The sequence below is a fragment of the Paenarthrobacter sp. 2TAF44 genome (assembly GCF_052114885.1).
Lineage (GTDB): Bacteria > Actinomycetota > Actinomycetes > Actinomycetales > Micrococcaceae > Arthrobacter.
Window position 1 is genome coordinate 1 of sequence record NZ_JBFRFP010000010.1, and the last position, 56,754, is coordinate 56,754.

General features: G+C 62.0%; 52 protein-coding genes, 4 tRNA genes and 1 riboswitch (1 of these 57 only partly in view). Of the genes, 33 read left to right on the forward strand and 23 right to left on the reverse strand.

The genetic code is table 11. The features are described from left to right. Positions 1-115 precede the first annotated feature (115 nt). Entirely contained in the window at positions 116-862 is a 747-nt protein-coding gene (locus tag AB4Z15_RS11180) for a phosphoglyceromutase (protein ID WP_431118414.1), read from the reverse strand. Positions 863-994: 132 nt separating this feature from the next. Here AB4Z15_RS11180 and AB4Z15_RS11185 point away from each other — a divergent pair, with 132 nt between their 5' ends. Next, entirely contained in the window at positions 995-1,834 is an 840-nt protein-coding gene (locus tag AB4Z15_RS11185) for a class I SAM-dependent methyltransferase (protein ID WP_442017330.1), read from the forward strand. On the opposite strand, the gene AB4Z15_RS11190 is transcribed toward AB4Z15_RS11185, so the two are convergent. Together AB4Z15_RS11190 and AB4Z15_RS11195 are read right to left on the reverse strand one after the other, a co-directional pair. Next, a complete protein-coding gene (locus AB4Z15_RS11190) occupies positions 1,819-2,160 on the reverse strand; it encodes a DUF2516 family protein (protein WP_216921243.1) in 342 nt (113 codons plus the stop codon). The genes AB4Z15_RS11185 and AB4Z15_RS11190 overlap by 16 nt on opposite strands. A 10-nt stretch (positions 2,161-2,170) precedes the next feature. Continuing rightward, a complete protein-coding gene (locus AB4Z15_RS11195; protein WP_442017331.1) occupies positions 2,171-3,355 on the reverse strand; it encodes a trans-sulfuration enzyme family protein in 1,185 nt (394 codons plus the stop codon). A 74-nt stretch (positions 3,356-3,429) separates the two neighbouring features. Between AB4Z15_RS11195 and tmk the strand changes: the two genes are divergently transcribed. From tmk to AB4Z15_RS11210, 3 genes are read left to right on the forward strand one after another with little or no spacing between them, the layout of a single operon-like run. Further along, positions 3,430-4,104, forward strand: coding sequence for a dTMP kinase (gene tmk / locus AB4Z15_RS11200; protein ID WP_442017332.1), 675 nt, complete (start codon positions 3,430-3,432; stop codon positions 4,102-4,104). Continuing rightward, the gene (locus tag AB4Z15_RS11205) at positions 4,101-5,252 is read left to right on the forward strand and encodes a DNA polymerase III subunit delta' (RefSeq protein WP_442017333.1); all 1,152 of its coding nucleotides are present in this window, start codon (positions 4,101-4,103) and stop codon (positions 5,250-5,252) included. Before tmk ends, AB4Z15_RS11205 begins: the two co-directional genes overlap by 4 nt. 8 nt (positions 5,253-5,260) lie before the next feature. Next, complete coding sequence (locus AB4Z15_RS11210; protein WP_442017334.1) at positions 5,261-6,868, forward strand: alpha/beta hydrolase; 1,608 nt, start codon at positions 5,261-5,263, stop codon at positions 6,866-6,868. Between the two features lie 25 nt (positions 6,869-6,893). Here the strand turns inward: AB4Z15_RS11210 and AB4Z15_RS11215 are convergent, their stop codons facing one another. Further along, entirely contained in the window at positions 6,894-7,625 is a 732-nt protein-coding gene (locus AB4Z15_RS11215; RefSeq protein WP_442004774.1) for an HAD family hydrolase, read from the reverse strand. Positions 7,626-7,842: 217 nt separating this feature from the next. On the opposite strand from AB4Z15_RS11215, the gene AB4Z15_RS11220 reads away from it, so the two are divergent. Beyond that, positions 7,843-7,915 (forward strand) — tRNA-Thr (locus tag AB4Z15_RS11220). Between the two features lie 315 nt (positions 7,916-8,230). On the opposite strand, the gene AB4Z15_RS11225 is transcribed toward AB4Z15_RS11220, so the two are convergent. From AB4Z15_RS11225 to AB4Z15_RS11255, 7 genes are all read right to left on the reverse strand, one after another. Then, positions 8,231-9,070: an aldo/keto reductase gene (locus AB4Z15_RS11225; RefSeq protein WP_442017335.1), complete on the reverse strand. Its 840-nt coding sequence runs from the start codon at positions 9,068-9,070 to the stop codon at positions 8,231-8,233. A gap of 120 nt (positions 9,071-9,190) precedes the next feature. Further along, on the reverse strand, positions 9,191-9,643 hold the full coding sequence (locus AB4Z15_RS11230; RefSeq protein WP_442017443.1) for a hypothetical protein: 453 nt from the start codon (positions 9,641-9,643) through the stop codon (positions 9,191-9,193). A gap of 8 nt (positions 9,644-9,651) precedes the next feature. Continuing rightward, positions 9,652-10,293 carry a bacterial proteasome activator family protein gene (locus AB4Z15_RS11235; RefSeq protein ID WP_442017336.1) on the reverse strand — a complete coding sequence of 214 codons (642 nt, stop codon included), beginning with the start codon at positions 10,291-10,293 and terminating at the stop codon, positions 9,652-9,654. 74 nt (positions 10,294-10,367) lie between these two features. Continuing rightward, complete coding sequence (locus AB4Z15_RS11240; RefSeq protein ID WP_442017337.1) at positions 10,368-10,610, reverse strand: YbdD/YjiX family protein; 243 nt, start codon at positions 10,608-10,610, stop codon at positions 10,368-10,370. Beyond that, entirely contained in the window at positions 10,556-12,883 is a 2,328-nt protein-coding gene (locus AB4Z15_RS11245; RefSeq protein ID WP_442017338.1) for a carbon starvation CstA family protein, read from the reverse strand. The genes AB4Z15_RS11240 and AB4Z15_RS11245 overlap by 55 nt, the downstream gene beginning before the upstream one ends. A gap of 153 nt (positions 12,884-13,036) precedes the next feature. Beyond that, a complete protein-coding gene (locus AB4Z15_RS11250) occupies positions 13,037-13,579 on the reverse strand; it encodes a PadR family transcriptional regulator (RefSeq protein WP_442017339.1) in 543 nt (180 codons plus the stop codon). A gap of 62 nt (positions 13,580-13,641) precedes the next feature. Beyond that, entirely contained in the window at positions 13,642-14,625 is a 984-nt protein-coding gene (locus AB4Z15_RS11255) for an NAD(P)H-quinone oxidoreductase (RefSeq protein ID WP_442017340.1), read from the reverse strand. 102 nt (positions 14,626-14,727) lie between these two features. On the opposite strand from AB4Z15_RS11255, the gene AB4Z15_RS11260 reads away from it, so the two are divergent. Together AB4Z15_RS11260 and AB4Z15_RS11265 are read left to right on the forward strand one after the other, a co-directional pair. Then, positions 14,728-14,818, forward strand: a tRNA-Ser gene (locus AB4Z15_RS11260). A 198-nt stretch (positions 14,819-15,016) separates the two neighbouring features. Continuing rightward, entirely contained in the window at positions 15,017-15,802 is a 786-nt protein-coding gene (locus tag AB4Z15_RS11265; protein ID WP_442017341.1) for a VOC family protein, read from the forward strand. A 169-nt stretch (positions 15,803-15,971) separates the two neighbouring features. Here the strand turns inward: AB4Z15_RS11265 and AB4Z15_RS11270 are convergent, their stop codons facing one another. Then, on the reverse strand, positions 15,972-17,948 hold the full coding sequence (locus AB4Z15_RS11270; protein WP_442017342.1) for an FAD/NAD(P)-binding protein: 1,977 nt from the start codon (positions 17,946-17,948) through the stop codon (positions 15,972-15,974). A 60-nt stretch (positions 17,949-18,008) separates the two neighbouring features. On the opposite strand from AB4Z15_RS11270, the gene AB4Z15_RS11275 reads away from it, so the two are divergent. The 4 genes from AB4Z15_RS11275 to AB4Z15_RS11290 all read left to right on the forward strand — a co-directional run bounded on the left by AB4Z15_RS11275 (position 18,009) and on the right by AB4Z15_RS11290 (position 21,743). Further along, complete coding sequence (locus tag AB4Z15_RS11275; protein WP_442017343.1) at positions 18,009-20,282, forward strand: prolyl oligopeptidase family serine peptidase; 2,274 nt, start codon at positions 18,009-18,011, stop codon at positions 20,280-20,282. A 144-nt stretch (positions 20,283-20,426) separates the two neighbouring features. Continuing rightward, positions 20,427-20,514: transfer RNA gene (locus AB4Z15_RS11280), tRNA-Ser, on the forward strand. Between the two features lie 449 nt (positions 20,515-20,963). Next, a complete protein-coding gene (locus AB4Z15_RS11285; protein ID WP_442017344.1) occupies positions 20,964-21,485 on the forward strand; it encodes a hypothetical protein in 522 nt (173 codons plus the stop codon). A gap of 9 nt (positions 21,486-21,494) precedes the next feature. Continuing rightward, on the forward strand, positions 21,495-21,743 hold the full coding sequence (locus AB4Z15_RS11290; RefSeq protein WP_442017345.1) for a tyrosine-type recombinase/integrase: 249 nt from the start codon (positions 21,495-21,497) through the stop codon (positions 21,741-21,743). A 55-nt stretch (positions 21,744-21,798) separates the two neighbouring features. Here the strand turns inward: AB4Z15_RS11290 and AB4Z15_RS11295 are convergent, their stop codons facing one another. From AB4Z15_RS11295 to AB4Z15_RS11310, 4 genes are all read right to left on the reverse strand, one after another. Beyond that, a complete protein-coding gene (locus tag AB4Z15_RS11295; protein ID WP_442017346.1) occupies positions 21,799-22,023 on the reverse strand; it encodes a hypothetical protein in 225 nt (74 codons plus the stop codon). 141 nt (positions 22,024-22,164) lie between these two features. Next, the gene (locus AB4Z15_RS11300) at positions 22,165-22,542 is read right to left on the reverse strand and encodes a type II toxin-antitoxin system HicB family antitoxin (protein ID WP_442017347.1); all 378 of its coding nucleotides are present in this window, start codon (positions 22,540-22,542) and stop codon (positions 22,165-22,167) included. 70 nt (positions 22,543-22,612) lie between these two features. Continuing rightward, positions 22,613-22,747, reverse strand: a complete 135-nt coding sequence (locus tag AB4Z15_RS11305) for a hypothetical protein (RefSeq protein WP_442017348.1) — start codon at positions 22,745-22,747, stop codon at positions 22,613-22,615. A 107-nt stretch (positions 22,748-22,854) separates the two neighbouring features. Next, a complete protein-coding gene (locus AB4Z15_RS11310) occupies positions 22,855-23,202 on the reverse strand; it encodes a DUF898 family protein (RefSeq protein WP_442017349.1) in 348 nt (115 codons plus the stop codon). A 115-nt stretch (positions 23,203-23,317) separates the two neighbouring features. Between AB4Z15_RS11310 and AB4Z15_RS11315 the strand changes: the two genes are divergently transcribed. Next, entirely contained in the window at positions 23,318-23,545 is a 228-nt protein-coding gene (locus tag AB4Z15_RS11315) for a hypothetical protein (protein WP_442017350.1), read from the forward strand. A gap of 326 nt (positions 23,546-23,871) precedes the next feature. On the opposite strand, the gene AB4Z15_RS11320 is transcribed toward AB4Z15_RS11315, so the two are convergent. Continuing rightward, positions 23,872-25,305, reverse strand: coding sequence for an MFS transporter (locus tag AB4Z15_RS11320; RefSeq protein ID WP_442017351.1), 1,434 nt, complete (start codon positions 25,303-25,305; stop codon positions 23,872-23,874). 192 nt (positions 25,306-25,497) lie between these two features. After that, positions 25,498-27,663 carry a RecQ family ATP-dependent DNA helicase gene (locus tag AB4Z15_RS11325; protein WP_442004739.1) on the reverse strand — a complete coding sequence of 722 codons (2,166 nt, stop codon included), beginning with the start codon at positions 27,661-27,663 and terminating at the stop codon, positions 25,498-25,500. Positions 27,664-27,805: 142 nt separating this feature from the next. On the opposite strand from AB4Z15_RS11325, the gene AB4Z15_RS11330 reads away from it, so the two are divergent. The 4 genes from AB4Z15_RS11330 to AB4Z15_RS11345 all read left to right on the forward strand — a co-directional run bounded on the left by AB4Z15_RS11330 (position 27,806) and on the right by AB4Z15_RS11345 (position 31,500). Beyond that, positions 27,806-29,224, forward strand: a complete 1,419-nt coding sequence (locus tag AB4Z15_RS11330) for a phosphomannomutase/phosphoglucomutase (RefSeq protein WP_442017352.1) — start codon at positions 27,806-27,808, stop codon at positions 29,222-29,224. Between the two features lie 12 nt (positions 29,225-29,236). Continuing rightward, positions 29,237-29,692, forward strand: coding sequence for a hypothetical protein (locus AB4Z15_RS11335; protein WP_442017353.1), 456 nt, complete (start codon positions 29,237-29,239; stop codon positions 29,690-29,692). A 23-nt stretch (positions 29,693-29,715) separates the two neighbouring features. Then, positions 29,716-30,186 carry an RrF2 family transcriptional regulator gene (locus AB4Z15_RS11340; RefSeq protein ID WP_224094402.1) on the forward strand — a complete coding sequence of 157 codons (471 nt, stop codon included), beginning with the start codon at positions 29,716-29,718 and terminating at the stop codon, positions 30,184-30,186. A 141-nt stretch (positions 30,187-30,327) separates the two neighbouring features. After that, positions 30,328-31,500, forward strand: a complete 1,173-nt coding sequence (locus AB4Z15_RS11345) for a globin domain-containing protein (protein ID WP_442017354.1) — start codon at positions 30,328-30,330, stop codon at positions 31,498-31,500. Positions 31,501-31,616: 116 nt separating this feature from the next. Here the strand turns inward: AB4Z15_RS11345 and AB4Z15_RS11350 are convergent, their stop codons facing one another. After that, complete coding sequence (locus tag AB4Z15_RS11350) at positions 31,617-33,443, reverse strand: phosphoenolpyruvate carboxykinase (GTP) (RefSeq protein WP_442017355.1); 1,827 nt, start codon at positions 33,441-33,443, stop codon at positions 31,617-31,619. Between the two features lie 284 nt (positions 33,444-33,727). Between AB4Z15_RS11350 and AB4Z15_RS11355 the strand changes: the two genes are divergently transcribed. Then, positions 33,728-33,801, forward strand: a tRNA-Arg gene (locus AB4Z15_RS11355). Between the two features lie 204 nt (positions 33,802-34,005). Here the strand turns inward: AB4Z15_RS11355 and AB4Z15_RS11360 are convergent. After that, positions 34,006-34,734, reverse strand: coding sequence for a FadR/GntR family transcriptional regulator (locus AB4Z15_RS11360; protein ID WP_442017356.1), 729 nt, complete (start codon positions 34,732-34,734; stop codon positions 34,006-34,008). A gap of 349 nt (positions 34,735-35,083) precedes the next feature. On the opposite strand from AB4Z15_RS11360, the gene AB4Z15_RS11365 reads away from it, so the two are divergent. The 12 genes from AB4Z15_RS11365 to AB4Z15_RS11420 all read left to right on the forward strand — a co-directional run bounded on the left by AB4Z15_RS11365 (position 35,084) and on the right by AB4Z15_RS11420 (position 49,120). After that, complete coding sequence (locus AB4Z15_RS11365; RefSeq protein WP_442017357.1) at positions 35,084-36,706, forward strand: ABC transporter substrate-binding protein; 1,623 nt, start codon at positions 35,084-35,086, stop codon at positions 36,704-36,706. A gap of 100 nt (positions 36,707-36,806) precedes the next feature. After that, positions 36,807-37,763 (forward strand): ABC transporter permease, encoded by a 957-nt coding sequence (locus AB4Z15_RS11370; protein ID WP_442017358.1) that lies wholly within the window; start codon positions 36,807-36,809, stop codon positions 37,761-37,763. A gap of 3 nt (positions 37,764-37,766) precedes the next feature. Then, positions 37,767-39,878 carry a dipeptide/oligopeptide/nickel ABC transporter permease/ATP-binding protein gene (locus tag AB4Z15_RS11375; protein ID WP_442017359.1) on the forward strand — a complete coding sequence of 704 codons (2,112 nt, stop codon included), beginning with the start codon at positions 37,767-37,769 and terminating at the stop codon, positions 39,876-39,878. Next, the gene (locus AB4Z15_RS11380) at positions 39,875-40,681 is read left to right on the forward strand and encodes an ATP-binding cassette domain-containing protein (protein ID WP_442017360.1); all 807 of its coding nucleotides are present in this window, start codon (positions 39,875-39,877) and stop codon (positions 40,679-40,681) included. Before AB4Z15_RS11375 ends, AB4Z15_RS11380 begins: the two co-directional genes overlap by 4 nt. A 36-nt stretch (positions 40,682-40,717) precedes the next feature. Further along, positions 40,718-41,635 (forward strand): dihydrodipicolinate synthase family protein, encoded by a 918-nt coding sequence (locus AB4Z15_RS11385; protein WP_442017361.1) that lies wholly within the window; start codon positions 40,718-40,720, stop codon positions 41,633-41,635. Between the two features lie 19 nt (positions 41,636-41,654). After that, positions 41,655-42,635, forward strand: coding sequence for an ROK family protein (locus AB4Z15_RS11390; protein WP_442017444.1), 981 nt, complete (start codon positions 41,655-41,657; stop codon positions 42,633-42,635). Positions 42,636-42,649: 14 nt separating this feature from the next. Then, positions 42,650-43,336, forward strand: coding sequence for an N-acetylmannosamine-6-phosphate 2-epimerase (locus AB4Z15_RS11395; protein WP_442017362.1), 687 nt, complete (start codon positions 42,650-42,652; stop codon positions 43,334-43,336). Positions 43,337-43,433: 97 nt separating this feature from the next. Then, positions 43,434-44,891: a dihydrolipoyl dehydrogenase family protein gene (locus AB4Z15_RS11400; protein WP_442017363.1), complete on the forward strand. Its 1,458-nt coding sequence runs from the start codon at positions 43,434-43,436 to the stop codon at positions 44,889-44,891. Between the two features lie 69 nt (positions 44,892-44,960). Beyond that, positions 44,961-45,734, forward strand: a complete 774-nt coding sequence (locus AB4Z15_RS11405) for an ABC transporter ATP-binding protein (protein WP_442017364.1) — start codon at positions 44,961-44,963, stop codon at positions 45,732-45,734. Continuing rightward, positions 45,731-47,767 carry a YhgE/Pip family protein gene (locus AB4Z15_RS11410; RefSeq protein WP_442017365.1) on the forward strand — a complete coding sequence of 679 codons (2,037 nt, stop codon included), beginning with the start codon at positions 45,731-45,733 and terminating at the stop codon, positions 47,765-47,767. The genes AB4Z15_RS11405 and AB4Z15_RS11410 overlap by 4 nt, the downstream gene beginning before the upstream one ends. Further along, positions 47,764-48,414: a TetR/AcrR family transcriptional regulator gene (locus AB4Z15_RS11415; RefSeq protein WP_442004723.1), complete on the forward strand. Its 651-nt coding sequence runs from the start codon at positions 47,764-47,766 to the stop codon at positions 48,412-48,414. The genes AB4Z15_RS11410 and AB4Z15_RS11415 overlap by 4 nt, the downstream gene beginning before the upstream one ends. 85 nt (positions 48,415-48,499) lie before the next feature. Further along, on the forward strand, positions 48,500-49,120 hold the full coding sequence (locus AB4Z15_RS11420) for a hypothetical protein (RefSeq protein WP_442017366.1): 621 nt from the start codon (positions 48,500-48,502) through the stop codon (positions 49,118-49,120). 52 nt (positions 49,121-49,172) lie between these two features. On the opposite strand, the gene AB4Z15_RS11425 is transcribed toward AB4Z15_RS11420, so the two are convergent. Next, complete coding sequence (locus tag AB4Z15_RS11425; protein ID WP_442017445.1) at positions 49,173-50,084, reverse strand: EamA family transporter; 912 nt, start codon at positions 50,082-50,084, stop codon at positions 49,173-49,175. Between the two features lie 73 nt (positions 50,085-50,157). Here AB4Z15_RS11425 and AB4Z15_RS11430 point away from each other — a divergent pair, with 73 nt between their 5' ends. After that, positions 50,158-51,078, forward strand: a complete 921-nt coding sequence (locus AB4Z15_RS11430) for a LysR family transcriptional regulator (protein ID WP_442017367.1) — start codon at positions 50,158-50,160, stop codon at positions 51,076-51,078. A 30-nt stretch (positions 51,079-51,108) separates the two neighbouring features. Here AB4Z15_RS11430 and AB4Z15_RS11435 read toward each other — a convergent pair whose 3' ends face one another. Both AB4Z15_RS11435 and AB4Z15_RS11440 read right to left on the reverse strand, forming a co-directional pair. After that, on the reverse strand, positions 51,109-51,633 hold the full coding sequence (locus tag AB4Z15_RS11435) for a SixA phosphatase family protein (protein ID WP_431118312.1): 525 nt from the start codon (positions 51,631-51,633) through the stop codon (positions 51,109-51,111). A gap of 328 nt (positions 51,634-51,961) precedes the next feature. After that, entirely contained in the window at positions 51,962-52,828 is an 867-nt protein-coding gene (locus tag AB4Z15_RS11440; protein WP_442004719.1) for a winged helix-turn-helix domain-containing protein, read from the reverse strand. 668 nt (positions 52,829-53,496) lie between these two features. Between AB4Z15_RS11440 and AB4Z15_RS11445 the strand changes: the two genes are divergently transcribed. The 3 genes from AB4Z15_RS11445 to AB4Z15_RS11455 form a co-directional block, all read left to right on the forward strand. After that, complete coding sequence (locus AB4Z15_RS11445) at positions 53,497-54,237, forward strand: response regulator transcription factor (RefSeq protein ID WP_431118309.1); 741 nt, start codon at positions 53,497-53,499, stop codon at positions 54,235-54,237. 3 nt (positions 54,238-54,240) lie between these two features. Beyond that, complete coding sequence (locus AB4Z15_RS11450) at positions 54,241-55,734, forward strand: sensor histidine kinase (protein WP_442017368.1); 1,494 nt, start codon at positions 54,241-54,243, stop codon at positions 55,732-55,734. 134 nt (positions 55,735-55,868) lie between these two features. Then, positions 55,869-56,026: riboswitch (cyclic di-AMP (ydaO/yuaA leader) on the forward strand. 5 nt (positions 56,027-56,031) lie between these two features. Then, a protein-coding gene (locus tag AB4Z15_RS11455) for a hypothetical protein (RefSeq protein ID WP_442017369.1) crosses the window boundary here: on the forward strand, positions 56,032-56,754 show its 5' portion. It continues 108 nt past the right edge of the window; the window shows 723 of its 831 coding nt (coding positions 1-723); its start codon is at positions 56,032-56,034; its stop codon lies beyond the right edge, outside the window.

Below are 56,754 nucleotides of genomic sequence, written 5' to 3' on the forward strand. Positions count from 1 at the left end.
CACCAAAGGTGACCGGCCGCCGTCGTCGATTAATACCGCTTCGTAGCTAGCGCCGCGGGCGAGCTGCGTCTAAGGGAGGAGCGACCGAGCAGCCGCCGCGGCACTAGCGGAGAACCTATTTCTTGCCCTGGTTGGCTACAGCCAGAATCGCATCTGCCGCAGCCTCGGGGTCCAGGTACGTGCCGCCCGGGTTGATCGGCTGGAAGTCCTCGTCCAGTTCGTAGACCAGCGGGATGCCCGTGGGGATGTTCAATCCTGCAATGGCGTCATCGCTGATGCCATCAAGGTGCTTGACCAGGGCGCGCAGGGAGTTGCCGTGCGCGGTGACCAGGACGGTCTTGCCAGCCTTGAGGTCTTCCTTGATGTCCGATTCCCAGTACGGGAGGAGGCGGACAAGGACGTCCTTGAGGCATTCGGTGCGCGGAAGGGCGTCGCCGAGGTCCTTGTAGCGGACGTCGTGTGCCTGCGAGAATTCGCTGTCGTCGGACAGGGGCGGCGGCGGGGTGTCGTAGCTGCGGCGCCATTCCATGAACTGCTCTTCGCCGAACTCGGCGAGCGTCTGGGCCTTGTCCTTGCCCTGCAGCGCACCATAGTGGCGCTCGTTGAGTCGCCAGTCGCGCTTGACGGGGATCCAGCCGCGGTCGGCCTTGTCCAGTGCCATGTTGGCAGTGTTGATGGCCCGCTTCAGGAGCGAGGTGTACAGGATGTCCGGGAGGATGTTGTTCTCAACCAGGAGTTCCCCACCGCGCACTGCTTCTTCGCGGCCTTGGTCGTTCAGGTCTACGTCCACCCAGCCGGTGAACAGGTTCTTGGCGTTCCAGTCGCTGTGGCCGTGGCGCAGCAGAATCAGCTTGTAAGTCATGGTTTTCATCCTAGCCGAGGGGTCCTGTGCCTTGCCGGGCGTTACGTTTCTCAACGCGAGGTCACTTATGGCCCATTAGACGGCTCCGAAGGGGCCATAAGTGACCCCGCGTTGCAGGATAAAGTGGGGATCGTGGTGCAAAAAGCGGAACGGGTCAGTACGTCCCGAAGTCGAAGTGGGAAGCCTGTTGGCAACGTCACCCGCGGCACCACCAATCCGAACCGTATGCGCCGCCTCGATCGGTGGCTCGCCGGTCCGCAGGCGTGGCGGCTCCGCGCCGCCGTCGACCCCTTGGTTGTGGACCTGGGCTATGGCGCCTCGCCGGCCACCGCCGTCGAACTTTTTGAGCGTCTTCAGGCCGTCCGCGCGGATGTGCGCGTCTGCGGGATCGAGATCGAGCCTGACAGGGTGCGAACCGCTAAGGCGCTGGAACGTCCCGGGCTCAGCTTCCACGTGGGTGGTTTCGAACTGCCGGTTCCCGGTGACCCCATAGTTGTGCGGGCCTTCAACGTGCTCCGTCAGTATGAGGAAGCCGATGTGGCCGGGATCTGGCGGCTGGTTCAGTCCCGCTTGGCTCCGGGCGGCCTGTTCATTGATGGCACCTGCGATGAGATCGGTCGGTGCGTCACGTGGGTGGCACTGGATCCGGAAGGGCCCCGGAGCCTCAGTTTCTCAGTGCGGTTTGGCAATTTCGAGCTGCCGTCGGAAGTGGCCGAGAGGCTGCCTAAGGCCCTTATCCACCGCAATGTGCCTGGCGAACCCATCCATACATTCCTGCAGGCCATGGACAAGGCCTGGCTGGAAGCGGCGCCGCTGGCATCGTTCGGCAACCGGCAGCGCTGGACAGGAATGTGCCGCTTACTGCGCGACGCCGGATGGCCGCTTCAGGATGGTCCGTCGCGGTGGCGCCTGGGTGAAGTTACGGTGGACTGGGACGCGGTTGCGCCGAGGGCTGTTTACCAGGGGCCGTAAGGACCGACGTTGCGGTTGCCGCCGCTGCCTGCTTCCCGGACTGCTGGACGGACGTCCGCAAGGTACACACAGGAAGCCGTCACCGCGGCGATGCCGAACAGGCCGAGGCCGCTTCCACCGCTCAACAGGGTCAGCGCGCCGATGGCAAAGGCAACGCCGGTAAGGGCCAACCAGAACGTCTTGGTGCGCTTGGATGCGGCCACGAACAGCGTGGGCCGGTGGCGCAGGCAATCCACAAAAGCCCACAGTTCAAGGACAACGGCCACCAAGCCAAGGATGAAGTAGACCGCGTTGGTGACAATCGCGATCAAGAATTTTCCGTCCACGCCCCTTAGCCTAACTGTCCAGCGACTTCAGTGCTTGCTCAAGGTCGGACCAGAGATCTTCCACGTTCTCGATCCCGACGCTCAAACGGACCAGGTTCTCCGGGACACTGACCGGCTCAGCTGCGTGCCGACGTCGACGTTCGATCAGCGACTCAACCCCGCCCAAGGATGTCGCCGGGAGCCAGAGCTGAAGGGCACGGACCAATTCGTCGGCAGCTTCGGCGCCAGTGCGCGCATCGTCTCCGGCGATCTGGATGCAGAGGATGGAACCGAAGCCCTTCATCTGGTCCTTGGCGCGCTCATGCCCCGGGTCCGCGGGTAGGCCCGGATAGCGGATGGACTCGACCCTCGGATGGGTGCTGAGGCGCTCGGCCAGCACTGCCGCGGATGCTTGCGAACGTTCGATCCGCAGCGCAAGCGTGCGGAGTCCCCGCAGCGCCAGCCACGCTTCGAACGGGCCGGCGATGCCGCCGTGGATGATGCGGTGGTGAAGGAGCGTGGCCCGGAGTTCCGGATTGGAGGTCACCAAGGCGCCCAGGACGACGTCGGAATGGCCGGCGAGGTATTTGGTCACCGAGTGAAGCACGACGTCGGAACCCAGGCTGAGCGGCTGCTGCACCAAGGGCGTGGAGAAAGTGTTGTCCGTGACCACGATCGCGCCTACAGCGTGGGCGGCGTCGGTGAGTGCCCGGACATCGGCAATGCCAAGCATGGGGTTGGTGGGACTTTCCAGCCAGAGCAGGTCCGCGGCTTTGCCATCTGCCGGGCTGATCAAGGCCTTCACTGCTTCCGTGTCCGTAATGTCCACAATCCGGAGGTCCAGGAAGCCCTTCTCCGCGAGTTCGGTCGCCATGACCAACGAGCCCGAGTAGCTGTGTGATGGCATGACAACAACGCCACCGGCAGGTACCAAGGAGAGGGCCGAGCTGACGGCCGCAAGCCCGGATGCATAGAGCAAGCCGGGCAGGGCAGCGCCTTCCAGCTTGCCCAGGGCGTCCTCGAACGGGTCCCAGGTGGGGTTGGCGTAGCGACCATAACCGCGATCGCCGTCACCCAGAGAACCAGTTCCAAAGTATGTGGAGGACAGGACGATGGGCGGATTGACTGGCTCATCGTGTTTACGCTCGGGGCGGCCAGCGGCCACCACAACGGTTTCCGGGGACAAATCGGCAGCGCGCTGATCGGAAAGGCTCATGGTTTCAGGGTAGTCGTGGGCGAGCCTGTGGATGAAAGCCGTTACGGTTTGCCCCTGATCGGTAGGCTAGACAGGTGAGTATTCAGAGCCCCGGTCTTTTCATCGCGTTCGAAGGCGGAGACGGAGCGGGCAAGTCCACCCAGGCTGCCCGGCTCTGCGACGCCCTTGAAGCGCGGGGCCTGTCCGTGCTGCGCACCCGCGAACCGGGCGGGACTCCCATTGGAGAAAAGCTGCGCTCCCTTGTCCTGGACCATGGCCACGGCACCATCGATGCCCGCACGGAGGCCCTGATGTTCGCCGCGGCGCGTGCAGCGCACGCCAGCCAGGTGATCCGCCCGGCGCTTGCAGCAGGGCGGGTGGTCATCACGGACCGCTACATTGATTCGTCTGTTGCCTATCAGGGGGCTGGCCGCGGGCTTGGGGCAGAAGGCGTTTTGTCCCTCAACGAATGGGCCACGGAAGGCCTGCATCCGGACCTGACGGTACTGCTCGACGTCGAGCCTTCCGACGGCCGCGAACGCCGCACCGCCGGGGCGGCTGCTGAGGACCGTTTGGAATCCGAACCCGACGCGTTCCATTCCACCATCCGCCATGCTTTCCTCGACCTCGCAGCCGCTGCTCCCTCCGGTTACATGGTGCTGCCGGCCAAGTCCGACATTGCCTCGCTGGCCGCGCAGATCCTTGAACGGGTGGAGGCCTTGCTGGCTGAGCGCGGGCTGGGCGAGCGGGTTTCAGGGAACCATCTGTGAGCGTCTGGGACGACCTCCAAGGCCAGGCACCGGTCGTTGCCCAACTGAAGCAGGCAGCCCAGGGCGAATCCGGCCTCACTCACGCCTGGCTCTTTACCGGCCCTCCGGGCTCGGGCCGTTCCAATGCTGCCAAGGCTTTCGCTGCCGCGCTGAACTGCGAGCAGGACGACGTCACTTTGCGGGGCTGCGGCGAGTGCGCCGCATGCCACACGATCCTCGGCGAGACCCATTCTGATGTCACGTTCGTGCGGACCGAAAAGGTCACCATCACCATTGACGAGGCCCGCGAACTTGTTTCAAAGGCTGGTGACCGCCCCGCCACTGGCCGTTGGCGGATCATCATCGTTGAGGACGCGGACCGCATGGCGGAACGAACCACCAACGTCCTGTTGAAGGCCATCGAAGAACCAACTCCGCGTACCATCTGGATGCTGTGCGCGCCATCGCCAGCAGACGTATTGGTCACCATCCGTTCGCGCTGCCGTCCCGTCAGTCTGCGACTTCCGCCAGCCTCCGACGTCGCCGCACTGCTGGTGAGGCGCGACGGCATTGATCCCGAACTCGCGGACCGGGCAGCACGCGCCGCGCAAAGCCACATCGGGATCGCTCGCCGCCTGGCCCGGGATGCGGACGCCCGCGAACGCCGCCTCGAAACGGTTCGCATCCCGCTTGGGCTCCGTGGGGTTACGGCAGCGGTGATGATGGCGGAGAAGCTCGTCAAAATCGCCACCGATGAAGCCAACAGCTCCAATGATGAGCGCGACGCCGCCGAAAAAATCGCGCTCCTGGCAAGCCTTGGTGCCCCGGAGTCGGGCACACTGCCACCGTCCATGCGGAGCCAGGTGAGGCAGCTTGAGGACGACCAAAAGCGCCGTGCCAAGCGCTCCATCACGGACTCGCTGGACCGCACGCTGACAGATCTGTTGTCCTTCTACCGGGACGTCCTGATCATCCAATTGGGGAACGCGGTAGAGCTGGTCAACGTTGAGCTCAAGAGCGATCTTGAAGAATACGCCGCCCGCTCAACCCCGGAAGCGACCCTCGCCCGGATGGACGCGATCAACAAGGCCCGTGTCCGCATTACCACCACCAACGTTGCGCCGCTGTTGGCGGTCGAGTCCATGGCGACGAGCCTCATCCAGCAATAGGAGAATCCATGAAGTCCGCACCTCGCCGGCCCGCCGGTACCCCCTCAAGGGACCGGTCTGTCCAGCCTGCTGCGGCCGGGGGTGGCCGGCGGGGTTTCGCGGCCCTCTGTTTGGCCCTTGCTTCCGTGCTGGTGCTCAGTGCCTGCTCCTTGCCGTTCCTTCCAACACCAACTGCGAAGCCGAGCACCAGCACTGTCGACCCGTCCATTGCAGCGTCCGCGCCTAAAGGCCTCGAAAAGTACTACTCACAGTCCGTGAAATGGAGCTCGTGTGAGGACGGCTTCCAGTGTGCTGAGGTCAAGGTTCCCTTGGATTACGGCAATCCGGACTCCGCCGAGATCACGCTGTCCGCCATTAAATTGCCCAGCACTGGCACCAAGAAGGGCTCCATCCTGGTCAATCCCGGAGGCCCGGGCGGCTCGGGTGTCGATTTCGTCAAGGACGCGGGAAACACCCACTTCACTGAAAAGCTCCGCGGCAACTTCGACATGGTGGGCTTCGACCCCCGCGGCGTCAAGCGGTCTGCTCCGGTCACGTGCCTGTCAGATGCAGAACGCGATGCCGCCCGTGCGAAAGTATTCCGGGAGGACACTGACGAGGGCCTGGCCGCCGCTTTGGCCTTCAACAAGTCCCTGGCTGAGAAGTGCGTAGAGAAGACCGGACCCGTGCTGGAGCACATTGATACCGTCAGTGCTGCCAAGGACCTGGACGTCCTGCGTGCCGTTGTCAACGATGCCAAGCTCAATTACCTTGGCTATTCCTACGGCACTTTCCTCGGCTCCACGTACGCGTCGCTGTTCCCAGAGAACGTCGGGCACCTGGTATTGGACGGCGCCGTTGATCCGTCCATCAGCAATGAGGAACTGACTGCGGGGCAGGCAAAAGCGTTTGAAAAGGCCCTCCGCACGTACGTTGACGACTGCCTTGGTCAAAAGGACTGCCCCCTCAGTGGGTCCGTTGACAACGGGGTCCGGGAAATCAGGGATCTCATCAACGCAGTGGACCAGAACCCCCAAACAGCCAAGGACGGGAGGCTGGTGACCGGGACGGAGTTTGTCAACGGGCTCTTCCTCCCGCTCTACGACAACCAAAGCTGGCCAGCATTAACCCAGGCCCTGGACAGTGCCTTCTCCGGTGACGTCTCCCAGATGATGCGCATCGCCGATCTCGGCGCGGACCGCGAGGCCAACGGTACGTACAGTTCAAACTCCGCATTCGCGTTCCAGGCCATCAACTGCCTCGACTACCCGATGGTCACTGACACCGCGGGGATGAGGGCCGAGGAAGCCCGGCTCAAGCAGGAATCTCCAACTTTCGGCGCATTCTTCGCCTACGGAGGGGTCACCTGCAAGGACTGGCCGTACAAGAACACCCGCACACCTGCCCCGGTGGACTACAAGGGCTCCGCCCCTATCGTCGTTATCGGCACCACTGGAGACCCGGCCACTCCCCTCGAGTGGGCACAGTCCCTGCGCAAACAGCTTGAAAACGCCGCGCTGGTCACGTGGGAAGGCGAGGGCCACACAGCCTACGGTCGCTCGAACTCCTGCGTCAGCACCGCCGTCGACGATTACTTTGTTGACGGCAAGCTGCCGCAGGACGGGCTCCAGTGCTAGGTCCGCGTTGACCTAAGCCGTGCCGTTAGAGGTGCCTGGCTTCGCGTTTCTCCAGCAGGAGCGGGAGCTGCTTGATGGAATCCACGACGACGGTGGCCCCCGCTGCGCGGAGCGTCGCCTCCGAGTGGGAGCCTGTGAGGACGCCGGCAATCAGCGACGCGCCTGAGCGAACCCCAGAGAGCATGTCCGAGCTGGTGTCTCCGATCACGGCCACCTCACGAACATCGTCCAGGTCCAAGGCCAGCAACGCCGTCAGGATCATGTCCGGGTAGGGCCGGCCACGTCCGGCATCTGCCGGGCACAAGCTGAGATCAGCCAAGCCCATCCAACCCAGGGATTCGAGGACCATGTTCTGCGTGTGGCGGCCAAAGCCCGTGGCGAGGCAAACCTGCATGCCGGACTCCCGCATCCAGATAATGGCGTCCTCCGCGCCTGGAATCGCGCGGATACCACCATCTTCAATCAACTCGTCGTAAGCCTTCTCGAAGACCTTGTTTGCGCTCTCGGCCACTGTGGGGTCGCCAAAAAGGTCCCCGAAGACGGCCATTTTCGAAAAGCCCATGGTGTCGCGTGCGTAACCGAGCATGCTCTCGAAGCGGCTGCTGCCGGGTTCTACGCCGTGCTCGGCCAAGGCACGGGACAGGGCCCGTTCCGTCCGCCCCTCGTCAGTAATGGTTGTCCCCACCATGTCCACCACAGCCAGCCGCAGCCGGGTGGGAGTGTTGTTGGTGTCCCTGGTCATTGCATCCCCGGTCATAGAGCGGCTCCTTCGGCTGGTTTGCGTGGCTGGATGTAACCGACCATCGTTGATTTCCCAGCCTCCGGCGGCGGAGAGAAGGCCGCCTGAACCCGGCCCGACATGCAGGTGAACATCCCCGCAACGGCCGCCACCGCCCTCGTTTTGACCCGGGCGCGGTGCCTCTATTACAGTTATGTCTTGCGTGATCGCCCGGGAAACCGGTGATGAACGCGGTGCTTCCTTAGCTCAGTCGGTAGAGCGTTTCACTCGTAATGAAAAGGTCATCAGTTCGATTCTGATAGGAAGCTCGGTAGAAGAGGCCCCGATCCCACTAACCACAAGGGATCGGGGCCTCTTGCATTCCCTCGCCAATCACTCGGAAGCTGCCTAAGGGTAGCCAATGGTGTAGCCGGCGACACCCATATTCATCCACGCCATACCAATTGGGTGACGCCCCCGAAATCCAAGCGTCCTCAGTCCGTTTCCGCGTCCTCAGGGAATTTGCGCGTCATCAGCCGAAATCTGAGGTGGCGCGCGCGGCCAGGCCAGTACCGCCGTCGCGCGTTAACGGCAGGTGCCCCGCCCCAGGTAAGGGAGCGGGGCACCTGGTTCAGGCTTCGGGCTTAGGCGAAGTCGGAGACTGCGGGGTCGGGGCCGATGCGGCCTTCGGCGCCGCGGTCCAAACCATTGATTGCCTCGACGTCGGCCTCGTCCAGTTTGACGTCCAAGGCGGCGAAGTTCTCCTGGATACGGGACTCCGTAACGGACTTGGGGATCACGACGTTGCCGATGGCCAGGTGCCAAGCTATGACTACCTGGGCCGGGGTGGCGTCATGCTTGGCTGCGATTTCGGCCACTGTGGCGTTCTCCAACAATTCCCCACCTTGGCCAAGCGGCGACCAAGCCTGCGTCAGGATGCCCTGGGAGGCGTTGAACGCGCGCAGTTCGGCCTGGTTAAAGAACGGGTGAAGTTCCACCTGGTTGATGGCCGGAACAACCCCGGTTTCATCGATGATGCGCTGCAGACCCTCAACCGTGAAGTTGGAAACACCGATGGACCTGACCCGGCCGCGCTTCTTCAGCTCGATCAGGGCCTTCCAGGTGTCCACGAACTTGTCCTGCTTGGGCTGCTGCCAGTGGATGAGGTAGAGATCCAGGGTCTCAAGGCCCAGGCGGTCCATGGATTCCTCGAACGCGGCAAGCGTGGGCTCATAGCCTTGGTCGGCGTTCCAGAGCTTGGTGGTGATGAAGATTTCTTCGGCGGAAAGGCCAGAGGAAGCGATAGCGCGGCCTACGCCAGACTCGTTCCCGTAAATTTTTGCGGTGTCGATGTGGCGGAATCCGGCTTCGAATGCCTGGCGCACAACTTTTTCGGCTACATCGTCTTCAACTTGCCACACCCCGTAGCCGAGCTGGGGGATGGTGTTGCCGTCGTTGAAAGTAAGTGTTGGTGACGAAGTCATGTGTGCCATCCTGCCAGCAACGAGTTGCCTGAGGCACCAAATATTACAGAGATCAGCTATCCGCTTAACTGCTTGCAATCTAGAAATACAGGCGAGCGCCAGTATTTGCAAACGCTTCCTTTATTGGATCCCTTGCGCCTGCAGTTGGCGTTCGGCGTCGGCCACCTGCTCGAAGACCGACTCCGCCCGGCGCCTAACGGACAACGCGCCCACCGGTACGGGTCCAACGGCGAGCCGAAGCATGGCCGCCGCTTCTGCCGTAGTGGCCAAGGAATTTCCAGCCTTGGACAGAGCGCGGTGAACACCGGCGAGTGAACCAGGAACGTCCAAGCCATCGCTCGGCGCCCTCTTTTGGGCTTCGACACAGATGATCCTCACACGAGGAGACAACTCAGCCAGCTCATTCGCGATCTCCACGAGCTCGTTGTAGAGCTGGTCGTCGTCGACACCCTCAAGGACCTGGTGGTACCGGTCCAATCCGCGGTGAAAGCGATCGTGGGCGCGGCGCCAGAGCCCCTTCCCCAGCTCAAGATCGTCCTTCCGCCCTTGCCGGACGGCCCCAAAGAAACCCACAGTCAAGCTCAGAGGTACTGGCCCGGGCCATGGTCCGGATCTTCTGGCCGGCCCTGGGCGGCCGCACCGGGAACACCCGGTGCAGCGGCCCGCTGGGGTTGACCATTTTCGCCGATGACAATACCGGGCGCAATGACAGTTCCCGGGGGAAGCTGACGCAGTTGCATCTGTGCCTTGGCGGCCTGCTGTGCCGCTACAGCAGCCTGGATGCCATGGAACAGGCCCTCCAACCAGCCGACAAGCTGGGCCTGGGCGATACGAAGCTCTGCATCCGATGGTGCCTTCTCATCGGGGAAAGGAAGACTGATGCGTTCCAGCTCTTCGATGAGCTCTGGAGCCAATCCATCCTCGAGTTCCTTGATGGAGCGCTCGTGAATCTCTGCCAGCCTGCCCCGGGCTGCATCGTCCAGCGGCGCACTCTTCACCTCTTCAAGGAGCTGGCGGATCATGGTCCCGATCCTCATTACCTTGGCCGGCTCGTCAACAAGTTCCTGGAGGTTCGTGCCCTTGGGCTTGCCATCCTTGACAGGGACTCCCTTGCCAGGCTGCTGTTCGCCGGGCGCGACTGTGCCCTCCTCCAAGGTGGTTCCCTCCACGGGGGTGTCGTCCGAAGCCTCATCCGTGGGCTGAATGTCGTTCAGATCGCTCATCCGTTCATACTCTCATGCGGTTTACGGGAACCAGGGTCCAGGACCGGATTTTGGACTTCGTTCGTAGCGAAACTTCAGCAGCAGCGGCCCTGGGGATTGCTGTCCTGCCGGTCCATCCGGTCCCGCCAGAACTCGCGTTCGGTCATGGCAGGACCGGAGTGGCCCGTGGACGTGAAGTGCTCAAGGTACTTCCGGTAAGCGTCAGCGCCCATGAGTGAGCTCATGTACGCTGCTAAGCCCCGTAACCCCTTTGCTATGGAAATCACTGGTGATGCCCGGCCTTTTGTGTCCGCTGAGCGGCCGGCAAGGCATTCCATTCGGCCAGCAAATCCTTCTCTGCGGAGGTCGGGAACAGCCCGGCAGGGGCAAAGACCTTGGAAGGCAAAGCCGGATCCTCGTGGTCCTTCCCGCCACCGGCACGGAAAGCCCTGACTGTCGCCACCACTGCAGTGATGATCACAACGATGCTCAAAGCGACAAAGATGACCGAAAGCACGCCTTGAATCGCAGTATTGCGGACCACCGCTTCCATGGCTGCGACTGTCTTTGCCGTCCCGAACTGCGTTTTGCCATCTGCCAGGGCTTTCGCAAATGCCTGGTTGTTGGCGAAGTAGCCCACTGCCGGAACCGGCGAGAAGATCTTGTGGAAGCTGGCTGTGACGGTGACAACGGCTGCGAAGGCCAAGGGCACTGCCACTATCCAGAGGTAACGGAAGGCCCCGCGCTTGGCCGCGATGGCCATGCACACCGCCAGGGCAATTGCGGCCAGCAGCTGATTTGCGATGCCGAACAAGGGGAAGAACGTATTGATGCCGCCCAGTGGATCCGTCACGCCCAGCAACAGTACGGCGCCCCAGGCTCCCACCATGATGGCCGTGCACAGCCAAGCGCCCGGGCGCCAGGCGGGCTCCTTGAACTTTGGCACGAAGTTGCCGATGGAGTCCTGCAGCATGAAGCGTGCCACGCGGGTTCCGGCGTCAACGGCCGTCAGAATGAAGAGTGCCTCGAACATGATGGCGAAGTGGTACCAGAAAGCCATCATTGCTGGGCCGCCGATGAACTGCTGCATGATGTGGGCCAGGCCAACCGCCAAGGTAGGGGCTCCACCCGAGCGCGAAATGATGCTCTCCTCTCCCACGTCCTTGGCAGTCTGCGCCAAAAGATCAGGAGTGATGTTGACGTTGGCCAGGCCAAGGCTGTTCACCCACTGGGCAGCGGATTCAACGGTGCCACCGGTAAGTGCCAGTGGCGCGTTCATGGCGAAGTAGATGCCGCGATCGATCGAAATGGCAGCTACCAGCGCCATGATGGCCACGAAAGACTCCATCAACATTCCGCCGTAGCCGATGAAGCGGGTCTGACGTTCCTTCTCGATCAGTTTGGGAGTGGTCCCCGACGAGATCAGTGCATGGAAACCGGACAAGGCACCACACGCGATGGTGACGAAGAGGAACGGGAAGAGCGCCCCCGAGAAGACCGGGCCGTTCTCACGGCCCGCGAACTCGCTGAACGCCGGGACGCTGATTTCCGGGCGGACCACGATGATGGCGACAGCGAGCATCACGATCACGCCGATTTTCATGAACGTAGACAAATAGTCACGCGGCGCAAGGAGCAACCACACAGGCAGGATGGCCGCGATGAAACCGTAGACGATGAGGCCCCAGGCGATGGTGAGCTTGTCCAGGTGGAACAAGGCCGCGCCCCAATCGGTGCCGGCCACGGCACCCCCACCAATAATGGCTGCCATCAACAGAACGAAGCCAATGATGGAGACTTCCATGACCTTGCCCGGACGAAGATAACGCAGGTAGACACCCATGAAGAGTGCAATGGGAATTGTCATGCCCACCGAGAACACGCCCCACGGGCTTTCGCCCAGGGCGTTAACCACCACCAAGGCAAGAATGGCCACGATGATGATCATGATGAGCAGCGTTGCCACGAGCGCCGCAGTGCCACCAATGACACCGAGTTCCTCACGGGCCATCTGGCCCAGTGAGCGGCCACCGCGCCGCATGGAGAAGAACATGACCAGATAGTCCTGCACCGCGCCGGCAAGAACGACGCCGATGATGATCCAGATAGTGCCGGGGAGATAGCCCATCTGTGCTGCAATGATCGGACCCACCAAGGGTCCGGCCCCCGCGATGGCCGCGAAGTGGTGACCAAACAAGACGTTGCGGTCAGTGCGGACGTAGTCCTTGCCGTCGGCCTTGTATTCGGCCGGAGTGGCGCGCCGGTCGTTGGGCCTAAGGAGGTACCGCTCAATGACCTTCGAGTAGAAGCGGTAGCCGATCAGGTAGGTGCACACGGCTGCGAAAACAAACCAAATGGCGTTGACGGTCTCGCCGCGGACCAATGCCAGCATGAACCAGGCAACGGCCCCCAGCAGGGAAATCGCTACCCAGATTGCGATCCTCGCCGGAGTCCACCTCCGGTCATCGGCTTCCAGAACAGACTCGTCCACGGCGGTTGGGGGCAGCGTATGATCGGCGCCCTTCACTTCTTCTGTTCGATCAAGTTCTGTTCGATCAAGTTCTGCTCGGTCAAGTTCCGTTTGGTCAGGTTCTGTATGGTCAGGGGTCATGCCCGTGTCTCCTCCTTGAGAACTGCTGCGGTGGTGGCCGCGGGTGCGCTGAACAGTCAGGGCACGCTAACAAAGAGGACATACAGAACGTGCAGGTGACACCGGAACGCCCATGGTCCTGCGATAAGCGGTAGTACCCCTGCGGTGGGCGTACTAACTGAGCCCTCTGTTGCCCTGCGACTGAACCATGCGCGCCTCGCAAAGATCCAGCCAGCGCACTTCCGCCTCGGCTTGAAAGATCAGGGAATCGAGCACCAGGAGCCATGCGGTGTCTGAGGAGCGTTGGTTGGCTGAGACGGCCTTCCGCGTTTGCGTATGTTCCTGCAGGGCGCGAACGGAAACTTCGCGCTGGGACTGGATGACTGCAGAGGCGTCCACGCCCGGCAACGTCACGGCGAGCGCAAGCTTGATCGCAATTTCATTCCTCGGCGGGTTGTCGCGGTCGACGGCTCCCTCAAACCAGGCCGCAACTTCCTCGACCCCGGCTTCAGTGATGCTGTAAACCACGTGGCCGCCGCCGTCGTCGCCGTCTTTGCTGACAAGGCCATCGCGCTCAAGCCGGTCCAGCGTGGTGTACACCTGACCGATGTTCAGTGGCCAGGCAGCACCCGTGCGGTCCTCGAATTCCACGCGCAGCTCATAGCCATACCGGGGCTGGTCCTGAAGCAGGGCAAGCAGACTGTGCCGGATGGACATGAGGCTCCTCGCTACTGGGGGTGGTTGGCGGACGTCCTGCGTGGAAGGGGCTGCTGTGACTGTTAGAGGAGCAGGAGGACCTTTCCTACGTGCTCTCCGGAATCAAAGTATTCATGTGCCTCGCGGACCCGATCCATCGGAAATGATTTGGCCACCAGGGGCTTGATGCGGCCATCTGCGAGCATGGGCCACACGGACTCCCGTACGGCGGACATGATGATGCCCTTTTCGGCCACCGGCCGGGGCCGAAGGGCCGTGCCGATCACGGCGGCGCGCTTGCTGAGCAGTTGCCCCAGATTTATCTCGGCTTTGGTTCCGCCCTGCAGGCCGATGACGATCAGCCGGCCGTAGTCGGCGAGCGCTTCGATGTTTTGTTGCAGGTACTTGGCGCCCACGACGTCGAGGATCACGTCCGCGCCTTTGCCTCCGTTTTGAGCCTTGAGGCTTTCAGGGAAGTCTTCCTCGTTGTAATTGATGGCGATGTCGGCACCGAGGAAGGCCTTTGCTGTGCCAACTTTTTCGTCAGAGCCGGCGGTGGTGGCTACCTTTGCCCCGTACGCCTTGGCGAGCTGGATGGCCATGGTGCCGATGCCGCCGGTGGCGCCGTGGATGAGGACAGTCTCCCCGGGTTGTAGCTGGGCCGTCATGACGAGGTTCGAGTACACGGTTGCCGCCACCTCGGGCAGTGCCGCAGCGGTGACCAGGTCTACGCCGTCGGGTAGTCGCAGTACTTGCTCTGCGGGCACGGCGACCTGCTGGGCATATCCCCCGCCCGATAACAGCGCCACTACTTTGTCTCCCACTGAGAAGGCTTTGGTGACTCCTGGCCCGAACGCGGCGATGCGGCCGGAGACCTCCAGCCCGGGAATTTCCGAGGCCCCTGGCGGCGGCGGGTAGAAGCCGCGGCGCTGCTGGACGTCGGCACGGTTGAGGCCAGCAGCTACGACGTCGATCAGTACTTCGCCCTCGCCCGGCACCGGTGCCGGTACGTCACGGACTTCGAGGACTTCGGGTCCGCCTGGTTCGGAAATAAAGACGGCTTTCATGACGAACTCCCGGTTTCTTGCTTGTACATCCAGGCCCGGGGCAGGGACTGGAGCACGTGATGTTTTGGAACAGCCAACTCCCTATGAAACACTACTAGGCAGGGAAGGTTGTCCGAGCGGCCTAAGGAGCTGGTCTTGAAAACCAGTGTGCGGTAACCCCGTACCAAGGGTTCAAATCCCTTACCTTCCGCCAGCAGATGCCCCGGGTTCACGAACCCGGGGCATTTTTGGCTTAAAACCGGGCCAGAAGTTGGACACTCATCCGGATCTGAGAACTGACACCCAGAAGATCATTGAAACTGTCATAGCCCCCGCATAGTGTTCTGCTTGTCCTCACAACGTCGACAACAGCCGTGGCTTTCGCCGCGGAGCAAACACAGGAGCCTCACTTATGCCTAGGCCTGACATCACCACCGGCGCACCGTGCTGGATTGATCTGATGACATCTGATACGGAAAAAGCCAAGTCCTTCTACAGCGCACTCTTTGGCTGGACTTACCAGACGGGCGACCAGGAGAAGTACGGGGGCTACATCACAGCTTCCAAAGATGGGCGCATGGTTGCGGGCATCATGCAGAAGCAGGAAGACATGGGTGCCATGCCGGATGTGTGGTCAACGTACTTGCGCACGGACGACATCAAAGCCACCACCGAGGCCGCTGCCGCCAACGGTGGCCAGGTCTACCTCGAGCCCATGGATGTTCCCGAACAGGGCAGCATGGCCATGTATGGCGACTCTTCAGGTGCCTCAATCGGAGCCTGGCAGTTCGGTGAAATGAAGGGCTATGAGGTCGCGGCAGAGTCCGGTGCCCCGGCATGGCACGAGCTACTCGCGAAGGACTACGAGTCGGCCGTCAGCTTCTACCAAAACGTCTTCGGTTGGGATACTGCGGTCATGAGCGATACCCCGGAGTTCCGCTACACCACTTTGGGCGCTGGCGACGATGCCAAGGCCGGCATTATGGACGCTGGCGGTTTCCTTCCGGAGCAGGTTCCGTCCATGTGGAGCGTGTATTTCGCGGTTGACGATACCGACGCCACCGTGGAACAGGCCAAAGCCCTGGGCGCTACCGTCATGGAAGCTGCAGAAGATACTCCCTTTGGACGGTTGGCCACGTTGTCGGACCCTACAGGTGCCGTCTTCAAGGTGATCCAGAATATGACGCCAGCCAGCTAAACCACTGAACGCCCGGTTCCTGCTGGCTGCCTCCCGAGCAGAGGCAGCCAGCAGGACCCGTGCAGTGCCGGTTACTTCTTAGCCAGCTCCGGTTCCTCCGCGCGCTTGGCGTCCTTCTCGAGTTGCGTTTGGAACTCCTTACAGCGAACCAGATGTGCAGCAAAAGCAGCTAGCTGCCCAGAATGCTACGAGCGATTTCGTCCGCATCCCGCAGGGTTCGCTGGCCGCTGGCGAAAGCCTTCCCTGTCGCTGGACGCGCCTCTGCGGCAATGGCTGTTCCCCACTGAGTGGCCGACAATTGCAGCCCCAAAACATACATCCCCCGGGTCACAGAGCCGTTTGACGCCACAGGCCTATACGGGTGCGGTTCCACATCCAGTCCCGTGGTCTGCACCGGCGTACCCTCGGCGCTCATCATGATTTTGGTTCGGACGAGGCCGTCGGCCATGAGTTGTTCCAGGAGTGGAGAAATATTCATGCCCACCCGGTTGGCCGGCGACATCGCTTCAATCAAAGTGGGCGCCTCGGCGGGCTTGTCGTGGACCCACGGCGAGACCGCCCGGAAAACCTTGGCGCTTCTATCCACACTGAACTTCGGGTCCGGCCCAACGAAACCAACGACGCCGGCACGCGCCAAAGCAGCCAGCTGCTCCGAACGCAGTGCCGGGGCCCCGCTCGCAAGGCCTTCGACGAACGATTCGAACCATCCGCGCAATTCAGCGACCCACGATTCGTCCGTGATACCACCATCAGCCACAACGGACTTCAGGATCGCCCTGCCAGTGTGCAGGGCGCCAATTGCCATTTTCACGGGATCCGCTTCGCCCAGTGCGGAGCGTCGTGCATCGTCGTCAAGATATGCCGTTACGGCCAGATCCAGTTCCCGGCGGGACGCGAACGTCCGGCCGGCCAACGGCGCAGCGAGCCCGCGGACATTGAGTCGGCGGGAGGCAACCACATGCTTGTCCACCAAGGCTGCGACATCGCTTTCCCACTTGGCAGTGGTGTGGGCGTGGGGCTGCAAAGCATCCACGAGGTCTGCGAGGAACTGCGCCGCATCGCGAATAGCGGCAGGCTGCGACCTTGCCAGGGTGGAGTAATAGGCCCACAGGGCGTCGCGGTGCAGCAGTGGCCAAAGATCATGGTCGAATCCGGGCTGGATACCGGCTGCTCTGAAACGGTCCACCGCTGCCTCAGTCAGATAACGCATGGTGATGCTGCGGGGGTAATACCCTGTCAGGCCGGCCTTTGCCCGATACGGGGTGCCCCGCCGGGACGCTGCGATGATCCGGGGTTCCCTGCCAGAGGGCCGGTACTCGAGAACTCCGGCTCCCGGTACGCCGGCTTCGACGAACTTGCCCCCGCGCCCCTCAGTCAGCTGGCCCATGACATCGAAGAAATTCAGTCCCATCCCACGCACCAGGACGGGCTCGTTATCCGGCACCCGCTGCCAGTCGACGTCGGCCGGCGGTGCAGGCGGGAAATAGAGGAGGCCGTGTTCATCGGCCGCCCGTTGGAACGAACGCTGCTCGGGATTCAAACGGGACTCGATATGCCCCAGCGCGAGGACCACGGAGCCGACGGTGAGCGTAGAGCCGTCGGCGAGTTCGACGTCGAACGCTTGCCCAGTTGTGATGCCTGAGCTGGCCGGGACCGGGCGTGCCGCTACGGCGGTCGTCTCATGGAAGGTGACCTCCACGCCGTCGGGAATTCGCTGAAGCAGCTCTGCCAAAGTCTGCCGCAGGTACCGTCCGTAGAGCGCCCGGCTGGGAAAATCGTGGGATTCGAGCGTGGCCAACTCCGCCTTTTCGGCATCGTCCAGGCCCTCTCCATCACGACGTCGGGCAGCGCGCCACTGGTCGAAGGAACCGCCTGCGAGGGGCGGCGCGAGCTTGGGGTCTTCAGGGATGAGCGTCGGATAGAACGCCTGCGTGTTCATCAGGTACAGCCTGGACTGCTCCGGCTGCCACACATGGCCTGACGCGGCAGGAAAAGGATCCACAACGTGGATGTGCAGTGTGCGGGACCGTGTATCGGTCCCGCTCGTGGCCCCCGCAGCCCAATTCGCGAGCAACCGCTCAAGGACACTCGTGCCCCGGGGGCCGGCCCCAATGAGGGCAACACGATTGATTTGCGATTTAGCCACGCTCAAGCCTAACTTCTGCGTGACTTGCTTCCAGTTGAAAAGTGTTGCTTGGATGGGGCGATGACCACCACAGAAGCTGATCAGACGCCCCTTCCTGACAATGACACGGATCCGGAGACCAAGTCCGGGCCTCGCCATGCTGCGACCATTGCACCCGAACCCACGGATGAGAACGTGTGGTTGGAGGACATTCACGGCGAAGAACAGCTGGCCTGGGTCCGCGAACAAAACGCGCGAACCGAGGATTTGCTGGAGGACGCAGACTACGCAGCGGTTGAAGCCGGCATTCTGGAGGTCCTGGACTCGACGGACCGGATTGCCATGGTGAACAAGCGGGGCGATTACTACTACAACTTCTGGAAGGACCAGGAGCACCCCAAGGGTCTTTGGCGGCGAACAACCTGGGAGAGCTACGTTTCGGAGGCTCCCGAATGGGACGTGCTGCTGGACATCGATGCCCTGGCTGCCGCGGAAGGCGTCGAGTGGGTGTTTCATGGGGCCGGGTTCCTCCGCCCTTTGGACGGGGGCACGTACCGCTTCGCGATGGTATCGCTGTCTCCCGACGGCGGCGACGCCAACCGCCACCGCGAGTTCGACGTCGAGTCCCGCACCTTTGTTGACCCTGCCGCTGGCGGATTCGATCTGCCCACGGCAAAAGGCAACGTGAGTTGGCTGGATGCGGACACGCTGCTGGTCTCCAGTACGGCAGAGGGGTTGCCTGCAACCACCTCCTCGTACGCCCGGACCGGCGTGAAGCTGCGTCGTGGCCAATCCCTCACCCAGGCCGAGCGGATCTTCGACATCCCCGAAGACCACATGCTGGCCATCGTGGCCCACGACTCAACCCCGGGCTTCGAACGGACCTTCGCCGTAGATTACATCGACTTCTACAACCGCAATACGTGGCTGCTTCGCGACGACTCGTGGGTTGCGATCGACGTGCCCACCGACGTGAACATCAGCGCCCACCGAGAGTGGCTGATGTTCCGTCCTCAGAAGGACTGGGACGTTTCCGGCGTTACCTACCCAGCGGGTTCCTTGCTCGCCGCGGACTTCGAGGGCTACTTGGCTGGATCGCGGCAATTTGTGGTGCTGTTTACCCCCGATGATCACACGTCGCTGCAGTCGTGGAGTTGGACCAAGGACTATCTGCTGCTCAACCTCCTGCGCGACGTCTCTTCCGAAATCAGGGTGCTGGACCCTTCCCGCGTGGATTCCGACGGCGGCTGGGTCGCCACCGTCCTGGACGCGTGCCCGCCGCTTCACGACGTCAATGCGTATGCCGTGGACGACGAAGACGATTTCGGGGCGGGAAATGACTACTGGTTGGTCGCCACGGGTTTCACTACGCCCACTACCCTCACCCGCGGCACCCTCAGCGCTGGCGAGGTTCCTTCATCCGGCGTGGCTTCATCCGGCAACCCGACTGCAGGCGTGACGAGCCAGCATGCGGTGGTGAAGCGTTCGCCGTCGTTCTTCAACGATGGTGACTATGAGGTCCAACAACATTTCGCGGTCTCGGCGGATGGGACCAAAGTCCCCTACTTCCAGGTGGCATCCAAGAACCTGGTCCTCGATGGACAGAATCCTACGCAGCTTTCCGGCTATGGCGGCTTCGAAGTTTCACGCACCCCCGCCTACAGTGGCACCATTGGCAGGGCTTGGCTGGAGCGCCGCACTTCCGCCGCTGCCTTGGCTGACGGTCCCGGCTCGCACACACGCGGCGGCGTATATGTTGTGGCGAACATCCGTGGCGGCGGCGAATACGGACCCTCATGGCACCGGGCCGCGCTGCAGGAAAAGCGGCACCGCGCCTACGAAGACTTTGCCGCCGTGGCACAGGACCTGATCTCCCGCGGCGTGACCAGCCGCCGTCGACTCGGTTGCGTGGGCGGCTCAAATGGCGGCCTGCTGGTGGGCAACATGCTGACCCAGTACCCCGAACTGTTCGGTGCGGTGTCCTGCGGCGTGCCATTGCTGGACATGCGCCGCTACACCAAACTCTCCGCAGGATATTCATGGATCGCGGAATATGGAGACCCAGACGTGCCCGAGCAGTGGGAGTTCATCCGCACCTTCTCGCCGTATCACCTGCTTCGTGACGGCGTCGAGTACCCCGAAACCTTCATTTGGACTGCGACCTCGGATGATCGCGTAGGCCCCGTCCAAGCCCGCAAGATGGCAGCCCGGATGCAGGCCATGGGTATCCCGAATGTCTGGTTCCACGAGGCACTCGAGGGCGGGCATGCGGGCGCCTCGGACAACAGGCAGGCCGCCGCACTCCAAGCCCGAAGCAACCACTTCCTCTGGCGTGTGCTGGCCGGGAGCAACTGACGTTCCATTTCGATGGCTCGCTGCACGCAATGCCGTGCGAACGGCATGTCCGGCAGCGAGGCATCGAAATGGCCAGCTTATCGAAGGCGGTTTTGCACTGGACGGCACGTTCTGCGTATCCTTGGTGGGCTAGCAATAGCAAATGGAGACGTGCCAGAGCGGCCGAATGGGCTTCACTGCTAATGAAGTGTGGGGCACAACTCCACCGGGGGTTCAAATCCCCCCGTCTCCGCCCGAGGAAGCCCGGTAACTCAGTGAAGTTACCGGGCTTCCCCCCAAGAGCGGCGCAAATCCCCTTAGTGGCGAAGATGCCGCATCAAATGGCGACGATAGAAGCCAGACAACAAAGCTGTGAAGATTACCAGCTACGGCGCCGAATAGTACGACCACGCCGTAAGGCGCAGGCATACACTGACGACTGAGACCGACGCTCCCAAGTGGAAGAAGCTTCTCGTAGCCGTCAAGCACGACACCAAAGCCGCTGAGATGGCCTTGCTCCGGTAAATCAGCCGGTCCCCCTCATTCGAGGACGTAGCCCTTGGGCACACCGAAGGACTGATCAATTTCCGTGAGTACACCATCAAGCAGTACCGCGGGTACATCAAGAATCACTTCGGCGGCCTAGGACATCTGCCGGTAGACCTGATCACCGAAGACGATCTCATTCGCTGGATCAAGGGCATGATCAAGCGAGGCAGCTCCCCCAAGACGGTCGCCAACGTGCACGGCTTCATCCACGCATCCATGAACTCAGCCGTTCGCTGGCCCCTCCGCCCGGACAACCCGTGCAATGGCCGGCTGCTTCCGAAGGATGACACAACCGAAGACAAGGCCATGTTCCTGACCATGGACCAGAAGCACGTCATCATCAACCAGGCCGACGAATGGCAGCGCCCGATGTGGCTCCTGCTCATCGGCTCTCGGCTTCGCTTTGGCGAAGCAATAGCGCTCACTCGGGCCGACTTCCAGCTGGACGCAGCAACGCCCTCGGTGAGGATCACGAAGGCCTACCAAGAGATGGAAGAGGGCTGGGCTGTCGAAGCCCCAAAGGCGAAGAAAGCCCGCCGTGCAGTGGCGCTGGCGCCCTCCACCGTGGAAGCCATTGGCTCCCGCGTCGAATCGGCAGCGCCTGGCAGTCCGGCCTTCACCATCTCAGCCGATACGCTGGTCTATCCTCAGCACCGGCAATGGCTTGATAGCTAGTATGACGCGGTGAAGGCAGCTGAGGATTTCGAAGACGCCCCGCTGAAGATCTCCAAGCGGCCACGGATCCACGACAGTAGGCACTCCCACGCGTCGATGATGATCGCCGGCGACATGAACCTCTACGAGCTCGCAAACCGGCTCGGGCACGAATCCATCATCACTACGACCAAAACCTATGGGCACCTCGTTCCAGATGCGCATTTCCGGGCGGCCGCAATGGTCGAAACGGCACTAACAAACAGCATCGCGTCCTAAACGCCAAAAGCCCCCGGCCTTGCAGGATGGGGGCTTTGTTCAGTCGATGAGCAGCCTACGAAACCCTGCGCAGTGCCGCCCGGCGCACGGCCCCGAGTTCGGACGTGGTCAGTGTTTTCAGGTAGGTTTCCAGCACGCTGGGAAGCACCCCGAGCTCGGTAGCCACCGCCGACGAACACTGGACAAGAGAAGCGACTTCGAGAACTCGGTCCAACTCAATGAGCCGATATGCCGCCCATCTATTGGCCAGGCGCTCCCTGCTTCGGCGTTGCGCCCTCATGCCCGTAGTGTGCATGTCCAAGGTCGTGCATCAGGGTGCAATCGAACTGGACGGGCCCCAGCCGCATTCTTTCAGAGGCTCCCGCGTGCCCGAAGCGAATCAGGAAGGAATGCTCTCCTGAACGCGCTTGTGTGGTCGCCGCTACTTGGCATGAATTAGCTGATGAGCGTATTGATGGGACACGTGCAAGACTGCGCCGATATCCCTAACTGTGTAGCCATCGTGAGCAAGGTTCTGTGCGACCTGGCGGTTAAGTTCAGTGGCCTTCTTCTGCGCATCGCTGGCTTCCTTGGCCAGAGCGGTCGCCTGGTCAAGCTTGGACCGGGTCTCCTCTTCGATGACAGGAACGACTTCGACGTCGAAAGTCTCTTCAGAGTCTCCAGTGAGCGCCGCGGCAGCGTCGCGGACCATGGCGGGGATCTGATCCAGGCGGCGGGTTTGGGTGAAGAGCCCCGGCATTTCCGGGACCTCCACGGCCCACCAGCCCGTGCCGCGCTCGGCGCGTGCCGTAATCTTCATTTGCTTTCTCCGATCTGCTGCATGATCCTCTTGGCCAGTTTTTCGTCTATCTCATTGTGCCGCGGGACTCTCATTGTGCCGCGGGACTGTGGTCCGGACCGATGGTGACTAAGGTGTGATTGCCGCCCTCCCAGATGGCTAGGTCCTGCCCGCGTTCCTTGGCGACTCGTGCCAGCTTCTGCATCAGGTCCCTGCGCTTCATCATGACATTAGTCAATGCGACTAGACACTTCAAGTCGAGTCGACTAGACAACAATAGAACAAGCCAACCCATACACCCCACCCTTCACTGGGTGGGGGCTTTTCGTTTGATTAAGCGAAGCGGGTGTTCTCCGTCTTCCACTTCTGTAGCCGAGGAACCACCCAGAACGAGTAAATCCCAATGGTGATGACGATAAGCAGCAGCCATTTGATCCAGAGCCCGAACAGGCCGATCCCGGTCCCACTAAACTCCAAGCGCCGACCCATAAGCACAGTGTGCTTGCAGCGCCACCGTTCCAACAGAACGAGCGCGAACGGATAGCAAATACCAAGTGTGAAAACGGTGATCAGAAAGCCCAAGATTTGTGTTCCCAGGTAGTCGCCGGCGCCTCCGTCGAAAGTCATGAGCTTGCCGCCTGGCGCCATAGACAGGTCATTGCCACCAGCATTGATGTTCACAGACAATTGTTGCCCCTACAGATTGAGAAGTTCCGCCGATGCGAGCGGTTAACCATGGATCGTACAGGCATCCAGTTACCCTGAGGACCACATGTCCAGCCTTAGCATCGACTGCATGACCAGTAAACCAATTGCTCCTGTCTTCCGGACGCTCGAAGCAGTTGCCCCGGAGCTCGGCATGACGAAAACCGAATTGCGCGGGTACTGCCGACAGCCTGGCTATTGCACCAGGCTCAGCAAAAACCGGATCATGCTCGATCAGGACAACATCAAAGACCTGGTGAAAGCACGCAAAGCGGTGCCGCAACTAACCGCTTCTGACGATACGGACCATTTCGCATAGTGCTCCGCTGAGGACAATCACTCGTTTCTGGCGTGGCTTTCTGGCACCACGCGCCCAAACCAAAGCCTCCCCGATCGGGGGAATCAACCTTAAATTTCCCCCAACTTGTCCACTTTCTGCACTTGCAATAATCCCGGAAAATGGACCTACATGCCTTTATTTGCAAGGCAGAACGGGCCATAAGGGCGTTTCAAAAAATAGGGTTCAAATCCCCCCGTCTCCGCGAATTGGTCCCGGTTTTCGAACCGGGACCTTTTGCGTTTAATCCCAGACGCCTAGCACGGGCTTACATGGGGGTTAGCGCGCGCTGGGTTAGCTGCGCCAGGTCACCCCCGCTTGGCTCCGTGGCTGACTTCCGCGCCAGCGTGCCGGTGCAGGGTCAGGCTGTCCACTGTGCTGACCAGCATGAGGACAGCCATGGCTATGAAGGCCCCCTTGTAGGCCGCCACATGGTCCGCCCCGAGCACATCCGTTGTCTCGAACAGCCTCAGGAACAAGGCCCCCACGGCGATACCTGCCGCAGCCGCCAACTGTACGAGCGTGGCGGAGATAGCGTTTGCCGAGGGCAGCTGCCCCGGGACGATATCGGCATACTGCACGGAGGCGTAAGCGGAGAATCCGATGGATCGGAAGGCACCGCTGAGCAGCAACAGAGCGAAAATCAGGGGCTCGGGTGTTTGGGCATTAAGGAACGCACACAAGGCAAACGTCACGGCTGACGCGAACGATGCAAAGACGAGCACCGGCTTAAACCCGAAGCGCCTTATCAGGGGTGTGGTGGCCGGCTTGATCCCGATGTTGCCCACGAAGACTGCGGCGACCATAACTCCGGCCTTCAAGGGATCCCAGCCAAATCCATCCTGAAACATGAGAGGCAGCAGGAACGGAACCGAGCTGATGGTGAGCCGGTAAATGAATCCGCCCGTGGATGTCGCCCTGAAAGTCCTGGTGCCAAATACGCTGAGGTTGAACAGCGGAACCCTTGCTTTGCTCATCCACCAGACCGCACCTGCGAGGGAAACCACCCCGGCGGTCACCACTACAACAGCCAGCACATTGGATGCGTGTCCACCCAGCGTCTCCAGTCCCACCACAAGGGAACCCACGCCCAAGGTAGTCAGCAACAGGCCAAACCAGTCAAGTCGGCGGTTGGCATCAAATTGAGTCCGCGGAACCAACCTCAGTGCCGCAATGAAGGCAGCCAGGCCGAGGGGCACGTTAATGATGAAGATCCAGTGCCACGACAGGAAAGTGGTGAGCGCGCCGCCAACCATGGGAGCCAAAACGGGGGCAAGGAGGCCTGGCCATACCAAATAGGCGGTGGCGCGGAGAAGCTCGGATTTGGGCGTGCCCCGCAAAACCACCAGAGTGCCCACAGGAACCATCATGGCGCCGCCCACGCCCTGCGCCACCCGACTCAACGTCAGCATGGTCAAGTCGGTGCTTACTGCGCAGAAAAGGGAGGCAACAGTGAACACCGATATCGCCAGGCAGAATATCCTGCGGGCGCCGAACCGCTCGGCAAGCCAACTGCTCAACGGGATCCCCATAGCCACCGTCACTAAATAGGCGGTCATCGTGATGTTGATATCAGCAGGCGCCACCCGGAAATCGGCCGCAATGCTGGGGATGGCCGTGGTGAGGATAGTTCCGTCGAGAAACTCCATGAAGAACGTTGCCGCCACCAGCAGTGCCAAGCGCGGGCGCCAACTTGTTTCATTGGCCGCTTCGACGTCGGTGTTGCTCGGGTTTGTGCTCATGGCTCCGGTCCAAGTCTTGTCTGGTGGCCCGCAGCAGCAGGCGGGCGTGTTTGCTCGATCCTATAGAGGCACGGTGGGAGCGTTCACAACATGACGCTTTTCAGCTCTCCACCTTGCCTTGAAGCACTACCCCGGTTGAGCGTTTCCCCGCTCGCACCGTACCCCGCCTCCGCGCTATCCCGCCTGCGCGCCTTACCCCGCCTGGGCCAGGGCGAGCGGTAGCACGGCACCTACTCCGGACCGCCTGAGCGCCCTCGCCGCAACGGTCACTGTCCAGCGGCTGTCGATGAGGTCATCCACCAAGAGCACTGGCTGGTCACCAATGCCTGCCAGGGCCTGTGCCAGTTCCGGGCCGACGGCCAAACGGTCCCATACTCCCGCGAGCCTGTAAGCGCTGTTGCCGCCACGTGATCCTGTGGGACCACCGTGCTCTGGCTGCAGTTGACCCAGGTATGGCATCCGCCCTATGCCCGCGATTCCCTGCGCCAGGGAGTCCACAAGTTGTGGCTTGCTCCTTGAGGGAATGCTGACAACGGCTGCCGGGCGCCCCACCCCGCTCCAGGCAGTTCCACCGTCGGCCCCCGACCATTCGCGCAGCACCTGAACGCAGGCCTGCAGCATAGCGGGGTCCACGGCCCTATCGGGTGCTCCGGCGGCAAAGAGCTCGCGGAGCGCACCACCCCAACCCAGGTCTGTCAGCCTTGCCAGGACTCGGCCTTCGGAAATGCTTTCGTCCGGCTTGATCTTCCCTTTGACTCCCACACCCAGCCTGTCCATCCCGCTGGGCCACTGGAGCCGCGGTTCCACGGCGATCCCGGCTCGACGAAGCGTCTGGCCTGCTGCATCAACCGCGGCAGCTGCGATGTCCACTGGGAACCAGCGTCCAGCACAGTTGTCACAACGGCCGCAAGGGGCGGCGGTCTCGTCGTCGAGCACCGAGGTGATGTACTCCATGCGACAACCTGCGGTGTCCTGGTAAATCACCATGGAATCCTGCTCATCCACCCGCGCTTCCGCAATACGCGCGTATCGCTCTGCATCGTAGCTCCATGACCGTCCGGTCGCCCGCCAACCGCCACCCACGCGTTCAACTGCCCCGTCAACGGCCAGGACCTTGAGGAGGAGTTCCAGAGGCGTGCGCCGAAGGTCCACGCGGGCTTCCAGCGCCACCGTGGACATGGCCGAATTCGCCTCACCAAGCACCCTCAAGACGGCGTCGGCCTTTTCTGCTGAGGGCATGGATGCGGTGGCAAAATACTGCCATATTTCGCGGTCCTCGGAGCCTGGAAGCAACAGGACGTCGGCGTTGGCTGCGCCTCGGCCAGCTCGGCCAACCTGTTGGTAATAGGCAACCGGCGAGGACGGCGCTCCGAGGTGAATCACGAACCCAAGGTCGGGTTTGTCGAATCCCATCCCTAATGCCGAGGTGGCCACAAGCGCCTTGACCTGGTTGTCCTTGAGGAGTTGCTCTGCCCGCTCCCGATCGGCAGGATCCGTGCGGCCGGTGTAGGACAAGACATTGTGTCCAGCCTCGGAAAGAAGCCGGGCGGTGTCCTCTGCGGCTGAGACGGTCAGAGTGTAAATGATTCCGCTGCCAGGGAGGTCCGCCAGGTGCGTCAGCAGCCAGCCCAGGCGATCACGGGAGTCGGACAAGTTGAGAACGCCGAGCCGCAGTGACTCGCGGCCCAGTGCACCCCGGATGGTCAACACTCCGTCTCCGAGTTGTTCCTCAATATCGTGAACCACACGGGAGTTGGCGGTAGCCGTGGTGGCCAGGACTGGAACCGACTCGGGCAGTTGGGCAATGAGATCCGCGATGCGCCGGTAATCGGGTCTGAAGTCGTGGCCCCAATCGGAGATGCAGTGGGCCTCATCAATAACGAGCAATCCGGTCCTCCGGATCAGCTCGGGCAACTGGTTCTCCCTGAACGAGGGATTGGTGAGGCGCTCGGGCGACACGAGGAGAACGTCTACCTGGTCAGCTGCCAACTGGGCCAGGACAGTATCCCACTCAAGCGCGTTGGCCGAGTTGATGGCCACTGCCCGGACTCCCGCCCGTGCGGCCGCTGCCACTTGGTCGCGCATCAGCGCGAGAAGAGGAGACACGATCAGCGTGGGACCCGCACCCCGTTGGCGCAGCAACAATGAGGAGACGAAGTAGACGGCGGATTTTCCCCAACCCGTGCGTTGAACCACCAACGCACGGCGCCCGGCGTCCACCAATGCCTCAATGGCCTCGAACTGGCCGTCATGGAAGTCTGCTTCCGGATGCCCCACAAGCTCTCGAAGACAAGCCAAAGCCTTCTGGCGGGTAGGGGATTCCACGGAAACAGCAGCATTTGGGGAGTTGTTGGCCATGGATCCAGTATTCCAGCAGCCCCTGACAGCCAGAACCGGTGGTCGCGGCTATGTGGAAAAACTGCCCGTCACCGGACTGGCTTTCCACATAGCAGCTTCCCCGGTTCATGCTCAATTGCGCTGCCACAGTAGGATTGAGCCCGTGACTAGCGAGCAGAACAAGAACTTCGACCTCTCGACTTCCTTCAAGGCGTACGACGTCCGGGGCATCGTGGGGGAATCCATCACGGCTGAAATCGTCGAGGCAGTCGGTGCTGCCTTCATCGACGTTCTGGGCCTTGAGGGTGAAACTGTCCTTGTTGGCGGAGACATGCGCCCGTCCTCGCCGGAGTTCAGCCAGGCCTTCGCGAACGGTGCTGCCAGGCGCGGCGCCAACGTCCAGTTGCTGGACCTGATCTCCACCGACGAGCTCTACTATGCCTGCGGTGCCCTGAACGCAGCCGGTGCCACATTCACCGCCAGCCACAACCCCGCCGAGTACAATGGCATCAAAATGGCCAAGGCCGGGGCTCAACCGATTTCCTCCGAGACCGGCCTGAAGGAAATCCAGGCCCTCGCCGAGCAGTACCTGAACGAAGGCAGCATCCCCGCCGCGGCTACGCGCGGGCAGATCGGTGTTCGGGACGTACTGAAGGACTACTCCGAATACCTGCGCCAGCTCGTGGACCTTTCCGGTTCCCGTCCGTTGAAGATCGTCGTGGACGCGGGCAACGGTATGGCCGGGCTGACCACCCCGGCGGTGCTCGGTAACAAACTCCTCCCGGCCCTGCCGTTCGAGATCATCCCGCTCTATTTCGAACTGGACGGCTCGTTCCCGAATCACCCGGCCAACCCGCTGGAACCGGAAAACCTCCGCGACCTCCAGGCGGCCGTGATCAAGCACGGCGCCGACATCGGCTGTGCCTTCGACGGCGACGCTGACCGCTGCTTCGTGATCGATGAAAAGGGCGAGCCCGTCTCGCCGTCGGCAATCACTGGCATGGTCGCGCGCAGGGAGATCGCCCGCGCCCAGGCTTCCGGGGAACAGACCCCGGTGATCATCCACAACTTGCTCACCTCCAAGGCCGTTCCCGAACTCGTGGCCAAGGACGGCGGCCGGGCGGTCCGGACGCGCGTCGGGCACTCCTTCATCAAAGCCGTCATGGCCGAAGAAGGTGCCGTGTTCGGCGGGGAGCACTCTGCTCACTTCTACTTCCGGGATTTCTGGAACGCGGACACCGGAATGCTCGCCGCCATGCATGTCCTGGCAGCCCTGGGCGAGCAGGACGGTCCCCTCTCCGAACTCGGGCGTCAGTACGAGCCCTACGTTTCCTCCGGTGAAATCAACTCCGAGATCGACGACAAAGCAGGCGCGATCGAGCGGGTCCGCCTTGATTTCCAGAACGATGACGTCGAGATCGACCACATGGACGGCAGCACTTTCAGTGCCAAGGACGGCAGCTGGTGGTTCAACCTGCGCCCCTCCAACACCGAGCCCTTCCTCCGTTTGAACGCCGAAGCCAAAGACCTGCCCACCATGGAAAAAATCCGCGACCGCGTCCTGGCTCTGGTCCGGGCATAGGGACCGGCAAACATGAGCGAGCAGCCCATCGACGACGCCGATTCCACCGGGACCGTCCAGGAGCGTGAACTCCGGGAGATTCTGGGTACTGCACTGGGAACTGCCCAGGAGCACATACTGCAGAAAGGCGGCTTTCTCCCCTTTGGCATCACGCTTTCACATGAGGGTGAGGTGCGGATTGTCATGGTTTCTCCAGGAGAGCCGGACGAAGACGGTCACATTGACGCGGGGGCAATGTTGACGGATGTCGAGGAATTACTTCGCCAGGGACGGAACGATTACCGGGCCGTGGCCGTCGCAAGTGATGTCGCGCTTCCCGAGCACGGCTCGGATGGCATCCACGGCACTGCCGAGCACCGGGATGGCGGGGTCATGGCAGCCGTCATCCCCTACGTCCACACCGCTGAAGGGTTCGACTTCGGCGCCCTTGAGCCTGACACCCACGAGCCCTCGCTCTGGGTGGACTAGACCTGACTACGTAGGCTGATCCCATGAAAATCAACGCGTTCGCAGATGTCAGCCTCCGCGCCGTTATGGTGTTGGCGTCCGCCCCTGAGGGCACCTTGCTGACAACCCAGGCTGTGGCCGACGCCGTGGGAACTCCGTACAACCACGTCAGCAAGGCCATGGTCCGATTGCGAAGCCTTGGATTGATTGATGTGGAACGAGGCCGGCTGGGTGGCTCGCGCCTTAATGAAGCGGGGAGACAAGCGACCGTTGGCCAACTCCTTCGCCATCTGGACAGCCGACAGGATCCGGCGGAATGCCAGTCCCCCACCCATGACTGCCCCCTCATCACAGAGTGCGGTCTCCGTCACGCAATGAATCGGGCCCGCGAAGCGTTCTATCGCGAGCTGGACACCGTCGTCATCTCATCCCTCCCTCATGCCCGGCAGATGAATCCGGTCTTCCAAACAATTGGCCTCCGGCCCGAATTCAGGTCCCCCGCAACCCTGCCCTGACGGGTCGTCCGAGCAGGCCTGCGCTTCGATTTGCACATCTTTTCTACAAGGAGTAGAAATTGAGATGTAAATATAGGCATTCGAAATGCTTGTATTGTGACGGTCCGAATGACCCAGCCGGGCCCCTACCTCAGGAGAACCATGCTCTCGGAAAAATCCCGCCCCATTATTGAAGCCACTCTTCCGCTGGTGGGCTCGCGTATTGGTGACATCACCGCCGATTTCTACACGCGTCTCTTTGCAGCGCACCCCGAGTTGCTCGATGGACTCTTCAGCCGCTCCAACCAGCGCTCGGGTGATCAGCAACAGGCACTCGCCGGGAGCATCGCCGCCTTCGCCACCCATCTGGTGAACAACCCGGGCACCCTCCCGGAAAAGGTCCTGGCCCGGATCGCCCACAAGCACGCCTCACTGGGCATCGCCGAAGAGCAGTACGGAGTGGTCTACGAGCACCTCTTCGCAGCAATCGCGGCCGACCTGTCAGACGTCATTACACCGGAAATCGCCGAGGCATGGACCGAGGTTTACTGGCTTATGGCAGACGCCCTGATCAAGCTCGAAAAGGACCTCTATGCCTCCCAGTCAAACAATAAGATGTGGATGCCCTGGCGCGTGGTTTCCAAGGTACCGGCTGGCAAGGACGCCATGACATTCACCTTGGAACCTGCCGACGACACTCCGGTAACACCGGCCCTGGCCGGCCAGTATGTGAGCGTCAAGGTTGCCCTCCCTGACGGCTTGCGCCAAGTGCGGCAGTATTCATTGTCAGGCGACGCCGGCACCAGCCGGATCTTCACCACCAAGCTAAACGACGGTGGTGAGGTGTCCACCGCCCTGCATACCGCCGTCGAGCCTGGCGATGTACTCGAAATCTCCAACCCCTACGGCGAGATCACCCTCAAGGACGGCGAGGGGCCGGTTGTGCTCGCATCAGCGGGCATCGGGTGCACGCCGACGGCCTCGATCCTGCGTTCTCTGGCTGAGGCCGGCACCGATCGCCAGGTTCTTGTCCTGCATGCCGAACGCTCCATGGAAAGTTGGGCATTGAGCGGCCAAATGACTGCAGACGCCGCAAGCATTGACGCCGAACTGCAGCTCTGGCTCGAGTCGCCGCAGCCCAGCAACGAAGTGCACCGCGCCAAGGCAGGCTTCATGTCCCTGAGGGAAGTCGACATGCCGGCAGACGCTTCCCTGTACCTCTGCGGGCCGTTGCCCTTCATGAAGAAAATTCGCGACGAAGCAATCGAGGCCGGGATTCCGGCCACCCGGATCCACTACGAAGTTTTCGGCCCCGACGTGTGGCTCGCGAACTAAGGCAGAGCCGCAAACACAGTAAAAGCGCCAGAAGCACGACGGCGGCCCGCCACCTTTCATCCAAAAGGTGACGGGCCGTCGTCGTTCACTTAAGAACGCCGTTGTTCCTAAGAGGTCTAGCCCAGACGGGTCTTCAGACCGTCCAGCTCGGACTGAAGTGCCGCCGGGAGCGACTCGCCGAAGTTGGCGAACCATTCCTCGATGGACGCCAGTTCGGTTGCCCATTCCTCGGGGTCGACACGAACAGCCGACTCAACCTCAGCCGGGGTCATGTCCAGGCCCTCGAGGTCGATGGATTCACCGGTCGGCACGAAACCGATCGGGGTTTCAACGGCGTCAGCCTTGCCTTCGAGGCGTTCGATGGCCCACTTGAGCACACGCGCGTTGTCTCCGAAGCCAGGCCAGGCGAAGCCGCCTTCAGCCGTGCGACGGAACCAGTTGACCAGGAAGATCTTGGGCAGACGCTCCGGGTTTGCCTTGGCGGACAGGTTTACCCAGTGGTTCAGGTAGTCACCTGCGTCGTAGCCGATGAACGGCAGCATTGCCATGGGATCGCGGCGGACAACACCGACGGCGCCAGCTGCAGCAGCCGTGGTTTCCGAGGAAAGCGTGGCACCCATGAAGATGCCGTTGGACCAGTCGCGGGCCTCGGTGACCAGCGGGATGGTGGTCTTGCGCCGACCACCGAACAGGATCGCGGACAACTCCACGCCGTCCGGGCTGAAGTACTCTTCGGCCAACATGTCGATCTGGTCGATCGGCGTGCAGAAGCGGGAGTTCGGGTGTGCAGCCGGGGCGTCGGAGTCCGGAGTCCAGGACTCGCCGCGCCAGTCGGTCAGGTGCGCCGGAGTTTCCTCGGTCATACCTTCCCACCACACGCCGCCGTCATCGGTCAGGGCAACATTGGTGAAGATGCTGTTGCCCTTGGCAATGGCACGCATGGCGTTGGGGTTGGTGCCCCAACCGGTGCCTGGCGCGACGCCGAACAAGCCGGCCTCAGGGTTGACGGCGCGGAGCTCGCCTTCCTTGCCGAAACGCATCCAGGTGATGTCGTCACCGAGGGTCTCCACCTTCCAGCCCTTGATGGTGGGATCCAGCAGGGCGAGGTTGGTCTTGCCGCAAGCAGACGGGAAGGCAGCGGAGACGTAGTAAGTCTTCTGCTCCGGCGAGGTCAGCTTGAGGATGAGCATGTGCTCGGCCAGCCAGCCTTCGTCGCGGGCCATCACGGAGGCGATACGCAGTGCGTAGCACTTCTTGCCCAGCAGGGCGTTTCCGCCGTAGCCGGAACCGAAAGACCAGATGGAGCGCTCTTCGGGGAAGTGGACGATCCACTTGTCCGTGTTGCACGGCCACGCGACGTCGGCCTGGCCGGCTTCCAGCGGAGCGCCCAGCGAGTGGAGGGCCGGCACAAAGAATGCATCGGTCTGCGTGATGCGGTCCAGGACGTCCGAGCCGATGCGGGCCATGATCCGCATGGAAGCTACAACGTAGGCGGAGTCAGTGATCTCAACGCCGAACTTCGGGTCCTCTGCATCCAGGTGGCCCATGACGAACGGAATGACGTACATGGTGCGGCCGCGCATGGACCCGGCGAACAGGCCGCGCAGCTTCTGCTTCATCTCGGCCGGGGCCATCCAGTTGTTGGTAAAGCCTGCGTCGCGCTCGTTCTCGGAGCAGATGAAGGTCTGCTCCTCTACACGGGCAACGTCGGCCGGGTCAGAGAACGCCGCGAAGGAATTCGGGAACGTTTCCGGGTTCAGCCTCTTCAGGGTGCCGGCCTCGACAAGTTCGTCGGTCAGCTTCTTGTTCTCTGCTTCGCTGCCATCAACCCAGTGGATGCGGTCCGGCTGAGTCAGCTCGGCTACTTCCTCAACCCAGGCCAGCAGGCGTGCATGCGTAGTAGGTGCCTTCTCAAGCAGCGGCAGTCGCGCCAGATCGCCCATTGCGGTTCCCTTCCTCGGGTTCAGTGGTGTGTCCTAAACGATAGGGGTCCCGGACCAGACCAATCCCCTGTCAGACGTCAGATGTCCAGTGGGGACGAAACGAAAAACCCCTAGAATTCAAGGTTCCAGTTTCAGAGAAGCGCGATTTAAGTGAGGAAGGTCACATAGACCGGTCTAGTTGTCTAGATTACAGCTTTTCGATTTGGAACTTCACATGAACTTCTGTAAAGTTTATTGAGGTTCGAGGGGGTCAGAGAAACAGACCGCCGAGAATCACACGAAATGCGCCCATAGCTCAGCTGGATAGAGCGTCTGTCTACGGAACAGAAGGTCAGGGGTTCGAATCCCTTTGGGCGCACAGATAGAGACCCGCACCGGTTCGCCGGTGCGGGTCTCTTGTTTTGCCCGGCTGACCCAAGTAACTGGCATTAGTGGTTGTTTTGAGCGCTCATAACAACCACTAATGCCAGTCAGTTGGGTGAGCCGCGCGCAGAAACGGACAGGGCCGCCGTCGTACGTTCCGAAAAAGTACGACGGCGGCCCTTGCCGTAAGTGCGGACGCTTACTCGCCCACAGCCTCGCTGATGCGGCGGCGGATCCCATCGAAGTGACGGTTGAGAAGCTCGGCCGCGAGCACCTTGTCTCCCGCCGCAACGGCGGCATAGATGTTCCGATGAATGGCGGCAGTCTTGGCCAGGTCCTCGATACCGGCGCCGATCTCTACGTGGATCTTCCGGTATACCTTCCAGAAGACCCCCATCAGGTTGATCAGAAGCTCGTTGTTAAGGGGTTCGAATAGGCGGCGATGGAACTCGGCGTCGGCGGCCACGAAGTTCTCGCCGGCGGCAGCGAGTTCCTCCATTTGCTTCACCGATTCCTCGATGGACGCCAACTGCTCCTTGGTCATCACATCGATGGAGGAGGCAATCAGCCCAGACTCCAAGGCCTGCCGCACGTCCACCAGCTGCAAGGCTTCGAGTCCCTGGTGCCGGAGGGAAAGCCGGCCCCGGAATGTCAGGCCATCAGCCAAGGCATCGAAATTGCTGGGCGCCACGAACATCCCGAAGCCATGGCGGATCTCGATCACACCCAGGGCCTGCAGCACTTTCAGGGACTCGCGCAAGGTGTTGCGCCCTACACCGAGCGCGACCGAAAGTTCGCTCTCCGTGGGCAGCGGGTCACCTGCCTCGAGCTCACGCTCGAGGATGAGCTCCATAATGTCCGACTGCAACGCACGCAGCCGGGCCTGTGCACTGAACCGCGCTTGCGGAACGACACCGGAAGTTGTCATGGGCTCTCCTTGCCGATGCACTCCTCCCGCAGAGGCCTATGAACCTCGGATGCGAAGGAGTGCGGTGTTAATATTGAGGCGAGCTTAATGCCCACCGCAGAATGAGTGACTCGCAACATACAATATCGGATGTCCCACCTCCTTGATAGGTATGTCTTCGGAATTCCTTGAGAATTCCGCATTCTGGCGCCCGGGCGGCGAGGAGCCGCGAGGCTCCAGCTTCCCAGGCAGCCTCACCGTGATCCATCTCTCACTTGACGTCCCCTTGTGACCACACTTACAGTTTCAATACGAGCATCGGACGTCCTACATCCGATAACCCACGACAGTCGAATGGTGAGGCACCTTTATGAGCAAGACCATCAACAGCCTGCCGCTGGTCAATGACGCCAGCCGCCGCAATTTCCTCAAGCTGAGCGGCGCAGTTGGTGCAGCCGCCGCCTTCACGGCAACCCTTTCCGCGTGTGGCGGCGCTGCCAGCACCACCACGGGGAATGCAGCCAACACCGCGGCTGTGAACAAGGACCTCATCATCGAGGCAGGCATCTCATACGCCCTCTCCACAGGCTTTGACCCGCTGAGCTCTTCGGGAGCCACACCGATGGCAGCCAACCTCCACATCTTCGAAGGCCTCATTGAGCTCCACCCGGCGACGCGCCAGCCCTACAACGCCCTGGCAGCGACGGATCCCAAAAAGGTCAACGACACCACCTACCAGGTGACCATTCGCGACGGCGCCAAGTTCCACGACGGCTCCCCCGTCACCACCGAAGACGTGGCCTTTTCCTTTACCCGCGTCATGGACCCGGCGAACAAGTCGTTGTTCTCCCAGTTCATCCCTTTCATCCAGGACGTCAAGCCTCTGGACGCCAAGACAGTGGAATTCACGCTCAAGTACGCCTTCCCGGGCTTCGGGCCGCGAATTTCGGTGGTCAAGGTGGTCCCCAAGGCACTCGCCAGCGATCTAAAGGCCTTCGACGCCAAGCCAATCGGCTCCGGTCCTTACAAGCTGGTCTCCGCCGTCAAGGACGACAAGATCGTCTTCGAAGCGTTCGCAGACTACAACGGCCCCAAGCCTGCACTCGCCAAGGGCATGACCTGGCTCCTCCTTTCGGACGCTGCGGCCCGCGTTACTGCTGTCCAATCCGGCCGCGTCCAGGCCATCGAGGACGTTCCGTACCTGGACGTCGACGGCCTGAAGTCCAAGGTCAAGGTGGAATCAGTCCAGTCCTTCGGCCTGCTGTTCCTCATGTTCAACTGCGCCAAGGCCCCGTTCGACAACAAACTCGTCCGCCAGGCACTGCACTATGGCATGGACAAGGAAGCCATCATCAAGAAGGCCCTGTTCGGCAACGCCAAGGCGGCCAGCTCCTACTTCCAGGAAGGCCACCCCGACTACGTCAAGGCCAAGAACGTCTACGGTTTTGACACGAAGAAGGCCGAAGACCTGCTCAAGCAGGCGGGCGTCAGCAGCCTCGAATTCGAACTCCTCACTACGGACACTGCCTGGGTGAAGGACGTTGCACCACTGATCCTGGAGTCCTGGAACAAGATCCCTGGCGTCAAGGTCACGGTGAAAAGCCTCCAGTCCGGTGCCCTTTACAGCGACCGCGTGGGTAAGGGTGACTACACAGTGGTTGCGGCTCCGGGCGATCCATCCGTGTTCGGCAATGATGCTGACCTGCTGCTGAGCTGGTTCTACTCCGGTGCCACGTGGATGGAGAAGCGCGCCTTCTGGACAACTCCTGAGCGCACCAAGCTGCAGGAACTCATGAACAAGGGATCGCAGGCTTCCGGCGACGACGCCAAGAAGGTAGTGGCCGAAATCGTGGACATGGTCTCGGATGAGGTCCCCCTGTACCCCGTCCTTCACCGCCAGCTTCCCAGCGCCTGGGACGAGAAAAAGCTCAAGGGCTTCCAGCCGCTGCCCACCACCGGATTGTCGTTCATCGACGTCGGACGTACCGCCTAGAAACCTGAGTTGCGAGGCCTGCTTTGCGGCCTGAATCCCCAAAGTAGCGCGCAGAGCAGGCCCCACAACCAGCAGCACCCCCAACCAACCGGAGAACAAATTGGTCACCATATTGCGTCTGCTTGGCCGCAGGCTTGCAGCATTGCCATTGATGATCCTGGGCATTACGTTGCTCGTCTTCCTCGTCCTGCAGGCCGCCCCCGGCGACCAAGCCAGCTCCGCCCTCGGTGACGGTGCCAGCGAAGAAGCCAAGCAGCAGTACCGCCAGGAAAATGGCCTGAACGATCCCCTGGTCCTGCAATACTTCCGCTTCCTGGGGAAGCTGCTGCAGTTCGATCTCGGCGTCACAACCCCGCCGGCAAAGTCGGTCGCATCAATGATCGGCTCTGCGTTCCCCCTGACGCTCCAGCTGACCTTCCTGGGCGTCATTATCGCAATTGTTCTGTCCCTGGCTTTCGGAATCCTCGGTGCCCTCTACCGCGACAAGTGGCAGGACCAGTTGATCCGGGTCTTCTCGATCGCCGCGATCGCCACCCCGTCGTTCTGGCTGGGCATCTTGCTCATCCAGTGGTTCGCACTCGGCGCCAGCCCGATGTTTCCCTCAGGCGGAATTGCGACGCCGGAATCCGGCTTTGGCGGTTGGCTGAACTCGATGGCCCTCCCGGCCCTGGCACTGGGCATCCCGGTATCGGCATCGCTGATCCGCGTGGTCCGGACCTCGATGGTGGAAGAGCTTGACCGCGACTACGTCCGCACAGCAATCGGCAATGGTGTCCCCTACCGCGAAGTCGTTTCCAAGAATGTTCTCCGCAACGCGCTCGTCACCCCGGTGACGGTGCTGGGACTCCGCGTGGGCTATCTGCTGGGTGGCGCCGTCGTGATTGAAATGATCTTCGCCCTACCCGGCATGGGCCAGCTGATCCTCAATGGCATCACCAACCTGGACGTCAATCTGGTCCAGGGCGTGGTGCTCACCATCTCGGTCACCTTTGTTCTGGTGAACATCGTGGTTGACCTTCTCTACCTGCTCATCAACCCCCGAATCAGGACGGTATAGCTCATGCGCAGCAAGCTCGCAGAACGGCTAAGTGCACCGGGCATCCGTTTCAAGGCCCTGCCCTGGGGCTCCCGCATTGCCCTGCTCTTCCTCATCTTGATTGTCTTCGCGGCCGTCTTCGCGCCAGTCATCGCTCCGCATGATCCCCTTGAGACATTCATCCCGGCCACGCCGCCGGGCGCCGAGCACTTCCTCGGCACTGACCGCCTGGGCCGCGACATTTTCTCGCGCCTGCTCTTCGGCGCACAGTCGTCACTTTTGATCGGCCTCGGCGCGGTTGGTCTTGCCATCCTCGCCGGTGCGCTCCTGGGCTCCTTCGCGGCGACGTCCAGCAAGTCCGTGAACGAGATCATCATGCGGCTCATGGACATCCTCATGGCGTTCCCGGGTATCGCCCTTGCAGCCGTATTGTTGGCTGCCTTTGGCAACTCGGTTCCCACCATCATCATCGCAATCGCCATCATCTACACCCCGCAGCTTGCACGAGTGGTCCGCGCCAACGTGCTGGCCCAGTACGGCGAAGACTACGTCCGTGCCGAACGCGTGATCGGTGCTGGCCGCTTCTACATCCTGGTCAAGCACATCGTCCGCAACACCGCCGCTCCGGTGCTGGTGTTCGCCACAGTGATGGTGGCCGACGCCATCATCCTGGAAGCCTCGCTCTCCTTCCTGGGCGCGGGCGTTCAGGATCCCGCCCCCTCTTGGGGCAATGTGATCTCCTACGGCCGCAATCTGGTTCTTTCCGGTGGCTGGTGGGCCACCACGTTCGCTGGCCTGACAATTCTGTTGACCGTCCTGTCCCTGAACATCCTCGCGGAGGGCCTCACCGACGCCATGGTGAACCCGAAGCTTCGCCGCGCGCCCGCAGTGAAGGACGACGACGGCTCTGCCGCAGTTCTGGCCGTGGACACTGAGGTTGCAACGTCCGTAGCTCAGCCGTCGGTGGTTGAGGAACACGAGCTCGACGGCGTTCGTCCGGCTTCCGATCGCACCGTCACCGAAGTCTTCGGCAAGTCAGCTCTTCTCACCGATGTGAACGCTGCAGCCGCCAAACCGCACCTCCTGCTGGACCGCGAACTGGAACTGCTGGCAGCCATCGAAGCCAAGCGCACGGACCGCCTCCCCCAGGTGCCGGCAGGCGCGCGGAATGTCCTTGAGGTGAAGAACCTCTCCATCCGTTTCCCGGGCCGCTTCGGCGAAACCGCGATCGTGGACAACGTCTCCTTCACGGTCCGCGAAGGCGAAACCATGGGCCTGGTGGGGGAGTCCGGTTGCGGTAAATCGATCACCTCACTCGCTGTGATGGGCCTTCTGCCCAAGACAGCCCAGGTCACCGGTTCCATCCTGTTTGATGGCAAGGAACTCCTGGACGCGAAGACCCAGCACAGCAACCCCAAGGCCTATGAGGGGCTGCGCGGCGAGCAGATTGCCATGGTCTACCAGGATGCGTTGAGCTCGCTGAACCCCTCCATGAAGATCAAGGACCAGCTGGAGCAGCTCACCAAACGTGGCGGCCGAAAGACACCCGCTGAACTGCTGGAAATGGTGAAACTGGACCCCGCCAGGACGCTTGCCAGCTACCCCCACGAGCTCTCCGGCGGCCAACGCCAGCGCGTGCTGATTGCCATGGCCCTGTCCCGATCGCCGAAAATCGTGGTGGCCGATGAGCCCACCACGGCCTTGGATGTCACCGTGCAAAAGCAGGTGGTGGATCTGCTCAACGAACTCCGTGAGCAACTCGGTTTTGCCATGGTATTCGTCAGCCACGACCTCGCCTTGGTGGCCTCCCTGGCTCACCGCATCACAGTCATGTACGCCGGCCAAGTGGTGGAATCCGCACAGGCTTCCGAGCTTCTGCAGAATCCCAAGCACGAGTACACCCGTGGCTTGTTGGGTGCCGTCCTCTCCATAGAGGCCGACGCCGTCCGGCTGCACCAGATCCCCGGCACAGTCCCTTCACCACGCGACTTTGCTTCGGGCGACCGCTTCGCGGCCCGCTCACTCAGGGCTGACGCCGACCCCAACCAAAAGCTCGTCCTCACCACCGTCCCGTCTCCCAATGCCGACGCTGCGGATCACTATTGGGCCAGCCACTTGAAGGAGGACGCAAAATGAGCGAATCAAGCTCCAAGCCGGTCATCGAGCTCCAGGACGTCAAGGTCTATCACCACGCCAGGACCGGCGGATTATTCCGGCCCAACATCGTCAAAGCTGTTGACGGAGTGGACTTCACCATCAGCCGCGGCGAAACCGTGGGCATCGTTGGTGAGTCCGGCTGTGGCAAGTCCACCCTCGCTTCAGTTCTCGTGGGACTTCAGCCGCCGACGTCGGGCAAGGTTTTGTTTCACGGAAAGCCAGCCATCAAGCGCAACGCTGCCATGCGCAAGCAGTTTGGCCGCTCGGTCTCCGTGGTCTTCCAGGACCCGGCTACGGCGCTCAACCCACGCATGACCATCCAGGACATCCTCACCGACCCCCTTCAGATCCACGGCATCGGGAACGCGGCAAGCCGCGCTGCCAAGGTCAAGGAACTGTTGGCGCTGGTTGGCTTGCCGCAATCGGCAGCCGAGGTGACGCCGTCGCAGGTTTCCGGTGGTCAGCGCCAACGTGTGGCAATCGCCCGGGCACTGGCGCTCGATCCGGACATCATCGTGGCGGATGAGCCGACGTCGGCCCTGGACGTTTCCGTCCGGGCGCAGGTCCTGAACCTGTTGTCGGATCTGAAGACCCAGCTGAACCTGGGCATGGTGTTCATCTCTCACGACATCCAAACCGTCCGCTATGTTTCGGACCGCATCTGCGTCATGTACTTCGGCAAAATCGTCGAGCAAGGCACAGCCGCACAGGTCTTCGACAACCCCGGAAACGATTACACCAAGAAGCTGCTGGGCGCCGCGCCGAGCCTTCTCCACATCTAGTTTTCCCCTCACCAGCTACCAACAACGGAGATTTCTGTGTCCACTCAGTTCCAGGGCGTCATTCCCCCGGTCATCACACCACGCCACTCCGACGGCAGCATCGACACTGCGTCGCTGAAGAACGTCACCAAGCACCTGATCGACGGCGGCGTGTCCGGACTTTTCGTCCTCGGCTCCTCCGGGGAAGTCCCCTACCTCACCAATGATGAGCGTGAGCTGGTGGTCTCCACCATCGCCGACGCCAACGCCGGAGCGGTCCCGCTGATCGTCGGCGCCAACGAGCAAACCACCAACCGGGTGATCGAGGAGGCCCGAAAAGTGGTGGACCTGGGCGCTGACGCGATCGTGGTGACCTCCATGTACTACGCCATCGGCAACGCCGCGGAGACTGAAACTCATTTTCGCAGCATCCACGCAGCCGTCGAGAAGCCAATCTTCGCTTACGACGTCCCCGTCCGAACCCACTTCAAACTGCCAACGGACCTCTTGGTCCGCCTGGGCCGTGATGGTGTCATCGCCGGCGTGAAGGACTCCTCCGGCGACGACGTTTCGTTCCGCCAGCTGCTCCTGGCGGCCAAGGACATTCCCAACTTCGACATCTTCACCGGTCACGAAGTTGTGGTGGACGGCGCCCTCCTTGGTGGCGCCCAGGGTGTTGTTCCGGGCCTTGGCAACGTTGATCCGGCGGGCTACCGCCGGCTGTTCGACGCCGCGCAGGCTGGCGACTGGGCGGGTGCGGCCCGGGAGCAGGACCGTTTGGCCGACGTCTTCGAGATCGTCTACACGCCCAACGGCCGTGTCTCCGGCGGCGCCGCTGGGCTGGGAGCGTTCAAGACCGCGCTGCAGGTCATGGGCGTCATTGAGTCCAACACGATGAGCGAGCCCATGCTGTCCCTGAACTCCGATGAGACGGCGCTGATCCGTGAAATCCTGGAGCGGAACGGGCTGGTCTAGGTTTTCCATGACCGCTTCCATGACCCACGTGATCGGCGTTGACCTCGGCGGCACCAAAACCGCCGCCGGGGTTGTTTCCGGCTTTGGTGAAGTGCTCTTCTCGGAATCCATTCCGACGTTGAACCGGGCCGGTGGCGAAGCGATCCTCGACGCCACCGCTGCCCTGGTATCGGGTTTGATGCAACGCGCTGCCGACGCCGGACATTCCGTGTCCGGCGTCGGCGTCGGCTCCGCTGGGGTGATTAACGCGTCTTCCGGGGCTGTCTTGTCTGCCACGGATGCGATTCATGGTTGGGCGGGGACTGAGCTTGTTACCGGGCTTGCTGCCCGTCTTTCCTTTCCGGCTGCTTCGGTGCGCACCGTCAACGATGTCCACGCTCATGCTCTCGGAGAAGCTTGGCTTGGTGCCGCAGCTGGAACGTCCACTTCTCTGATGGTGGCGTTCGGGACAGGCGTTGGCGGCAGCTTCGTGGTGGATGGCGCTCCTGTTTTGGGGCATCACTCTGTTGGCGGTCATGTTGGGCATTTTGCCTCGCCCTACGCCACATTTGATGGGGCAGCGCTGCCATGTGTATGCGGCCATGCCGGGCACGTCGAGGCCGTGGCTTCGGGGCCCGCCATTCACGAGTCGTACCTGCGATTTGGTGGTTCTTCACGCGAGGCGGCGGATACGCGTGGCGTGTTCGTGCTGGCTTCCGGTGCTCCTGCTGGCGTGCCCGACGGCGGTGCTGCCGCCACTGTCAGCCGAGCCGCCGCCTTGCGTGCCATAGGTCTCGGGGCGGCCGCCGCAGGTCAAGCCGTGGGCGGACTCATCAACATTCTTGACCCTGAAACCGTAGTCATTTCAGGTGGCCTGGCGGACGCCGGTGGGCTCTGGTGGGAGCCCATGGAAGCCGCCCTCCGCCAAGAGCTACTGGTGCCTCTTGCCGAGGTCCCCGTGGTCCGGGCAACCCTTGGCAACACCGCGGCCATCGTTGGTGCCGCGAAACTCGTCCTTTAGAAGAAAGAGACAACATGATCCTGACCCTCGAAGGCCTCGAAGCCCTCCGTTCCCAGCTGATCGTCTCCTGCCAGGCCTACCCGGGCGAGCCGATGCGTGATCCGCGAACTACGGGACAGGTGGCGGCATCAGCGGTCATCGGCGGTGCTGCGGCGATCCGAGTCCAAGGGTTGGCCGACGTACAGTTCACTCGTGCCGCCGTCGAAGTTCCCGTCGTCGGCCTCTGGAAGGACGGTCACGATGGCGTCTTCATCACCCCCACGCTCCGGCACGCGCTTGCCGTGGCGAACGCGGGCGCGCATATTGTGGCGATTGACGGAACGCGCCTGGCTCGCCCCGATGGTTTGTCGCTGGGAGCCACCGTTGCTGGCATCCACGCCGAGTCCCACGCCTTGGTCATGGCGGACTGCGGTTCCTTCGATGACGCCGTGGCAGCTGTTGAAGCCGGCGCAGACCTGATCGGAACCACCCTGTCCGGCTATACCGGCGAGCGCCCGAAGACCGACGGTCCGGATCTGGATTTGCTGAAGCAGATCGCTTCCGCCGACTTGGGTAAGCCACTCATCGCAGAAGGCCGCATCCAGACCCCGGCCCATGCACGGCAGGCCCTCGACGCCGGAGCGTTTGCCGTTGTTGTCGGGACCGCGATCACACACCCAGCCACGATTACGGGCTGGTTCAAGGGCGCGATGCACGCGTAGCCCTGACTTGCGGCGCCTACTCTGCGCCCCAAAGCCATACCAGGGCCCACGCCGCCCGGGCCTCACAACGCAGAGGTAGCAGTTGTAGGCTTCTCCCATGAATGCCGAGAGCTCCCGTGAATTCGACGTAATTGTGATCGGCGCGGGCGCCGTCGGGGAAAACGTGGCGGACAGGGTGGTTCGTGGCGGACTGACGGCAGTGATTGTGGAAAGCGAATTGGTGGGCGGCGAATGCTCGTACTGGGCGTGCATTCCTTCCAAAGCACTCCTCCGGCCAGGCAGCGTCCTCCACGCGGCGCAGGGAATTCCCGGGGCTTCGGAAGCGGTAACGGGAGTCATCGACGCAGAGTCGGCCCTGAAACACCGGGACTGGTTTACGAACAATTGGCAGGACGGGAGCCAGGTCGAGTGGCTGGATAGTGCCGGCATCGAGCTGATCCGTGGGCGGGGGCGCATCACAGGACCGCGGGAGGTCCAGGTGGACGGGCTCGACGGCAACAGCTATGCGCTCAAGGCACACCATGCAGTGGTTGTTGCTACAGGCTCAACCCCTACCATCCCGGATGTTGAGGGCCTCAAGGACGTACCCTTCTGGACCACTCGCGGCGCCACTGCCGCAAAAGTCATCCCCCAGCGGTTCGCGGTGCTCGGAGGCGGAGTGGCCGGCGTCGAATTGGCCCAGGCTTTTGCCCGACTTGGTTCGGTGGTGACACTCATTGCTCGTGGTCGACTTCTGAGCAGCTACTCCGAAGAGGCGGCCGACCTGGTCCTGGCCGGGCTGCGGGCTGATGGGGTAACAGTCCATCTCCACACTGATGTGGACAAAGTGGAAAAGAACGACGACGGCTCGGTGTCAGTCACGTTCAACGGCGAGGCCGTCACGGCCGACAAACTCCTGGTCGCATCTGGCCGGCATCCAGCGTTGGCCAATTTGGGTTTGGAAAATGTGGGCGTTGAACCGCAGAACGGGAAACCGCTCCGGCTCACTACGGACGCCAGTGGGCTGGTGGAGGGGCCGGCAAGCGATGGCACCAGCGGACTCTGGTTGTACGCGGCAGGCGATGCCGCGGGCAAAGTCTTGCTCACGCACCAGGGAAAGTATGAAGCCCGGGCAACCGGTGATGCAATCGTCGCAAGGGCAAACGGTAAACTCTCCGGCGCCCCGAAACCTTGGAGCGCGTGGGCCCACACAGCCAACGAGCACGCCATTCCAAGCGTCGTCTTCACGGATCCGGAAGTGGCCTCGGTGGGCCCGAGCCTTGAACAGGCCCTGCTCCAAGGCAAGCATGTCACCGGAGTGGAGTTGCCCATCAATGTCTCCGGATCCCAACTCTATTCCCCCGATTTCAAAGGGTGGGCGCAGATCGTGGTGGACGAGGACCGCAAAGTCATTCTGGGTGCCACGTTCGTCGGGCCCGGGGTGGCGGAACTGCTCCACTCCGCCACCATCGCGATCGTCGGCGAAGTCCCCTTGGACAGGTTGTGGCACGCGGTGCCGTCGTACCCCACCATCAGCGAGGTGTGGTTACGTCTCTTGGAGAAGTACGGCCTTTAACTCCTATTTGAACTGACCAGTCAGTTCAGTTAGACTTTCAGCAGACACCATTTCTGCGAAAGGCTCATTGTGCTGTCCGTACAGCAACTCCAGATCAACGGCCGCCGGGACGATCTCCTTCCGGCAACGTCACTCCAGGCCCGTCGTGGCGAACTCTTGCTCGTGGCTGGCGAAGGCCAGGATCAGCGGACCGCCTTGGCCTTGGCACTCAGTGGACGCATGAAACCCAGCAACGGCGTCCTCAGTTGGGACAACAACAGCAAGACCAAGAAGATCCGGCTGGCGAGCGCCTTGGTGGACTCGCCCGGCGTCAATGAGCCTGAACAGCATCTAAGTGTTCGCGACCTCGTCACAGAGGACCTCTCCCTCATCCCCCGCCGTTATCGTGGCGCCCTGCTGAGCAAGCCGTGGCTGAAGATCAACAGCTTTGAGGACATCGCCGGCCTATGGGTTGAACAGCTTTCCGCCAGCCGCCGGCTCGAGCTCCTGACCGCCCTCGCTTTGGCAGATCCGGCAACGGACCTCCTCGTGGTCGACTCCCCCGATCGCCACAGCGCCGATCCCGCGGCATGGCTGCCCCGACTTGAGGCACTGGCGTCCGACGCCGGGCGACCCCTCGCCGTCGTCGCCGTCGTCGGTGCCCTCCCGGACAACTGGACTGGCCCTGCTGCGGTGATTGGCAACTCAGTCGCCCACGCGCCGGAACCGGAAACCGTTGAAGTGTCCGCCCAGCCGGCAAAGGCAACGAACGCGCAATCGACAACGACCCCAATCGCGGCCCGCGAGATTCAAGACGAAGCATCCGAACCTGAATTCCAAGACCTCCAAAGGACTGCAAAGTGACTGTTCTGCGGCTCGCCCGCTCCGAACTCAAGCGCATGACCGGCGGGCTCCTGCCCAAGCTGACCATTCTGGCCCTGACCATGGTGCCGCTGCTCTACGGTGCGGTGTACCTCTATGCCAACTGGGATCCTTACGGCAACCTCAACCAGATCGACGCCGCCTTGGTAGTAGAGGACACCGGGGCAACCTCGAAGGATGGCACCGAGCTGCAGGCCGGCAAGAAGGTTGCCGACAGCTTGGTGGATGGCCACGTCTTCAATTGGAAGCAGGTTTCCAGCGCGGAAGCTGCGGATGCCGGCGTCCGTTCAGGCGAATACGCCTTCGCGCTGCGCATCCCCAAGGACTTCTCCGCCAACCTGGTCTCCCCCGGCAGTTTCGACGCCGCCAACCAGGCAATGCTCCATGTCACCACCAACGACGCCAACAACTACCTCCTGAGCACCATCGTGGACAAGCTCACCACAGCCGTGCACTCAACGGTGGCCAAGGAGGTGGGCGAGGAAACAGCAAACCAACTCCTCACCGGCTTCGGCACCATCCACGCCTCCATCGTGAAGGCAGCGGACGGAGCATCCCAGCTCGCCACGGGCGTGGGCCAGCTCAGCGACGGCGCAGCAACGTTGCATGATGGCACCACCCAATTGGTGACCGGAGCAGACCAGCTGGTGGCGGGACAAACGAAACTGCGAGACGGAGCCGTCCAGCTGAACACAGGCGCCAGCCAGTTAAGTTCAGGATTAAACGAACTGAAGAGCAAGACCTCCACCATGCCTGCCGATTCGCAGAAACTCGCCGACGGCGCCGCGCAAGTAGCAGCCGGGAACGCGGAGCTGAATGCGAAAGTCCAGGACGTCGTCGGGCAGCTTGATGCAGCAGACAAAGGCCTTCGCAATCGTGTTGTCGAATCCAATGTGCGGCTGGTTAGCGCCGGCGTGCTCACCCAGGAGCAGGCTGACAAGGTCCTGGCCGATTTCGACTCCACTGCAACCTCTGGCCCGGTTACCGACGCCAAGGCCAAGATCGCGGGCGACGCCGCCAAAATCCAGCAGCTCTCGGATGGTTCAGCTGCCGTGAGCGCCGGCGCATCGAAGCTTGCCGCGGCTACACCAACGTTGACAGACGCGATTTCGCAGGCAGCGGCCGGAGCCGGACAGTTGAGAACCGGGGCGTCCGCGCTGGCCGCCGGCCAGCAGAGCGCACTGGATGGCGCCATAAAGCTCGACGACGGCGCCCATCAACTCAACGACGGCGCCGGACAGCTTGCCAATGGCGCGGTGAAGGCCTCCGATGGCTCACACACACTGGCCACAGAACTCGCCAAGGGTGCCGGAGAAATCCCCAACCCGAACGATGAACAGAAGAGCAGTGTGTCCAAAGTGATCGCCGATCCCGTCGCGGTGGACAACGTATCGCAGGCCAAGGCAGGATCTTACGGGGCCGGCCTGGCACCCTTTTTCCTGACCCTGGCCCTGTGGATCGGCGTATTCATGCTGGTGCAGGCCATGCGCCCCATCACCCAGCGCGCGCTGGCATCCAACGCACGCGCCTGGAAAATCGCGGTGGGTGGCTGGCTTCCGTTCTTCGTTGTCTCGGTCCTGCAGGCCACCATCCTGACCCTCGTGGTGAATCTGGGCCTCGGCTTGAACGCCGCCCACCCCGTAGGCATGTGGTTGTTCATGTTAGCCGCGGTGATGGCGTTCAGTGCGATCATCCAGGGCATCGTGGCGCTCATGGGTACTCCGGGCAAGTTCGTGGTGCTGATCCTGCTGGTCCTGCAGCTTGTGTCCTCGGGCGGTACGTTCCCCTGGCAGACCACCCCCATGCCACTTCACGTGGTGCACGAAGTCCTGCCCATGGGCTACGTGGTGACGGGAATGCGGCACCTGATCTACGGCGGGGAACTCAGCATGATCTGGCCAACAGTTCTGGGCCTGCTTGGATACACTTTGCTGGGAGCGGCACTGTCCACTCTCGCGGTCCGCAAACACAAGATGTGGACCCTCAAGACGCTGAAGCCGGAGATCGCCGTATGAGTACCACCGAGCCGGCCCCTTCAGAGCTGGGGGCCGCGGCAGGAAACGCGGAGAAGAAGTTGCGCCCCGGGCGCACCAACGCCACCAAGCAGCGCCTCTTCGAGGCGTCCATGGAGCTGATTGGCGAACGTGGCGCTGCAGGTGTCACCGTGGATGAGATTGCGGCCGCGGCCGGCGTGTCCAAGGGTACGGTTTACTATAACTTCGGCAGTAAATCGGACCTGATCGCGCAGCTGCTGCGGCACGGCGTGGACATTATGCTGGTCCGCCTCCAGGCAATCGAAGGCCAAGCCAGCGATCCCCTGGAATCCATGAAGAACATGGTGGGCCAGGCCATGGAATTCATGGACGAATACCCGTCATTCGCTCGTCTGTGGGTCAGCGAAAACTGGCGGACGCCGGGCGAGTGGAGTGCTGTGTTCGCCGAACTCCGGGCAGAACTCCTCGCGGTCATCGGCTCTGCGGTGGAACGTGTGGCTTCCGGATACAAGGTGGACGAGTCCATCGCCCGCGGGAGCCTGGAGGCGGCCATCTTCGGGGCCATCTTCGTGGTGGGACTCGACCGGCAAACCTACAACCCGGAGCGTACCCGGGAACAGAGCGTGGCCGCGGTCATGACCATCATGCATGGGTACGTCATCAAGTAGGTGACCGTCCGCAACGGTATCCAACTGCAATCTACGACGGCGTGGCGTAGCCCGCTGGTCGGCGATGATTAGACTCATGCGTCACATGGGGAACAGCGGAAAGCTTGCGGTGGTAACCGCTTTTATGTCGCTCGGGCTCTTGGTCCTCGCAGCCGTGGTCCTTGAAGAACTGGTCCTGTATCTGTTTCTGGGAGCGGTGCTGACCTGCTATTTGGCATCGATAGTGCAGGTCTTCAACCGGCGCCGATACCTCGTGGTTCTCCTTGGCGCTGCAGGCACCAGCTTGTTCATCGGCTTCAGCATCGCGTTCCTGCGCATGTGGGGCCTCGCGTTCAACCAGGACGCCAACGCCATGGGAAGTGCCGTAAGTACCGAGGACTCAGACATCTACTTCTACCTGGCCGCCGTGGCTGGGGTTGGAACCCTGGCTGTGCTGTTCCTCGGGGCGGTGGTGCCATCGTTCGGTTCCAGCCGGGCCAGGCGACCCACGCCGGTGGCCAAAAGAACCACAACGCCAACTAAACGAGCTCCCAACTCACGTCCAGCCGCGCCGGCAAAACGCCCAACTACATCGACGGCACGTCCTTCGAGCTCCGCCAAGGCCTCTCCGGCGAAGCGTCCCGCAACACCCCGCACACCTACAGCGGCAGCCAAGCGTCCGACGTCGGGCGTTCCGTCTCAACGCAAACCTGCCTCCAAGCGCTAGCGATCTCCAAACGCCAGCCTTGCGGGGCCCGCTCTGCGTGCCTCCCGAACGATTAGACGCGCAGAGCGGCCCCTGCAACGGTCACTTCGGGACGCTTCCGCCCAACTCCCAGGACTGCAGTGGCAACACCGAGCAGCAGGATCAGGCCGCCCATGATCTCGGCAACGGTGGGAATCTCGTTCAGGACCAACCAGGCCGCCGTCATGCCGACCACCGGAACCAACAGCGTGAAAGGCACGACGTCGGAACTCGGGTAGAGGGACAACAGCCGGTTCCAGATTCCGTACCCAATAAGCGAGGCGAAAACCGCCGTGTAGATGGCGCTCAGGATGGTGGGCATTTGGAGGTTCGTGATGGTCGCCCACACGGTGTCCGGACAGTCCACCACAAGTGACAATCCCGCCAACGGGAGCGGCACCACGGCCCCCGACCACACCACCAAGCCAAGGCCTGACGCAGCCTTCGAGTGCCGGGCCACCACGTTGCCCACAGCCCAGGACAAGGCAGCGGCCAGCACAATCATGAGCGGAAGGACAGGCGCCACGGCACTTCGTCCCAGTGCCACCACTCCCAGGCCTGCGATACCCAGCACCACGCCTGCCATTTGGCGGCGGCTGGGCCTCTCTCCCAGGAACTTCGCGGCGAGCAGGATCGTGAACAGCACCTGGGCCTGGAGAACCAGCGATGCCAGGCCGGCCGGCATCCCCAGCGCCATGCCCAGGTACAGCAACCCGAACTGACCGGCGCTCATGAAAAGCCCGACGCCGATGATCGCCTTCCAGCTCACGTCCGGTTTGCGGATGAACAGGATGAACGGAAACACGACCAGCAGGAAGCGGAAGGCGACGAAAAGCAGCGGCGGGACATCGCGACCGTTGGCGTGAAGGCCCAGGTCTATGGCGACAAAGTTCACGCCCCAGAGGACAGCGACAAGGACGGCGAGTGCGGAGTGGCGGAGGTTCACAAGAATCACTCTGGCATGCGATTGGTTTAAGCACCAGCGTTGAATTCAGCATGAAACCACGTAGATTTACTTCATGATCGACATTTCAGCTTTGCGTGCTCTTGTAGCTGTGGAACAGCACGGATCGGTAGTGGCCGCCTCCGACGTGATGGGCTACAGTCCGTCAGCAGTTTCCCAGCAGATCAAGAAGCTGGAGAAGCAAACGGGCGTAGCCGTCCTGGAACGGAACGGCCGTGGTGTACTCCTTACCGAACGGGGCCTTGCCCTCGCTGGCTACGGGCGGCGAATCATGGACGAGCTCGAGGAACTGCAGGCAACGCTCCTCGCCGATCCCGCGAAGCCCTCGGGTCTGCTGCGGCTCGTAGCATTCTCCACTGCCTGCCGTGGCTTGGTGGGGCCAATGCTCGGACGCATCGGGACCACCGATTCTGAGCTTGAAATCAGCGTGCTGGCCGAGGACCCACGTGAGGCCGTCCAACGAGTGGCCTTAGGCGAAGCCGAGCTGGCCGTGGTGCACAACTGGAACTCCGTGCCGCTGGTCATTCCGGAAAATCTGGTGCACGAGGACCTTTGCCTGGACCAGGCCGACGTCCTGGTTAACAGCACCCACGCACTCGCTGGACGGACCGTCGTCGAGCGTGAAGACCTGCTGGATGAAATTTGGGTCAGTACGCCGGCTGGCGCCATCTGCAACGAAGCCCTTCTGCAGATCTTCGCAGGGCTTGGGCGCGTCCCCGACATCCGTGTCTACGATCCCGACTTCTCCACCCATATTGCCATGGTGGAGCAGGCCGTGGCCGTGGCGCTTGTGCCTCGGCTGGGCAGGCCGCCCCTGCCACCTGGCGTGGTTGCGGTGCCGGTCGTTAATCCCATTCAGCAGCGGGCAGTGGGAATCGTGTATCGAAAGACCATGACCGCCAGCCCCAATATCCGGCACGCCGTCAGGCTTCTCCGCGAAATAGCGGCCGAGCACGAACTGCCAGTACGGGGTTAAACCATCCGTACGGGCCAAACGACGGCGCTGTTACTTGCGGGGCACCTTAAAGTGCGTCAGACGGGCGTCCTGCCCATCCAGTTCCGCCCATGACTTCTCAGTCTCAAGCACCGTCAAAGCACTGGTTGGGTACCGCGTGGCAGCGTCCATGTAAGCATCATGGTCTGAGTCGCGCGATGCGAGGTGCATGGCCAGATCCTGGACGCCGGGCATGTGCGAGATCACCATCAAAGTGGTGACGGTGTCCGGGACGTGGTTGATCACGGTCAACATTCGATTCGCTGAAGCGGCGTACAAACCGTCCTCGAGCTTGGGCGTCGGGGCTTTGTCCCCCAGCTCATCGCACACCCACGTGCAGGTTTGGCGGGTCCTCACCGCAGACGAGCACAGAATGAAGTCCGGAACCACGCCATGCTTGAGCAGCCACCTACCAGCCAGCGGAGCCTCACGGTGTCCGCGTTCCTCCAGCGGACGCTCATGGTCCGGCACCCCCATGGGCCAATCGGCTTTGGCATGCCGCATAATCACCAGGCGCCTGATGTGATGGTCACTCATAAACCAACCCTATAGCCGCAAACCCCCATCCGCCGCGGAGGCCAATACTCACGGGAGCACGAGAGGGAAGCCCGGGCATGGTGCGGGCGCTGTAGCGCAGCGGGCCACTTTGGTGAGGGCGCGGTAGCGTAGCGGGGCATCTTGCAGCGGGCGCTGTAGCGTAGCGGGGCATCCCGAAAGCGCCGTTGTTGCGTGAGGCACGAGCGCAGGCGCAGGCGCAAAGGGATCGTCCCGCGAAAGCGAAAGGGCCCGCGACCTGACAGGATCGTCCCGCGAAAGCGAAAGCGCCCGCCCTTACAGGACAGGCGCTTTCGGCTGCAGCAGCTACTTAGATCGAGTATTCCGGAGCGGCCCAAACGATAACTTCGGGGTGCTCGTAGAAGCGGTAGCCCTGGCCGCGTACGGTGCGCACCGTGTTGGCCAGGCGACCCAGCTTGGAACGGAGGCGGCGGATGTGGACGTCGATGGTGCGCTCGTTCGGTACTTCTTCGGCGTTGCGCCACAGGCCCTCAAGCAGTTCGTCGCGGCCCACCGTGCGGGTGCCGTTTTCCACGAGGTAGTTGAGGAGCTCGAATTCCTTGAACGTCAGGTTCAGGGACTCGCCGTCGAGGTGGACTTCGCGGCGGGCGAGGTCGATCAGCACGCCGGAGGGGCGGGCTTCCTGCTGCGGTGCCGGGCGGGCAGCCTCGGTGCGCTGGCGGGCGGCGACTGTGGGGTCACCGAAAGTGGAACGTACGACGTCGAGTGCGGACCCGGGCGCCCCGGCCGGTGCGACGGCGACTGCAGCGTAGCTCTCAGCGCCGGTGACCAGGGACTGTGCGTAGGCCCGGATTTCCTGGGCGAGCTTAGCGATGGAGGTTCCTGCCGCTGCTGCTGTCTCTTCGTCGATGCCCATGTAGAGCACGAAACCGCGGGCCACGTTGTCGTTGGCGACGGGGCGAAGGCGGTCAGACTGCGCAATGACAGGAGTAGGCGCCGTCATGGGTGCTGGCTCGTTGGTGGGAACTGCCCGCAACTGGCCGTAGGAGTTGGGGTTGTACCCCTGTGGCACGTAGCCGGGAGCCTGCTGGCCGTTGCCCTGGGGGGCGGGGGCGTAGCCGGGACGGTTGCCGAAGCCGGGGCGGAGCCCTGCGTTTGAAGCGGCCTTGTTGGCGTTTCGGACGGAGATGTGGACGTAACCGGATGCAACTGACATGGAGTGATTACCTCAAAAGTGAATAGCCGTCATCGCGGCTTCGAATGCTGGTTGTCCCCGCAATGAGTTTGGGGAAGGGCGCCCAACGCTGGGCTAGGGGGCGAATGCCTGAAACTTCTTTGGGGTGGAAAGTTAGGCTTGCATTCGACAACAGCGGGTCACGTCGCCAGCGGGTGAGCTGGACCAGATTGCTGCGGCTGCAGGTGCTGTTGAGTTCTTGTTCACATTGGAAGTGTGCAACGTAACAATGGCAACACGCAAGTAACAAAGCGCCTAACCGTCCACATTTTGAGACAAGAGGGTCTATTGTGCTGCAGATCACAATTCTTTCACTACGGAAAATGAACGTCATTTCATTCGGTTCCGATAAGAAATATTCGGCTTATGGTGAATTTTCTTCGGCCAATGGTGCATGATGCCCTTCCTGATTCCCGGCAGGCGCAAGACGACGGAATCTCAAGATCTGAAACACTTGCTGTCCAATCGCAAGCCACTCTCGTCTCGAATTTTTCCCTCAAAATCTGCTACAAGCCGTAGAAAGGGCGCGCATGGGACGGCCATGCCCCGCAACGCCTTCCACCGAACTCCCACGTCGCTAGTGTTGACCTCACAGCGTCCTCACAGGCTCGGCAAAGCTTCGCCAAACCAGAAGAATGGAGAGTTGTCCCATGGCATCCCCGCACTCCATGACGAACAACCTTCCCCAGCTTTCCCACCCGGACGGCTCTCCTATCCGCGCCTTGGTGGTGGACGACGAACCCAGCCTCTCCGAGCTCATGAGCATGGGCCTTCGCATGGCAGGCTGGTCCGTCGCGGTAGCAGCCGACGGACCAGAAGCCGTGAAGCTTGCCAAGGACTTCCGCCCTGACGTGCTGGTGCTGGACGTGATGCTTCCAGGATTCGACGGCGTCGAGGTCCTCAACCGGATCCGTACCTTCGCGCCGGAAGTGCCCGCGCTCTTTCTCACGGCCAAGGACGCTGTCCAGGACCGCATCGTAGGTCTTGCCGCCGGCGGGGACGACTACGTCACCAAGCCCTTCAGCATGGAGGAAGTCCTCCTTCGCCTGCACAGGCTCGTCCAACGTTCGGGCGTTGCCGCCATGGACACGGCGGAACTGGTGGTGGGTGATCTCACGCTGAACGTGGATACACGGGAAGTCTCGCGCGCCGGCGAAGACATCCAGCTCACGGCAACGCAGTTCGAGCTGCTTCGTTACCTTATGGAGAACCCCAAGCGCGTGGTCAGCAAGGCGCAGATCCTGGACCGCGTCTGGGACTATGACTTCGGCGGGCAGGCCAACATCGTGGAGCTCTACATTTCCTACCTGCGCAAGAAAATCGAAGCCAACCACCCGCCAATGATCCACACCATCCGTGGCGCCGGCTACGTCATCAAGCCTGCGGACTGAATCTTGTCCACCCTTTCAGGAGTAACCCGCAAGACCCAGCGGAACTGGCTCAATCCCACCACCTGGCATCTGCGCACGCGATTGGTCCTGGTGGCCATGGCCTTGCTGGTAGCGATTTGCGGGGCAGTCGGAGTGGTGAGTTACGCCTCCATGGACATGTACTTCAACAAGCAACTCGATAAGCAGCTGGAGCAGGCGTCAAGCCGCGCGAATGACTTCGGCAGGCCGCCGTCGAACTTTCCCTCAAGCGGGCGGCCAGATCCTCTGGAGGCCCGCGGCCAAGGTGCCGGTACCCTCAACGCGAGGATTGACGGTTCCACCGTCATTAACTCCGGCCTGCTAAATTCGAATGGCCGCCGCGTCGCACTTTCGGCAGAAGACAAGCAGGTCCTGCTCTCACTCCCCCGTGACAACCGGCCTGTGGACCGTTCATTGTCCAACGGCGACTACCGGCTGGTGGCAGTAAATACCACCTACGGCGACGTGATTGTGACGGGCCTGCCGTTGGCTGATAAGCAAAATGCCGAGGCCTCGCTGGTATGGACCATGGTGTTTGTTTCCCTTGGCGGACTGGTGCTGATCGGCCTTGCCGGTACCGTCATCATTCGCCGGACCATGCGGCCGCTGGAGCAACTATCGGAGGTTGCAACCAAAGTATCGCGCCTTCCCCTCGACGCCGGTGAAGTGGCACTCGCTGTGCGCGTACCGCCGTCGGCCTCCCATCCTGGAACAGAAGTAGGCAGCGTTGGCCACGCTTTGAACCAAATGCTCAACAACGTTTCCAGGGCCCTGGAAGCCCGTCAGGAGAGCGAAACCAAGGTCCGGCAGTTCGTTGCGGATGCCTCCCACGAACTGCGGACGCCGCTGACCGCCATTCGTGGATATACCGAATTACTCCGCATGACGGAGAACTTCACGGACGACGGCCGGAAGTCCCTGGCACGCGTCCAGAGCCAGTCCGAACGCATGACCACCCTGGTGGAGGACCTGTTGCTGTTGGCGCGGTTGGACGAAGGCCAGCCATTGAAGGTCACGGATGTGGACCTTACCCAGTTGGTGATCGAGACCGTCAGCGACGAAAAGGTGATGGCACCGGATCACATCTGGAAGCTCCAACTCCCCGACGAGCCCATCACGGTACGCGGGGACGCAACCCAGCTGCATCAGGTGCTGGCCAATCTCCTGTCCAACGCCCGCAAACACACCGATCCAGGTACCACAGTGATCACTGGCGTCGTGCTCTCCGCGGACGGTACCGCGGTGGTCACGGTCACTGACAACGGGGCTGGCATTCCGCCTGAATTCCAGGGCCATGTTTTCTCGCGTTTTGCCCGCGCTGACGCCGCGAGATCAGGCTCTGAAGGAACCTCCGGATTGGGCTTGTCAATCGTCGAATCAATCGTCCAAGCGCACGGCGGAAGCGTGGCAGTAACGTCCAAGCCGGGGTGCACCGAGTTCATTCTGAGACTCCCGTCAGTTTCGAACGAACACGTATAACGAATCAGGCAACATGACGCGCCGTGACCGTGATCTCTGTTACCCAAATGTGACTTAAGCCGAAACCTCCTGTACCTTCGAAAGGGTGGGTCGCCCATAGTTGGCCCACACCCGGGATGCGCCGAGCTCTGCCACTTCCCGGAGTTCCGTTCTCATTCGAGGCAGAGACGGGGGACCCAGAGTCTCCGGGCACAGTACTTTCCTTGCCCTTGGGGTGAAGCCGCAGCTACGCGCGCGGCCGGATGACCTCATCCGAACCCGACAGCTAACTCCGCAGGCGCTGAGAGGTAATCACACATGTCTGAATTCAACGATCAGACGCGCCCTTCCGCGCGTCACCGTGACGAACACAACGCTCCCCTGACCAAATCGCAGTCTGTTCTGAAGACCGCTGCCCGCCGCGGCAAGACCGGTCAGCGCATGTCCGTTGTTGCAGGAGTCGTTGCCGCAGCATTGGGCGTCGCATCGCTTGGCCAGGCCGCAAACGCCGCATTCAACCTCCCGGAAACGAGCCAGGCATCCGAGACGCAAGCCACGGCCCAGGTCAGCAACAAATCAGCGGAAATCTCTGCGTCCCTGGATGCTGCTGCCAAGAAGGGCGCCGGCGATAGGGCCGCTGCAGATCAGGCAGCAGCAGCTGCACAGGCCGCTGCCGAGAAGGCTGCCGCTGAGAAGGCTGCGGCCGAAAAAGCCGCCGCCGACCAGGCAGCAGCCGCACAAGCCGCCGCCGAAAAGGCTGCCGCTGATGCAGCCGCCAAGCAGGCTGCCGATGCCGCCGCTGCTGCAGCCGCAGCCGCAGCAGCTGTTCCCAAGGCCGTGGACGATCCCGCTGCTGCCAAAGCTTACGCCGCCAGCATCCTCGCCAGCTACGGCTGGGGTCCGGGTGAAATGACTGCCCTGAACACACTGTGGGAGAAGGAATCCAACTGGCGGACCACCGCGACCAACGCGTCCAGTGGCGCCTACGGAATCGTGCAGTCTCTGCCAGCTTCCAAGATGGCAACTGCCGGCGCCGACTGG

Bases quoted from the DNA above. Each gene is read 5' to 3' on its own strand.
- AB4Z15_RS11345 (WP_442017354.1), top strand. From the start codon at position 30,328: ATGCTCTCGGAAAAATCCCGCCCCATTATTGAAGCCACTCTTCCGCTG.
- AB4Z15_RS11180 (WP_431118414.1), bottom strand. From the start codon at position 862: ATGACTTACAAGCTGATTCTGCTGCGCCACGGCCACAGCGACTGGAAC.
- AB4Z15_RS11325 (WP_442004739.1), bottom strand. From the start codon at position 27,663: ATGGCCAACAACTCCCCAAATGCTGCTGTTTCCGTGGAATCCCCTACC.
- AB4Z15_RS11300 (WP_442017347.1), bottom strand. From the start codon at position 22,542: ATGAAGATTACGGCACGCGCCGAGCGCGGCACGGGCTGGTGGGCCGTG.
- AB4Z15_RS11320 (WP_442017351.1), bottom strand. From the start codon at position 25,305: ATGAGCACAAACCCGAGCAACACCGACGTCGAAGCGGCCAATGAAACA.
- AB4Z15_RS11265 (WP_442017341.1), top strand. From the start codon at position 15,017: ATGCCTAGGCCTGACATCACCACCGGCGCACCGTGCTGGATTGATCTG.
- AB4Z15_RS11295 (WP_442017346.1), bottom strand. From the start codon at position 22,023: ATGAGGGCGCAACGCCGAAGCAGGGAGCGCCTGGCCAATAGATGGGCG.
- AB4Z15_RS11240 (WP_442017337.1), bottom strand. From the start codon at position 10,610: ATGGAATGCCTTGCCGGCCGCTCAGCGGACACAAAAGGCCGGGCATCA.
- AB4Z15_RS11210 (WP_442017334.1), top strand. From the start codon at position 5,261: ATGAAGTCCGCACCTCGCCGGCCCGCCGGTACCCCCTCAAGGGACCGG.
- AB4Z15_RS11420 (WP_442017366.1), top strand. From the start codon at position 48,500: ATGGGGAACAGCGGAAAGCTTGCGGTGGTAACCGCTTTTATGTCGCTC.
- AB4Z15_RS11245 (WP_442017338.1), bottom strand. From the start codon at position 12,883: ATGACCCCTGACCATACAGAACCTGACCAAACGGAACTTGACCGAGCA.
- AB4Z15_RS11275 (WP_442017343.1), top strand. From the start codon at position 18,009: ATGACCACCACAGAAGCTGATCAGACGCCCCTTCCTGACAATGACACG.
- AB4Z15_RS11395 (WP_442017362.1), top strand. From the start codon at position 42,650: ATGATCCTGACCCTCGAAGGCCTCGAAGCCCTCCGTTCCCAGCTGATC.
- AB4Z15_RS11400 (WP_442017363.1), top strand. From the start codon at position 43,434: ATGAATGCCGAGAGCTCCCGTGAATTCGACGTAATTGTGATCGGCGCG.
- AB4Z15_RS11195 (WP_442017331.1), bottom strand. From the start codon at position 3,355: ATGAGCCTTTCCGATCAGCGCGCTGCCGATTTGTCCCCGGAAACCGTT.
- AB4Z15_RS11335 (WP_442017353.1), top strand. From the start codon at position 29,237: ATGAGCGAGCAGCCCATCGACGACGCCGATTCCACCGGGACCGTCCAG.
- AB4Z15_RS11250 (WP_442017339.1), bottom strand. From the start codon at position 13,579: ATGTCCATCCGGCACAGTCTGCTTGCCCTGCTTCAGGACCAGCCCCGG.
- AB4Z15_RS11440 (WP_442004719.1), bottom strand. From the start codon at position 52,828: ATGTCAGTTGCATCCGGTTACGTCCACATCTCCGTCCGAAACGCCAAC.
- AB4Z15_RS11380 (WP_442017360.1), top strand. From the start codon at position 39,875: ATGAGCGAATCAAGCTCCAAGCCGGTCATCGAGCTCCAGGACGTCAAG.
- AB4Z15_RS11415 (WP_442004723.1), top strand. From the start codon at position 47,764: ATGAGTACCACCGAGCCGGCCCCTTCAGAGCTGGGGGCCGCGGCAGGA.
- AB4Z15_RS11235 (WP_442017336.1), bottom strand. From the start codon at position 10,293: ATGAGCGATCTGAACGACATTCAGCCCACGGATGAGGCTTCGGACGAC.
- AB4Z15_RS11445 (WP_431118309.1), top strand. From the start codon at position 53,497: ATGGCATCCCCGCACTCCATGACGAACAACCTTCCCCAGCTTTCCCAC.
- AB4Z15_RS11430 (WP_442017367.1), top strand. From the start codon at position 50,158: ATGATCGACATTTCAGCTTTGCGTGCTCTTGTAGCTGTGGAACAGCAC.
- AB4Z15_RS11315 (WP_442017350.1), top strand. From the start codon at position 23,318: ATGACCAGTAAACCAATTGCTCCTGTCTTCCGGACGCTCGAAGCAGTT.
- AB4Z15_RS11365 (WP_442017357.1), top strand. From the start codon at position 35,084: ATGAGCAAGACCATCAACAGCCTGCCGCTGGTCAATGACGCCAGCCGC.
- AB4Z15_RS11305 (WP_442017348.1), bottom strand. From the start codon at position 22,747: ATGATGAAGCGCAGGGACCTGATGCAGAAGCTGGCACGAGTCGCCAAG.
- AB4Z15_RS11435 (WP_431118312.1), bottom strand. From the start codon at position 51,633: ATGAGTGACCATCACATCAGGCGCCTGGTGATTATGCGGCATGCCAAA.
- AB4Z15_RS11375 (WP_442017359.1), top strand. From the start codon at position 37,767: ATGCGCAGCAAGCTCGCAGAACGGCTAAGTGCACCGGGCATCCGTTTC.
- AB4Z15_RS11340 (WP_224094402.1), top strand. From the start codon at position 29,716: ATGAAAATCAACGCGTTCGCAGATGTCAGCCTCCGCGCCGTTATGGTG.
- AB4Z15_RS11255 (WP_442017340.1), bottom strand. From the start codon at position 14,625: ATGAAAGCCGTCTTTATTTCCGAACCAGGCGGACCCGAAGTCCTCGAA.
- AB4Z15_RS11215 (WP_442004774.1), bottom strand. From the start codon at position 7,625: ATGACCGGGGATGCAATGACCAGGGACACCAACAACACTCCCACCCGG.
- AB4Z15_RS11225 (WP_442017335.1), bottom strand. From the start codon at position 9,070: ATGACTTCGTCACCAACACTTACTTTCAACGACGGCAACACCATCCCC.
- AB4Z15_RS11350 (WP_442017355.1), bottom strand. From the start codon at position 33,443: ATGGGCGATCTGGCGCGACTGCCGCTGCTTGAGAAGGCACCTACTACG.
- AB4Z15_RS11390 (WP_442017444.1), top strand. From the start codon at position 41,655: ATGACCCACGTGATCGGCGTTGACCTCGGCGGCACCAAAACCGCCGCC.
- AB4Z15_RS11360 (WP_442017356.1), bottom strand. From the start codon at position 34,734: ATGACAACTTCCGGTGTCGTTCCGCAAGCGCGGTTCAGTGCACAGGCC.
- AB4Z15_RS11285 (WP_442017344.1), top strand. From the start codon at position 20,964: ATGATCAAGCGAGGCAGCTCCCCCAAGACGGTCGCCAACGTGCACGGC.